The organism is Pseudomonas sp. S2_B10 (genome assembly GCF_054668425.1).
This window is the reverse complement of sequence record NZ_CP162768.1, coordinates 5,652,544-5,705,676: the sequence shown is the minus strand read 5'-3', so window position 1 is coordinate 5,705,676 and position 53,133 is coordinate 5,652,544. Positions and strand designations below refer to the sequence as shown.

69 protein-coding genes and 2 pseudogenes (2 of these 71 cut by a window edge) are annotated in these 53,133 nt (G+C 57.6%); 24 read left to right on the top strand and 47 right to left on the bottom strand.

From position 1 onward, the window contains the following. Positions 1-391: pseudogene (locus AB4O45_RS25620) on the bottom strand (acyl-CoA dehydrogenase family protein); it reaches 799 nt to the left of the window's first position. Positions 392-633: 242 nt separating this feature from the next. On the opposite strand from AB4O45_RS25620, the gene AB4O45_RS25615 reads away from it, so the two are divergent. Both AB4O45_RS25615 and AB4O45_RS25610 read left to right on the top strand, forming a co-directional pair. Next, positions 634-1,158, top strand: a complete 525-nt coding sequence (locus AB4O45_RS25615; protein ID WP_460160787.1) for a flavin reductase — start codon at positions 634-636, stop codon at positions 1,156-1,158. 14 nt (positions 1,159-1,172) lie between these two features. After that, positions 1,173-1,865 carry a hypothetical protein gene (locus AB4O45_RS25610; RefSeq protein ID WP_460160786.1) on the top strand — a complete coding sequence of 231 codons (693 nt, stop codon included), beginning with the start codon at positions 1,173-1,175 and terminating at the stop codon, positions 1,863-1,865. Between the two features lie 28 nt (positions 1,866-1,893). On the opposite strand, the gene AB4O45_RS25605 is transcribed toward AB4O45_RS25610, so the two are convergent. Further along, a complete protein-coding gene (locus tag AB4O45_RS25605; RefSeq protein WP_460160785.1) occupies positions 1,894-2,832 on the bottom strand; it encodes a LysR family transcriptional regulator in 939 nt (312 codons plus the stop codon). Positions 2,833-3,096: 264 nt separating this feature from the next. Between AB4O45_RS25605 and AB4O45_RS25600 the strand changes: the two genes are divergently transcribed. Beyond that, positions 3,097-4,512: an MFS transporter gene (locus AB4O45_RS25600; protein WP_460160784.1), complete on the top strand. Its 1,416-nt coding sequence runs from the start codon at positions 3,097-3,099 to the stop codon at positions 4,510-4,512. 37 nt (positions 4,513-4,549) lie between these two features. Here AB4O45_RS25600 and AB4O45_RS25595 read toward each other — a convergent pair whose 3' ends face one another. Continuing rightward, on the bottom strand, positions 4,550-5,422 hold the full coding sequence (locus AB4O45_RS25595; protein ID WP_460161523.1) for a LysR family transcriptional regulator: 873 nt from the start codon (positions 5,420-5,422) through the stop codon (positions 4,550-4,552). Between the two features lie 143 nt (positions 5,423-5,565). Here AB4O45_RS25595 and AB4O45_RS25590 point away from each other — a divergent pair, with 143 nt between their 5' ends. The 5 genes from AB4O45_RS25590 (at position 5,566) to AB4O45_RS25570 (ending at position 9,715) form a co-directional block, all read left to right on the top strand. Next, the gene (locus AB4O45_RS25590; protein ID WP_460160783.1) at positions 5,566-6,687 is read left to right on the top strand and encodes a muconate cycloisomerase family protein; all 1,122 of its coding nucleotides are present in this window, start codon (positions 5,566-5,568) and stop codon (positions 6,685-6,687) included. A gap of 16 nt (positions 6,688-6,703) precedes the next feature. After that, the gene (gene catC, locus AB4O45_RS25585; protein ID WP_460160782.1) at positions 6,704-6,994 is read left to right on the top strand and encodes a muconolactone Delta-isomerase; all 291 of its coding nucleotides are present in this window, start codon (positions 6,704-6,706) and stop codon (positions 6,992-6,994) included. Between the two features lie 46 nt (positions 6,995-7,040). Continuing rightward, on the top strand, positions 7,041-7,976 hold the full coding sequence (gene catA, locus AB4O45_RS25580) for a catechol 1,2-dioxygenase (protein WP_460160781.1): 936 nt from the start codon (positions 7,041-7,043) through the stop codon (positions 7,974-7,976). A gap of 99 nt (positions 7,977-8,075) precedes the next feature. After that, positions 8,076-9,155 (top strand): catalase family peroxidase, encoded by a 1,080-nt coding sequence (locus tag AB4O45_RS25575; protein WP_460160780.1) that lies wholly within the window; start codon positions 8,076-8,078, stop codon positions 9,153-9,155. Further along, positions 9,155-9,715 carry a cytochrome b gene (locus AB4O45_RS25570; protein ID WP_460160779.1) on the top strand — a complete coding sequence of 187 codons (561 nt, stop codon included), beginning with the start codon at positions 9,155-9,157 and terminating at the stop codon, positions 9,713-9,715. Before AB4O45_RS25575 ends, AB4O45_RS25570 begins: the two co-directional genes overlap by 1 nt. Before the next feature lie 724 nt (positions 9,716-10,439). Here AB4O45_RS25570 and AB4O45_RS25565 read toward each other — a convergent pair. From AB4O45_RS25565 to AB4O45_RS25545, 5 genes are all read right to left on the bottom strand, one after another. Further along, a complete protein-coding gene (locus tag AB4O45_RS25565; protein WP_186528358.1) occupies positions 10,440-10,772 on the bottom strand; it encodes a phage holin family protein in 333 nt (110 codons plus the stop codon). A gap of 538 nt (positions 10,773-11,310) precedes the next feature. Continuing rightward, positions 11,311-11,670, bottom strand: coding sequence for a PA0613 family protein (locus AB4O45_RS25560; RefSeq protein ID WP_047301475.1), 360 nt, complete (start codon positions 11,668-11,670; stop codon positions 11,311-11,313). Next, positions 11,663-13,882 carry a VapE domain-containing protein gene (locus AB4O45_RS25555; protein WP_460160778.1) on the bottom strand — a complete coding sequence of 740 codons (2,220 nt, stop codon included), beginning with the start codon at positions 13,880-13,882 and terminating at the stop codon, positions 11,663-11,665. The genes AB4O45_RS25560 and AB4O45_RS25555 overlap by 8 nt, the downstream gene beginning before the upstream one ends. Beyond that, positions 13,872-14,096 carry a TraR/DksA family transcriptional regulator gene (locus AB4O45_RS25550; protein ID WP_186528356.1) on the bottom strand — a complete coding sequence of 75 codons (225 nt, stop codon included), beginning with the start codon at positions 14,094-14,096 and terminating at the stop codon, positions 13,872-13,874. The genes AB4O45_RS25555 and AB4O45_RS25550 overlap by 11 nt, the downstream gene beginning before the upstream one ends. Beyond that, positions 14,089-14,607: a phage regulatory CII family protein gene (locus AB4O45_RS25545; protein WP_083368989.1), complete on the bottom strand. Its 519-nt coding sequence runs from the start codon at positions 14,605-14,607 to the stop codon at positions 14,089-14,091. The genes AB4O45_RS25550 and AB4O45_RS25545 overlap by 8 nt, the downstream gene beginning before the upstream one ends. Positions 14,608-15,268: 661 nt before the next feature. Here AB4O45_RS25545 and AB4O45_RS25540 point away from each other — a divergent pair. The 10 genes from AB4O45_RS25540 (at position 15,269) to AB4O45_RS25495 (ending at position 20,476) form a co-directional block, all read left to right on the top strand. Further along, the gene (locus AB4O45_RS25540; protein WP_108224734.1) at positions 15,269-16,051 is read left to right on the top strand and encodes a S24 family peptidase; all 783 of its coding nucleotides are present in this window, start codon (positions 15,269-15,271) and stop codon (positions 16,049-16,051) included. A 78-nt stretch (positions 16,052-16,129) separates the two neighbouring features. Continuing rightward, positions 16,130-16,309, top strand: coding sequence for a hypothetical protein (locus AB4O45_RS25535; protein WP_081794195.1), 180 nt, complete (start codon positions 16,130-16,132; stop codon positions 16,307-16,309). Beyond that, on the top strand, positions 16,306-16,896 hold the full coding sequence (locus tag AB4O45_RS25530) for a hypothetical protein (RefSeq protein WP_460160777.1): 591 nt from the start codon (positions 16,306-16,308) through the stop codon (positions 16,894-16,896). The genes AB4O45_RS25535 and AB4O45_RS25530 overlap by 4 nt, the downstream gene beginning before the upstream one ends. A gap of 10 nt (positions 16,897-16,906) precedes the next feature. Continuing rightward, a complete protein-coding gene (locus AB4O45_RS25525) occupies positions 16,907-17,188 on the top strand; it encodes a phage antirepressor KilAC domain-containing protein (RefSeq protein ID WP_083368984.1) in 282 nt (93 codons plus the stop codon). A 158-nt stretch (positions 17,189-17,346) separates the two neighbouring features. Beyond that, positions 17,347-17,706, top strand: coding sequence for a pyocin activator PrtN family protein (locus AB4O45_RS25520; protein ID WP_460160776.1), 360 nt, complete (start codon positions 17,347-17,349; stop codon positions 17,704-17,706). 17 nt (positions 17,707-17,723) lie between these two features. Next, entirely contained in the window at positions 17,724-18,197 is a 474-nt protein-coding gene (locus AB4O45_RS25515; RefSeq protein ID WP_217850453.1) for a hypothetical protein, read from the top strand. Beyond that, entirely contained in the window at positions 18,194-18,400 is a 207-nt protein-coding gene (locus tag AB4O45_RS25510; protein WP_460160775.1) for a DUF4224 domain-containing protein, read from the top strand. The genes AB4O45_RS25515 and AB4O45_RS25510 overlap by 4 nt, the downstream gene beginning before the upstream one ends. Next, the gene (locus AB4O45_RS25505) at positions 18,401-19,432 is read left to right on the top strand and encodes a site-specific integrase (RefSeq protein WP_460160774.1); all 1,032 of its coding nucleotides are present in this window, start codon (positions 18,401-18,403) and stop codon (positions 19,430-19,432) included. It abuts the gene before it with no gap. A 423-nt stretch (positions 19,433-19,855) separates the two neighbouring features. Beyond that, positions 19,856-20,065: a hypothetical protein gene (locus tag AB4O45_RS25500; protein ID WP_217850448.1), complete on the top strand. Its 210-nt coding sequence runs from the start codon at positions 19,856-19,858 to the stop codon at positions 20,063-20,065. Positions 20,066-20,143: 78 nt separating this feature from the next. Beyond that, positions 20,144-20,476 carry a hypothetical protein gene (locus AB4O45_RS25495; RefSeq protein ID WP_460160773.1) on the top strand — a complete coding sequence of 111 codons (333 nt, stop codon included), beginning with the start codon at positions 20,144-20,146 and terminating at the stop codon, positions 20,474-20,476. Between the two features lie 12 nt (positions 20,477-20,488). Here AB4O45_RS25495 and AB4O45_RS25490 read toward each other — a convergent pair. Further along, positions 20,489-20,918: pseudogene (locus tag AB4O45_RS25490) on the bottom strand (cell wall hydrolase). Between the two features lie 62 nt (positions 20,919-20,980). Further along, positions 20,981-22,009 carry an acyltransferase gene (locus AB4O45_RS25485; protein ID WP_460160772.1) on the bottom strand — a complete coding sequence of 343 codons (1,029 nt, stop codon included), beginning with the start codon at positions 22,007-22,009 and terminating at the stop codon, positions 20,981-20,983. A gap of 708 nt (positions 22,010-22,717) precedes the next feature. On the opposite strand from AB4O45_RS25485, the gene AB4O45_RS25480 reads away from it, so the two are divergent. Further along, complete coding sequence (locus AB4O45_RS25480; protein ID WP_460160771.1) at positions 22,718-23,410, top strand: SOS response-associated peptidase family protein; 693 nt, start codon at positions 22,718-22,720, stop codon at positions 23,408-23,410. 1 nt (position 23,411) lies between these two features. Here AB4O45_RS25480 and AB4O45_RS25475 read toward each other — a convergent pair whose 3' ends face one another. After that, complete coding sequence (locus AB4O45_RS25475; protein WP_221264806.1) at positions 23,412-23,627, bottom strand: hypothetical protein; 216 nt, start codon at positions 23,625-23,627, stop codon at positions 23,412-23,414. Between the two features lie 195 nt (positions 23,628-23,822). Continuing rightward, positions 23,823-24,314 carry a lysis system i-spanin subunit Rz gene (locus AB4O45_RS25470; RefSeq protein ID WP_095180296.1) on the bottom strand — a complete coding sequence of 164 codons (492 nt, stop codon included), beginning with the start codon at positions 24,312-24,314 and terminating at the stop codon, positions 23,823-23,825. Positions 24,315-24,381: 67 nt separating this feature from the next. On the opposite strand from AB4O45_RS25470, the gene AB4O45_RS25465 reads away from it, so the two are divergent. Next, the gene (locus AB4O45_RS25465; RefSeq protein ID WP_095179796.1) at positions 24,382-24,684 is read left to right on the top strand and encodes a hypothetical protein; all 303 of its coding nucleotides are present in this window, start codon (positions 24,382-24,384) and stop codon (positions 24,682-24,684) included. Here AB4O45_RS25465 and AB4O45_RS25460 read toward each other — a convergent pair whose 3' ends face one another. Genes AB4O45_RS25460 through AB4O45_RS25435 form a run of 6 tightly spaced genes read right to left on the bottom strand, consistent with a single transcriptional unit; the run spans position 24,685 to position 31,475 of the window. After that, a complete protein-coding gene (locus AB4O45_RS25460) occupies positions 24,685-25,233 on the bottom strand; it encodes a glycoside hydrolase family 19 protein (protein WP_460160770.1) in 549 nt (182 codons plus the stop codon). Between the two features lie 51 nt (positions 25,234-25,284). Next, complete coding sequence (locus AB4O45_RS25455) at positions 25,285-25,620, bottom strand: hypothetical protein (protein WP_460160769.1); 336 nt, start codon at positions 25,618-25,620, stop codon at positions 25,285-25,287. 5 nt (positions 25,621-25,625) lie between these two features. Next, a complete protein-coding gene (locus AB4O45_RS25450) occupies positions 25,626-26,888 on the bottom strand; it encodes a hypothetical protein (RefSeq protein WP_460160768.1) in 1,263 nt (420 codons plus the stop codon). A gap of 20 nt (positions 26,889-26,908) precedes the next feature. Then, positions 26,909-27,589 carry a hypothetical protein gene (locus AB4O45_RS25445; RefSeq protein WP_095179792.1) on the bottom strand — a complete coding sequence of 227 codons (681 nt, stop codon included), beginning with the start codon at positions 27,587-27,589 and terminating at the stop codon, positions 26,909-26,911. Continuing rightward, positions 27,589-27,900 carry a hypothetical protein gene (locus AB4O45_RS25440; protein ID WP_177434196.1) on the bottom strand — a complete coding sequence of 104 codons (312 nt, stop codon included), beginning with the start codon at positions 27,898-27,900 and terminating at the stop codon, positions 27,589-27,591. Before AB4O45_RS25440 ends, AB4O45_RS25445 begins: the two co-directional genes overlap by 1 nt. 8 nt (positions 27,901-27,908) lie before the next feature. Further along, a complete protein-coding gene (locus AB4O45_RS25435; protein WP_460160767.1) occupies positions 27,909-31,475 on the bottom strand; it encodes a TipJ family phage tail tip protein in 3,567 nt (1,188 codons plus the stop codon). Between the two features lie 136 nt (positions 31,476-31,611). On the opposite strand from AB4O45_RS25435, the gene AB4O45_RS25430 reads away from it, so the two are divergent. Beyond that, positions 31,612-31,890, top strand: a complete 279-nt coding sequence (locus AB4O45_RS25430) for a hypothetical protein (protein WP_460160766.1) — start codon at positions 31,612-31,614, stop codon at positions 31,888-31,890. 5 nt (positions 31,891-31,895) lie between these two features. On the opposite strand, the gene AB4O45_RS25425 is transcribed toward AB4O45_RS25430, so the two are convergent. Both AB4O45_RS25425 and AB4O45_RS25420 read right to left on the bottom strand, forming a co-directional pair. Continuing rightward, complete coding sequence (locus AB4O45_RS25425; RefSeq protein WP_125916443.1) at positions 31,896-32,459, bottom strand: tail assembly protein; 564 nt, start codon at positions 32,457-32,459, stop codon at positions 31,896-31,898. A gap of 78 nt (positions 32,460-32,537) precedes the next feature. After that, positions 32,538-32,882 (bottom strand): hypothetical protein, encoded by a 345-nt coding sequence (locus AB4O45_RS25420; protein ID WP_186565514.1) that lies wholly within the window; start codon positions 32,880-32,882, stop codon positions 32,538-32,540. A gap of 93 nt (positions 32,883-32,975) precedes the next feature. On the opposite strand from AB4O45_RS25420, the gene AB4O45_RS25415 reads away from it, so the two are divergent. Then, positions 32,976-33,527 carry a hypothetical protein gene (locus tag AB4O45_RS25415; protein ID WP_460160765.1) on the top strand — a complete coding sequence of 184 codons (552 nt, stop codon included), beginning with the start codon at positions 32,976-32,978 and terminating at the stop codon, positions 33,525-33,527. Here AB4O45_RS25415 and AB4O45_RS25410 read toward each other — a convergent pair. From AB4O45_RS25410 to AB4O45_RS25370, 9 genes are all read right to left on the bottom strand, one after another. Continuing rightward, positions 33,511-34,275, bottom strand: a complete 765-nt coding sequence (locus AB4O45_RS25410; RefSeq protein ID WP_460160764.1) for a C40 family peptidase — start codon at positions 34,273-34,275, stop codon at positions 33,511-33,513. The genes AB4O45_RS25415 and AB4O45_RS25410 overlap by 17 nt on opposite strands. 1 nt (position 34,276) lies before the next feature. After that, positions 34,277-35,026, bottom strand: coding sequence for a phage minor tail protein L (locus AB4O45_RS25405; RefSeq protein WP_442101767.1), 750 nt, complete (start codon positions 35,024-35,026; stop codon positions 34,277-34,279). A gap of 9 nt (positions 35,027-35,035) precedes the next feature. Continuing rightward, a complete protein-coding gene (locus tag AB4O45_RS25400; RefSeq protein ID WP_460160763.1) occupies positions 35,036-35,374 on the bottom strand; it encodes a phage tail protein in 339 nt (112 codons plus the stop codon). Next, on the bottom strand, positions 35,374-38,424 hold the full coding sequence (locus AB4O45_RS25395; RefSeq protein ID WP_460160762.1) for a phage tail tape measure protein: 3,051 nt from the start codon (positions 38,422-38,424) through the stop codon (positions 35,374-35,376). Before AB4O45_RS25395 ends, AB4O45_RS25400 begins: the two co-directional genes overlap by 1 nt. 27 nt (positions 38,425-38,451) lie before the next feature. Continuing rightward, positions 38,452-38,754 (bottom strand): DUF1799 domain-containing protein, encoded by a 303-nt coding sequence (locus tag AB4O45_RS25390; RefSeq protein WP_150741486.1) that lies wholly within the window; start codon positions 38,752-38,754, stop codon positions 38,452-38,454. Between the two features lie 17 nt (positions 38,755-38,771). Continuing rightward, positions 38,772-39,152 carry a phage tail assembly chaperone gene (locus tag AB4O45_RS25385; RefSeq protein WP_460160761.1) on the bottom strand — a complete coding sequence of 127 codons (381 nt, stop codon included), beginning with the start codon at positions 39,150-39,152 and terminating at the stop codon, positions 38,772-38,774. A 2-nt stretch (positions 39,153-39,154) separates the two neighbouring features. Next, entirely contained in the window at positions 39,155-39,826 is a 672-nt protein-coding gene (locus AB4O45_RS25380; RefSeq protein WP_150741583.1) for a phage tail tube protein, read from the bottom strand. A gap of 69 nt (positions 39,827-39,895) precedes the next feature. Then, a complete protein-coding gene (locus AB4O45_RS25375) occupies positions 39,896-40,315 on the bottom strand; it encodes a phage tail terminator-like protein (RefSeq protein WP_460160760.1) in 420 nt (139 codons plus the stop codon). Beyond that, complete coding sequence (locus AB4O45_RS25370; RefSeq protein WP_460160759.1) at positions 40,312-40,908, bottom strand: hypothetical protein; 597 nt, start codon at positions 40,906-40,908, stop codon at positions 40,312-40,314. Before AB4O45_RS25370 ends, AB4O45_RS25375 begins: the two co-directional genes overlap by 4 nt. Before the next feature lie 107 nt (positions 40,909-41,015). Between AB4O45_RS25370 and AB4O45_RS25365 the strand changes: the two genes are divergently transcribed. Beyond that, on the top strand, positions 41,016-41,471 hold the full coding sequence (locus AB4O45_RS25365) for a hypothetical protein (RefSeq protein ID WP_460160758.1): 456 nt from the start codon (positions 41,016-41,018) through the stop codon (positions 41,469-41,471). A gap of 16 nt (positions 41,472-41,487) precedes the next feature. On the opposite strand, the gene AB4O45_RS25360 is transcribed toward AB4O45_RS25365, so the two are convergent. The 11 genes from AB4O45_RS25360 to AB4O45_RS25310 form a co-directional block, all read right to left on the bottom strand. Then, positions 41,488-41,880, bottom strand: a complete 393-nt coding sequence (locus tag AB4O45_RS25360) for a hypothetical protein (protein ID WP_460160757.1) — start codon at positions 41,878-41,880, stop codon at positions 41,488-41,490. A gap of 2 nt (positions 41,881-41,882) precedes the next feature. Beyond that, a complete protein-coding gene (locus tag AB4O45_RS25355; RefSeq protein ID WP_056785409.1) occupies positions 41,883-42,260 on the bottom strand; it encodes a hypothetical protein in 378 nt (125 codons plus the stop codon). A 10-nt stretch (positions 42,261-42,270) separates the two neighbouring features. Then, entirely contained in the window at positions 42,271-42,576 is a 306-nt protein-coding gene (locus AB4O45_RS25350; RefSeq protein WP_460160756.1) for a HeH/LEM domain-containing protein, read from the bottom strand. 57 nt (positions 42,577-42,633) lie between these two features. Next, a complete protein-coding gene (locus AB4O45_RS25345) occupies positions 42,634-43,611 on the bottom strand; it encodes a phage coat protein (RefSeq protein ID WP_460160755.1) in 978 nt (325 codons plus the stop codon). Positions 43,612-43,614: 3 nt separating this feature from the next. Then, positions 43,615-44,352, bottom strand: a complete 738-nt coding sequence (locus AB4O45_RS25340; RefSeq protein WP_442101758.1) for a hypothetical protein — start codon at positions 44,350-44,352, stop codon at positions 43,615-43,617. 84 nt (positions 44,353-44,436) lie between these two features. Next, entirely contained in the window at positions 44,437-44,922 is a 486-nt protein-coding gene (locus AB4O45_RS25335; protein WP_442101757.1) for a DnaT-like ssDNA-binding protein, read from the bottom strand. Positions 44,923-44,930: 8 nt separating this feature from the next. Beyond that, positions 44,931-46,043, bottom strand: coding sequence for a minor capsid protein (locus tag AB4O45_RS25330; RefSeq protein ID WP_460160754.1), 1,113 nt, complete (start codon positions 46,041-46,043; stop codon positions 44,931-44,933). Then, positions 45,961-47,421 (bottom strand): DUF4055 domain-containing protein, encoded by a 1,461-nt coding sequence (locus tag AB4O45_RS25325; protein ID WP_460160753.1) that lies wholly within the window; start codon positions 47,419-47,421, stop codon positions 45,961-45,963. Before AB4O45_RS25325 ends, AB4O45_RS25330 begins: the two co-directional genes overlap by 83 nt. Then, a complete protein-coding gene (locus AB4O45_RS25320) occupies positions 47,421-48,746 on the bottom strand; it encodes a phage terminase large subunit family protein (RefSeq protein ID WP_258606331.1) in 1,326 nt (441 codons plus the stop codon). Before AB4O45_RS25320 ends, AB4O45_RS25325 begins: the two co-directional genes overlap by 1 nt. Further along, complete coding sequence (locus tag AB4O45_RS25315) at positions 48,715-49,191, bottom strand: DUF2280 domain-containing protein (RefSeq protein ID WP_056785392.1); 477 nt, start codon at positions 49,189-49,191, stop codon at positions 48,715-48,717. The genes AB4O45_RS25320 and AB4O45_RS25315 overlap by 32 nt, the downstream gene beginning before the upstream one ends. Before the next feature lie 30 nt (positions 49,192-49,221). Then, on the bottom strand, positions 49,222-49,842 hold the full coding sequence (locus AB4O45_RS25310; protein ID WP_460160752.1) for a putative metallopeptidase: 621 nt from the start codon (positions 49,840-49,842) through the stop codon (positions 49,222-49,224). A 143-nt stretch (positions 49,843-49,985) separates the two neighbouring features. On the opposite strand from AB4O45_RS25310, the gene AB4O45_RS25305 reads away from it, so the two are divergent. Continuing rightward, positions 49,986-50,240 carry a hypothetical protein gene (locus tag AB4O45_RS25305; protein WP_460160751.1) on the top strand — a complete coding sequence of 85 codons (255 nt, stop codon included), beginning with the start codon at positions 49,986-49,988 and terminating at the stop codon, positions 50,238-50,240. A gap of 34 nt (positions 50,241-50,274) precedes the next feature. Here AB4O45_RS25305 and AB4O45_RS25300 read toward each other — a convergent pair whose 3' ends face one another. The 7 genes from AB4O45_RS25300 to AB4O45_RS25270 all read right to left on the bottom strand — a co-directional run. After that, entirely contained in the window at positions 50,275-50,529 is a 255-nt protein-coding gene (locus AB4O45_RS25300; RefSeq protein ID WP_460160750.1) for a hypothetical protein, read from the bottom strand. Then, entirely contained in the window at positions 50,526-50,801 is a 276-nt protein-coding gene (locus AB4O45_RS25295; protein WP_460160749.1) for a hypothetical protein, read from the bottom strand. The genes AB4O45_RS25300 and AB4O45_RS25295 overlap by 4 nt, the downstream gene beginning before the upstream one ends. Positions 50,802-50,858: 57 nt before the next feature. Next, complete coding sequence (locus AB4O45_RS25290) at positions 50,859-51,041, bottom strand: hypothetical protein (RefSeq protein ID WP_047297581.1); 183 nt, start codon at positions 51,039-51,041, stop codon at positions 50,859-50,861. Beyond that, positions 51,001-51,387 carry a hypothetical protein gene (locus AB4O45_RS25285; RefSeq protein ID WP_460160748.1) on the bottom strand — a complete coding sequence of 129 codons (387 nt, stop codon included), beginning with the start codon at positions 51,385-51,387 and terminating at the stop codon, positions 51,001-51,003. Before AB4O45_RS25285 ends, AB4O45_RS25290 begins: the two co-directional genes overlap by 41 nt. Then, on the bottom strand, positions 51,384-51,707 hold the full coding sequence (locus AB4O45_RS25280; RefSeq protein WP_460160747.1) for a phage holin, lambda family: 324 nt from the start codon (positions 51,705-51,707) through the stop codon (positions 51,384-51,386). Before AB4O45_RS25280 ends, AB4O45_RS25285 begins: the two co-directional genes overlap by 4 nt. 367 nt (positions 51,708-52,074) lie before the next feature. Continuing rightward, positions 52,075-52,533, bottom strand: a complete 459-nt coding sequence (locus AB4O45_RS25275) for a hypothetical protein (protein WP_460160746.1) — start codon at positions 52,531-52,533, stop codon at positions 52,075-52,077. 461 nt (positions 52,534-52,994) lie between these two features. After that, positions 52,995-53,133: the final stretch of a hypothetical protein gene (locus AB4O45_RS25270; protein ID WP_460160745.1), read on the bottom strand. 311 nt of this gene lie beyond the right edge of the window; 139 of the gene's 450 nt are visible here — the last part of the coding sequence; the start codon falls outside the window, past its right edge; its stop codon occupies positions 52,995-52,997.

Below are 53,133 nucleotides of genomic sequence, written 5' to 3'. Positions count from 1 at the left end.
ATGGATAAAGACCACCGGCATAGACCTGATCCGGTCCGTTGGCGTAGATAACCGCTTGGGTTTGCGGCGGCAAGGACGCCAGATAAATATTCGCCGAACCAAACGCCGCTACCCAGCCGGTCGAACCGTCCGCCTGGGAAATTCGTTCGATGATGCGCAAGAATTCTCCGGGCGGTAACGCATCGCCACCGAAGCACTTTGGCGTGCTGGCCCGAAAGATACCGACTGCTTTCATTTTTTCGATCATGTCACGAGGTACGTGTTTGCGCTGATTGAACTCGCCACGACGTGAGGCGATCTCGGCGATAACCGCATCCAGGCCTAGCGTGTTAATCGTTTCTGATGCAACAGAGTTTTTAACGTTCGAAATGCAGCCAACTTTGCTGTTCATCCAATTCTCCGGAATGGCAAACTTAAACACCGGCAGAATGGAGGACAAACTTGACAACGATCAAATTCGAAACATGCATAATCTAGATAAAAGACATGAATAAGCCCAATCATTACCGCTTGCAAAGACCAAAATTGGAACATTCCTTTCATTAATATCCAGCATACGAAAGACGAATTTGACCGCATGACGCTCGAGCATGAATATGCCAGCGTCAACGTTAACAATGGGAACTTGTCATCATGAATACAACAATTAAAGCAGATTTCCGTCAGGCACTTTCGTTGTTGTCAGCTGCCGTCAATATAATCAGCACCGATGGCCCCCATGGCCGTCTCGGGCTGACCGCCAGTGCCGTCTGCTCGGTCACCGATTCGCCACCGACTGTTCTGGTATGCATCAACCGCAGCAGCTCCATACACCAGGCGCTGCTGGGAAACCGCGCACTGTGTGTGAACATTCTGCCCGGCCATCAGGAAGAAATAGCCCGGCGGTTCGCCGGAATGACCGACGTACCGCCTGAAGAGCGTTTCGCCGACGATGACTGGCGCGAAGGCCATACAGGATTACCGGTGTTGGGCGATGCCCTGGCAAGTCTTGAAGGCACTGTAGTGGACATCAAGGATGTGGGGTCGCACTCGGTGCTCTTCGTCGAAGTTGCGCATATTCATGTCGGCGAGCATGGCGAAGGGCTGACCTACTTCGGGCGTAATTTTCACCGGCTCGATCGATTTGGCAGCCATGACCCGCAGGCTTCTGCTTCCTGATGAGGACTGTGAATATGACGTTTTGCCTGTTTCTTACAGCCAATAAAAGTCGAACCGAGACATGTCTTATTAAGCAAGATCCGAACTCATTGTTATCGGCGATTCCCGGCGTGATCGAGTGTGCCTGGCATGTAACATTGGCATCGACTCACGCCGATCCTTTCATCGCGGCTGAGCGTTCCCCGGAGTGCGTCATTCAACTATACTTCGGCCGTATTGATCAACTTGAGGCTGCACTGCAAACAACCGGTCCGCTTGCCAGCCTTGTATCAACCGGCAGGCTAGCCGGGTACGAGTGGCAGCAACAAGCGATGCTGGTTAGAAGCTTCAGTGATACCCGATATCCCCCGACGGCGGCGGTTGACGATGAGCGGGTTACGTATCTTGTGGAATACGCCGGCCAGGTCGCCAATGAGGCGGCCTGGGTCGAGCAATACCTTCGTCAGCACCCGCCTTTGCTGGCGAAACTGCCCTGCGTTCGTGAGGTTGAGGTCTATACCCGTCTGGATTATTGCAGCCGGCTACCTGTCGAGCGCAGCACCACGCTGCAACGCAACAAAGTCGTATTCGACTCGGCGGACGCGCTCGATCAAGCCCTTGCCTCGCCGCAGCGCGAAGTCTTGCGCAAGGATTTTCTGAGTTTGCCGCCGTTCAGTGGCTCCAGCCCCCACTACCCCATGCGTACATACCAATACCGATCCGCCTAGACGGTAATCGTCCGCCCAGGCAACTCTATCAGTGTGCCTCGCCTGTCTGCGCTGCGGCGAACAGTTCAACCAGCAGCCCTCGCAACCAGGCGATGCCGGCGTCAGAAGAAAAACGGCTGTGGTAGTAGACGCCCACCGAAATCGCTGGCAACTCGATGGGCAAACTCAACAGCCGGTACGCCTGGGTATGGTTGATCTGGGTGGCTATCGCGCGCGGCAGAATCAACGCCAGTTCTGTGGTGGCGACTATCTTCGGAGCAATCGTGAAATTCGGCACCTTCAAGGCGATGTCTCGCTGCAAGCCCACCTTGCGAAACGCTGTATCGGCGGTCAAGCCGTGCCCGGTAATGTTACTGGATACATGCACGTAGCGTAGCGCCGCCATCTGATCGAAGCTCATGCTGTCGGACTGTAATGGATGGCCTCTGCGTAGCAGGCAGATGAATTCATCTTCCAGCAGACGCTCGTAAATGCAGTCATCTGTAGGCTCGACCAGATAGCCCACAGCAATATCGATATCGCCCTTGCGCAGCGCCATGGCCAACTGGTCGATGGGCAGAGGATGGATCTCCAGGTTGATGCTCGGGGCCAGGGTAACGAGGACCTCCATCAGCCTCGGCAGGACATACAACTGCGACATGTCGGACATCGAAATGCGGAAGGTACGCGTCGCCGTTTCCGGGTCAAAGCGTGATGACATCATTAGCGCTCCCTGGATGATGTCCAGGGCATGCTCGATCGGGCCGGACAATCGAATGGCGGCATCGGTAGGTTCCATCGACGTCGCCGTTCGGACGAACAACGGGTCATCGAAAACGTCGCGCAAACGGCGCAAGGCATGGCTCACAGCGGGTTGGCTGAGATGCAGTCTTTCCGCAGCGATAGTAAGACTCCGGTGCTCCCAGATAGCCATAAAGGTTTTCAAGAGATTCAAATCAATCGTGGCCATATTGATATGTTTCGTCATGGAAGTCTCGAAGTTGCTGATGTCTACGGTTCAGCCCTGATGGAATCATCGGAAGGCCCGGCGACTAGTATGCAATCAAAGCTCAGTAACGATAAGTTTTTTCTCAGCCTTGATTAATAAAACGAACACTTCGCCGCGCTGCGCGCAATTATTCATTTGGTGCATTGCGCAAATAATTCTAGATCATTTGACCCTCTCCAATAGCGGCTATTAACGTAACAACACGCCGTCGCGAACGATTCGACGCGTTCCAAGAGATTAATCATGAGAGTCGTTGATAATATGAAAAATAAAATGACTGTACCTGCAAATGATAAGTCCAGTGCGTGTGGACCCCACGGCGTAATACGTGCAGTTTATATATCTGTCATTGGCCAGATTCTCGAATGGTATGACTTCTTCTTATATGGAACAGCGGCGGCTCTGGTTTTCGGCGAATTGTATTTCCCCATTGACGAGGATCCGCTGACTGGCGTCATTGCGGCCTATGCCGGTCTCGCGCTCGGGTTCGTCGCTCGTCCTGTCGGCGGAATATTGTGTGGGCATTTGGGCGATCGCTACGGACGCAAGATGGTGCTGACGCTAACGCTCAGCGCAATGGGCGTCGCCACCTTTTTGATGGGGCTGTTGCCCACTTATCAGAGCATCGGTATCGCTGCGCCGGTGATGCTGGTGATGTTGCGACTGGTGCAGGGGCTCGCGGCCGGCGGCGAGTGGAGCGGAAGCATTCTGGTAATCAGCGAAAACACCCACCAGAGCCAGCGCGGCCGCTTTTCCGCCTGGGCTCCATGTGGCGCGGTCGTCGGCTTCGCCCTGTCAACGGGCGCCTTCATGCTCGCGGAAAAGATCTCTGGCGATGCCTTCATGACCTGGGGTTGGCGTGTGCCGTTTCTGTTCAGCATCGTGCTGATTGCCGTGGGTCTGTATTTGCGCAGCCATATGCATGAAAGCGAGGAATTTGCACAGGTCGCGAGCGAAGGAAAAGCCGCTCGCGCACCGATCATGGAAGTGTTGCGTTTTCATCCACGGCAAATATTGATGATCTTTGGCCTGCGTTTGGGTGAAGGCTGCGCGTCATGGATGTTCTTCACCTTTTCCATCGCCTATGGCAAGTTCCTTGGTCTTTCCAACGCATTCGTTCTGGGCGCGTTGACCTTTTCGATGGTGCTGATGATTCCGTGTGCGCTGCTGGCCGGGTATATCTGCGACAAGGTGGGACGCAAACCGGTTTACCTCACAGGTGCAGTGGCTATGCTGTTGTTCGCCTACCCGTTTTTCCTGATGTTCCAGTCGGGTGAGCCGTGGATCATTGTGACTGGACTGGTATTGGCGAACGGTGTAATTCTGGGCCTTCTCGAAGGCGCTCAGCCAGCCTTCATCAGTGAGTTGCTGCCAGCCCGTCTCAGGTTCTCCGGTCTGGGCATCGGACGCGAAGTCGCCTCGGTGTTGGGTGGCGGACTGGCACCGATCATCGCCACGGCGCTTCTGGCGCACTATCGCGCTCCGGAGCCCATCGCAATCTATCTGGCCAGCATGGCGCTGATTACCGTGATCGCCACCTTGCTCACGCCTGAAACCTATCCCCGCGAGCAACGACTGCGCGACCGTGCATTGGCCGCAGAGCAGAATCGAGCGCCCGTGGAACCCTACATCGAGCGCAGCTCGGCGTTGGGTGGATAATCCCGACCGCGGCGCTGGCCATTTGCAGCCATACCACTCAGTCCTTGAGCGTGGCGATAATCTCGTGACAGCGCTGCACCATCGCACTCGTATCGTTCATCCGAGCGCTGAGGATGATGGGTGATACGGCACCCGGTTCCTCGATTTTCACGTAAACAAGATCAGCGCGGTGCTGCTGTTGTACCGCCTCTGGTACCAAGGTGATGCCAAGCCCGGCAGCGACCAGTCCGAGAGCCGTCTGCAACTCGTTGGCCCACTGCGAGACCTTGATACCCAGACCGTGATTGGCAAAAAGCGCCAGCACATGATCGGCATAGCTGGGCCTTGGATTGCCTGGATAGAGTATGAAGCGCTCGCGGCAGAGTTGCTCAAGCGTCACCGAACCAACGGCAAGCGCATGCCCGAGCGGCAGAACGGCCACCAGTGGATCCTCACGCAGCACTGTCTGCCGGACCGCGCCATCGTCGAAACGGATACGCCCAAAGCCGATATCGATGCGGCCGCTTTTCAGCGCTTCGACTTGTTGCAATGTGGTCATTTCATGCAGACCAAGTTCCAGGTTCGGATCCAGCCGCAGTTCACGGATCAGTTGCGCAAGGATCCCGTAAAGCGTCGATGGCGCAAACCCGATCGCCAGCCACTGGCGCTGGCCCTGACCAATGCGTTGGGTGTCCAGGCACAGCTGTTGAAATTGCTCGAGCAGCAGCCCGCTTTGCTCATGGAAATAGCGTCCGGCCTCAGTCAGTTGCAACGGCCGGCTGCGCTCTAGCAGCGCGGTGCCGAGGAACTCCTCAAGTTGCTGAATCTGTCGGCTCAGCGGCGGCTGAGCCATGTTCAGCCGCTCAGCCGCCCGCGTGAAATTGAGTGTCTCGGCTACCGCTTTGAAATAACGCAGGTGTCGCAAGTCCACGATACCTCCTGAGTATGGATGTACATAAAATGGATATTGGACGCTTCGTTTAAGCTCGAAGATGCTACGCCAGAGGCACAAAAGATCCAATGAGTATGGATCACGAATTTGCGTCATCACCACAACCTGCCATGGAAATTCTAATGAGCGCAGCCCGAATCGAGCGTCTGGAAACGATCATCGTCGACTTGCCGACTATCCGCCCGCATAAACTGGCCATGCACACCATGCGAGGTCAGACACTGGTCATCCTGCGGCTCATTTGCAGTGACGGCATCGAAGGTGTTGGCGAAGCCACCACCATCGGCGGCTTGGCGTATGGCTATGAAAGCCCGGAAAGTATCAAAGCCAACCTCGACGCCTGGTTCGCGCCATTGCTGATCGGGCAGAACGCGACCAATCTAAATGCGCTGATGCGCATGCTGGACAAGGCCATCAAAGGCAACACATTTGCGCGATCAGCGGTTGAAACCGCCTTGCTTGATGCTCAGGGCAAGCGCTGCGGGCAACCAGTAAGTGAGTTGCTCGGCGGTAGGGTCCGCGATGCACTGGAAGTGGCCTGGACGCTTGCCAGCGGCGATACCGACAAGGACATCGAAGAAGCCGAGCGGATGCTCGACGAGCGCCGCCACCGCATCTTCAAGCTAAAAATCGGCGCCCGGTCGCTGGCGACCGACTTGCCCCACGTAATTGCCATCAAACGCGCGCTGGGCGACAGAGCGAGCGTGCGTGTAGATGTGAATCAGTCCTGGAGCGAATCCGAGGCGATTCGAGGCTGCCAAGTGTTGGCGGAAAATGGCATTGATCTGATTGAGCAACCCATCTCACGTCATAACCGCAAAGGCCAGGTACGCCTGAACCTGCGCAGCGCCGCGCCGATCATGGCTGATGAATCCATCGAATGCGTAGAAGACGCTTTCAACCTGGCACGCGACGGCGCTGCCAGCGTCTTCGCGCTGAAAATCGCCAAGAACGGCGGCCCACGTGCAGTTCTGCGTACCGCGTCCATCGCCCAAGCAGCGGGCATTGCCCTTTACGGCGGAACCATGCTCGAAGGCGCCATCGGTACCCTGGCATCGGCGCACGCTTTCATCACTCTGGAGCAACTGCAATGGGACACCGAATTGTTCGGCCCACTTTTGTTGACCGAAGAAATCGTTGCACAACAGTTGATCTACCGCGACTTCAAGTTGCACGTGCCCAGCACTCCCGGCCTGGGCCTCACACTGGACGAAGGCCGACTGGCTCAGTTCCGCCGCCATTGACCACAGGAGCAGGAATATGTTGTTTCACGTAAAAATGACCGTCAGGCTTCCCGCCGATATAGACGCCCAGCGCGCCGCCCGCCTCAAAGCTGACGAGAAAGATCTCGCCCAGCGGCTCCAGCAAGAAGGTAAATGGCGACACCTCTGGCGTATCGCCGGCCACTACGCCAACTACAGCGTCTTCGATGTAGACAGCGTTGAGGCACTGCACGAACTGCTGATGCAGTTGCCGCTGTTTCCGTACATGGACATCGAGATCGACGGCCTGTGTCGTCACCCCTCCTCAATCCATGCGGACGAGCGCTGAACAGCACGCCCTAGTACCCATTACAAAAATAAGACGAGGACCGATCATGACGGTAACCATTTCCCACACCGAGCAGATCCAGACATTTTTCAAACAGGCTGCTGGCCTGGAAAACGGTCGCGGCAGTCTGCGCATCAAACAGATTCTGTTTCGTCTGCTGCAAGACAGCGCACGTCTGATAGAAGAACTGCAAATCACCGATGACGAGTTCTGGACTGCCGTTGATTACATCAATCGTCTCGGCGGGCGCAATGAAGCCGGTTTGTTGGTGGCAGGTCTTGGGCTGGAGCACTTTCTCGATTTGCTTAATGATGCCCGTGACGAACAGGCCGGCAAGGTCGGCGGCACACCCCGCACTATCGAGGGGCCTCTTTATGTGGCAGGCGCGCCGCTGTGCCAAGCTGAGGCGCGTATGGATGATGGCAGCGAAGACGGCATCGCGACGCCAATGTTCATCCAAGGTCAGGTGGTCGATCTGGCGGGCAACCCGATCGCTGGCGCGATTGTGGACTTGTGGCAAGCCAACACCAAGGGCAGCTATTCCTGGTTCGACAAATCTCAGTCGGATTTCAACCTTCGTCGCCGTATCGTGACCGACGAACGCGGCCATTACCGGGCGCGCAGTATCGTACCGTCAGGGTATGGTTGCGATCCGCAGGGACCGACTCAGGAATGTCTCGACCTGCTTGGCCGCCATGGGCAGCGCCCGGCGCACATCCACTACTTCATCTCGGCCCCGGGCTTCCGCCATCTGACCACGCAGATCAACCTGTCGGGTGACAAATACCTGTGGGACGATTTCGCCTATGCCACTCGCGAAGGTCTGGTGGGAGAGGTACGGTTTGTCGATGATCAGCAGGCGGCCACCAACCGTGGCGTTCACGGACGGTTCGCCGAGCTGGACTTCGACTTTCAGTTGCAACCGGCTCATGACGAAGTGGAACAGCAGCGCAGTGCCCGCCCGCGGGCGCTTCAGGGCTGAACGTTTCCAATTGCCTCGCCCGCCCCTCGGAAAACCCACATACAAAGGGGCGGTTTTTTATACAACTAGGGAGGTTGCCCGTGAAACACATGATTGAAGATGTCTGACAGCAATCTGTTCCTATTTCTGAAACGAGCCGCGATGCCTGTGTGCGGCATCGCGGCAATCACGGGTTCCATCGCGCTGGGCTTTGCGTGGACCGCGGGGCTGATCGGCGGGCGAACGACCACACGCACCTTTCTTGGCGACTCGCTCGCCAACTTCGAACCTGGGTTTCGCCGCGCGCATGGCAAGGGCATGTGCTTCGCAGGCACTTTCCACAGCAATGGTGCAGCCGCTCACCTCTCATACGCACGAGTGTTCTCGCAGGGGCAGGCTCCGGCTATCGGCCGGTTTTCCGTGGGCGCGGTAGATCCGCACGCCGCCGACAACTCTTCGGCGACCGTCAGCATGGCTCTGCTGTTGACCGCTGAAGACCGGTCGCAATGGCGCATGAAGCTGAACAACGCACCTTATTTCGATACGCGTAGCCCCGAGGGTTTTCTCGCCCAGCAACAGGCACTCAAGCCCGATACCCGCACGGGCAAGCCTGATCCAGCACGCGTTGCGGCGTTTCTTGCCGACTATCCAGAGGCTCGAAAAGCATTGGCACGCAAAGCGAGTGCGCCTTGGCCGAGCAGCTTTTCTGGTGCGCAGTACAATGTGATCAATGCCTTCGTTTTGCTCTCCTCCGATGGCAAGCGTCAGCCGGTGCGCTGGTTCATGCGTCCGCATGCAACCTTCTCAGCATTCAGCACCGAACAGCGCGCCAAGGTGAGTCACGATTTCCTGTTTGATGATCTGCGACAGCGTCTGGCACAGGGCCCGCTGTCATGGGATCTAGTGCTGCAATTGGCGGATGCGAGTGATCTGATCGACGATCCATCACAGCCTTGGCCGGAGCAACGACCGCAAGTGACCGCCGGCACGCTTGAGGTGACCGGCGTTTTCGACCAGGTCAACGGCGCCTGTCGGGACGTTAATTTCGATCCGACACTGGTGCCTGCTGGCATCACACTGTCCGCCGATCCCGTACTGGCAGCGCGGGCAGGTATCTATTCGCACTCTTATAACGCTCGGCTGCGAGAGATTGCCCTTGGTAAAGCAACAGATGCCGTCGGTAAAAAGGAAGGCCACTGATGAAAACAAATTCGGTCACTCATTCGCCTCGTCGCTTCAATCTGCTGGCAAGAATTCTTCATTGGTCAATGGCGCTAGCGATTATTGCCATGCTGTTCATCGGTGTGGGGATGATGACATCGCTAACGTGGCGTCCATTTCTCATCAACTGGCATCAGTCATTGGGCGCAGCCATTCTTTGCCTCGCGAGCATACGTCTGTTCAACCGGTTATTACATCCCGGCCCGCTGTTACCCAAGAGCGTCCCTAAGTGGCAAGCCACAGCGGCAAGAGTTACGCATTGGTTACTTTATTTTTTCATGTTCAGCCTGCCACTATTTGGCTGGGCGATGCGCTCAGCTGGCAACTGGCCGATCACCATACTGCCCGGTTGGAACGTACCTGCAATCGTTGGTGAAAACCCAGTGGTCTATGCTTGGTGCCGGATGCTGCATGGAGCATTTGCGTGGCTGTTTTTCGTTGCAATTCTAGGCCACATCAGCGCTGCCTTGTTACATGCTTGGGTGTACAAGGATAAAGTGTTCGCCACTATGATGTTTGTGCTCAAACGCGAGTCATAAGAACACCCGCCGATGTTCCACGGGAACGTGTGTGATGTCAGAAAATGCTTAGACCCTGAAATCTAGTTGGAGCAGCAATCATCATCATCATCGCTCCCTTGTATTCATATTAACAGTTAGGCTCAACAGAACAGCGGATCCGAGGCGAGAAAGCGGCTGGGGCAAAAAAGAATCTAATCCCTCTGTCAATCAACAGTGTTTAGCTGATTTCTTTCCCAACCACTGGCGATCGGCGAAGGCACACCGAGCAGTGCCTCGGTGGGCAGCACATCGACTTGCTTGCCATAGACAGGACCAGTCGTCCGTTTCCCTTAAGCCATGCGATGTAACTTGGCTACGGGCCTATGTGCCAGCAAACGCCGTTGTCGAGACAGGCACGTGGCTGCGGTCATAAGCCTTCCTTTTCAGCGGCTTTTTTTCAATGAATCCTTTCAGGATTTCAATCATTGAAATTTCAGTAAGCTGGCGCGCCTCCCACTAACGCGATCCCGCGGGTTTCCGACCCCGTACCCTTTGAAAGTCCCCAGGGTCCCCGGCGGTATTCTGCCCGGCCCGGCTGATCGACTCGGGATTCGAGTGCCATGTCCTGCCTCGATCCATTTGGAAAGACGGACATCCCTGCGAAGGTTTCAGCTAGAGAGATTCCGCGAGTTCGATAACCCGTGTAGGGGGCGGCCCTCAGGGAGGACCCGTGAAAATCGGCGCCCTACCCGGCCTGCCCGGCTCATGCCTTCGGCTCGGCCTCGCTCAGGTCCAGCCGCTTGGCCACCCAGCGCTCGTACAAGCCGATGGCGACATCGGCGCCGGCCATCGCGGTCAGGCAACCCAGGGCGCCCGCCGTCCAGATCGACAGGCCCGCGCCGAACAACAACATCATCGCCGACACCCCGCAAACGATGCAGGCACCGGACCGAAGTGCGAGGCGGCGCAACAATGCCCAGCCTCTCGCCCCGTCCTTGTCGGCGCGCCACATCTCGCCGGACACACCGCCAACCAATGACAAGGCGATCACCAACCAGATCGGCATCTCTACCAGTGCCTGTTGCTCGTTCGTCATTGCCCTGCCCCTTAAACAAAAAGACCCGGCGCAATGGCCGGGTCGGTTGGTGGTTGCCTGCCGCACTCTGCGGTCGCACCCATCGAAGATGGCCCCTTTTTACAGGTCGATTCTGGTGGCAGCAAGACCGTTTTAATGCCATCCGGTGAATGTGTGGGTGACGCCCGGTGAACGGCTGACGAATGTCGGTGAATATCTCATTCCGGCTGGCTTTTGCTTCTGTTGTTTCAGTGGCGTCCCATGCGTCCCACCTTCTAAAAACAAGGTGGGACGTCTGAAAGCCCCGCAGATTGGGGCTTTGCCCCACCGTCCTACTTTTATCTCTCTTTTCTCGTGTATAGAGAGAATATTTAAAAGCACGCGTGCGCGTGAACACGCGCATTGATGCCCGCTACGCATACACGGGCGGGAGACATGAAAAAGGTGGGACGGTAGGACAGCCCAACAACGACGGGGCCTGCGCCCGTCCCACCACCGCAAAAAGCAGTGGGACGGAGGCAGGCCAGTGGGACGGCGTGAGCCAGAGTAATGCCCACGATCAAGCCGCTTCCCCCAGGAGGAAGTGCTCAACCACGATGTGAGCGTCATGCAGGCGCTGGTAGTAGAGGTTGCGTGTGCAGCCACTCTCAGCCAGACGTGCAGTCAGAGGCGCATCAGGCTGGAAGTAATGCACCTGGACCACCGTCATCAACTCGGGATCAAGGCGTTTCTTGACGATGCGCTCAATGTCCAAGGAGGCCTCCAGCGGCACCCTGCTCCCGCGCCTTCCGCGCACAAGCTGGCCACCGCTTTCCATCATCATCGCGACCATGTTGCCGCCCGAGTAGCCGGCGGCCACCTCGTCGCTGTGCAGCTCCTGCGCCCATTGTTTGAGAGCCATATCGATCGCTTTAATCATCGAAGCACGGCTCCTCGAACTCTGGTTGTTCCAGCGCAGGCGCCCTGCCCCAACCCTCAGGTTTCTTGTACGCCCATGGCCGCTGACCGCTTTTGCTCAAAGCGCCCAAACGGAACCGTCGCCAGCCCAGTCGATGCAGAATCGCACCAACGCGCATCTGCTCGGGTTTGCCCCAATGACCGGGATCGAGCTTGAGCGCCTGACTCATCACCTCGCTACCGGTGGTGGTCTCGCCGATCTGCGATTCTTCGAGCCAGGTCAGGATGGGCGTTTCCCATTCGTCCACCACAAAGCGTTCGTCCTGTTCCTCGCTGAACATTGGCGCTTCCTCTCGCGTGACCCACCAGAGGTCGCCGGCCTCAAAGCAGAACATCGCTTCGGCCCACAGCTGGTCGCGGATCTCGCGCAGCAACGCCACGTCGACCTTGGTACAGGCCACCGGCCAATAACGACGGTTGCCGGTGGCGTCCTTCAGGTACTCGTCCTGGTTGGTAGTGCCGACGAAAACACACTGGCGTGGCACGTCCAGGGTTCTGCGGCCATAGCTTTCGCGGTAGGTGTCGGTCGAGGCCGAGAAGAACTGCTTGGCCTTGGTGCTCTCGGCCTTGTTGAAGCTGTCCAGCTCGCCGAGCTCAACAATCCACTTACCGCGGATCGCCTGGAAGCCATCTTTGTCACCGAGGGCAAACGGCGTATCCATGAACCACTCGCCGCCGAGCACGCTCATCGCAGTCGACTTACCGGCGCCTTGTACACCTTCGAGAATCATCACCGAGTCGGCCTTGCAGCCGGGTTTCATCACCCGCGCCACGGCTGAGATCATCCAGCGCTTGCCGACCTTGGACGTGTAGTCGGTTGCCTTCACCCCCATGACATCCGTCAACCAACGCTCCAGGCGCGGCACACGATCCCATTCGAGTTTTTTCAGGTACTCGCGCACCGGGTGAAACGCGTGGTCGTGCGCCACAACGCTGACGGCTTCGATTACGTGCGACGACTTCACACGCAGGTTGTACTGCTGCGCGAGCCACTTCATCACGCGCACATCATCGATGTCGGCCCATTCGCCGGTACCGCCGCCATAAGGGGCGGCGCGTAACTTGACGATCTTCGAGCTGAAGGCGCAGTAGCTGATCACGCCAGCCCAGCGTTCGTCATGAGCCAAAATCAATTCGACGTTCTGCATGTGCGCGATCAAAGCACCGCTCTCGCTGCGGGCGAGTTGATCCTTCCAGCCACCGGCCGCCGGTGGACGGACTACTGCGAGCACTTGTCGGCGAACCGCGTCGAGGCCTTCGGCGACGTGCAGATCGTTGAAGTCGGTCCACTTCTCGTGACGCTCGACAGAGAAGATCGGCGCAACGACCTGGGCACCAACGATCAGCGCGGCGTTACTGGCCTTCTCTTCGCCGGGGTTCCACGCATCACCGTTGGGCTTCGTGGTTTTCCAGTCGTCATCGCGGCAGATGATCAGCGGGCAGCCGGCAAAGCGCTCGCGCATGACCTTGCACACGGCCAACAGGTTGCCCGCATCGAAGGCCACGGCCACAGCGAGCGACGTCGCCATGTGCAGGCTGGCGCCGGTGGCGTAACCCTCACAAACCAGCACCGGTTCGCCCGGTACCGGATGCGGACCGAGCAGGTGAAAGGTGCCCTCCTTCGCCATGCCGTAGGGCCAGTAGGATTTGTCGCGGCCGGTGTCTTCCTGCTTGTTCGGGAAGATCACCTGCAGGCCTATGATCTGATCACGGGCGTTCTTCATTGGGACCAACACGGCGCCGGTGCGTGGCGCGTATCGGACATTGATACCAACGATCTGCTTGCGGTCCAGGTATTCGCTGCGGCCGGTGGTCGGCATGCGCTCGAACAAACCCTGCGCCCTTTTCGCGGCCCGCCGCGCAGCGTTACTCGCGATTTCGGCGACGCGGCGCTTGGCTTCTTCCTGGCGGGCGCGCATCAGTTCGCGCTCTTCCGGCGACATGCGACCGGCCTTGACCTTGATCTTCTGCGTCTCGCCCGAACGCCAATCACCAAAGGCGCCGAAGATCAGGGTGTCGCCCTTCTCGGTGCGCTGCTCGTGGACCACGTACCAGCCGTTCTTTTCCTTGCCCTTGTCCTGCGATGTCTTGCAGCGGGTCAGCTTGCCGAACACCAGCGGTTGCGCTGGCTCCAGACCGTAATCGGCGAATTGGCCCAATACCTCATCGAGCATGCTGAATCCCCCGCTCAGACAGGGATTGGCAGCTGATGCACTGCGAGCAACCCGGTGAAGCCAGGCGACGGGCTTCCGGAATCGGATCGTCACACGCTTCACAGAACAGCAAGGAATGGGCAGCGCTTTCGGCTTTGGCAGCGTTGCGCGCAGCCATGGCCTGATCGATGCGTTCCTGCACCAGATCATTGGCGAAATCGGCGATGTCAGCCACGGTCAGCACCTCGCGTCGTCTGATTGACGTAGGTGGCGCGGTTGAACAACCCGAGCAGCCCTTGAATGCCCCGGAACACCTGCAGGCGAATCGCAGCCAGTTCCTGATCAGTGACCACACCGTCGCCGATGCTCTTGGCCCAGGTCTCGGCCAGATCGGCGACCTGGCGGAAGTATTCGGCGATACCCGTGGTGAGAGTCTCGGGCATGTCGTTGGTGTAGGTGTCGGCCAGCTCCTGCCAGACCGTGTCACCGACCAGCGCATGCACCGCATCAAGAATGCGGCGATCCTTGGTCAGTTCGAGGATCTCGCCGAATTCCTGAATGTTGATGGAGTGGCTCGGATGGGTCGGCGACAGTTTGTGCTGCAGCGTGGTCGGGTTACGACCGGTCGTGGCTGCGATGGCAGCAGCGCCGCCCGGGTAATCGCGAGCGGCGTGGTACAGCGCTAAATCGAGCGGCAGGATTTCCCGCTGCGCCCGTTCCAGAGAACTGAGAGCAATTCGGCTCATGGCATTAATCCTAAAAGTTGCCAGTGCCGCGCGACAGAAGTTGGTGATACATTTGCCGCGTGGTCTGGAGAGGCCCAAAGCCGGCTAGGTTCGTAAGACCAACACCGGCACCGTGCCGGGGCGAACAATCCGTTGTTCACCCCTGGCGCAACAGCTGCCAGCTCTGTGGTAAGAACGGCAGCAACACCAAGGCTTCCGAGCCTTGGAAACGCGATGAAAGTCGGCGGCATGTGGTGTGCTCGCCTTCTGACATCGCGACCCGATAGCATTGTGGTGATGCTGTCGGGAGAAACTGGGCGACCCTTGGGTCGCCTTTTTTCTATGCAGCTTGTATTTCAGCGTCGGATTCGGCTGGGAATATCTCGGGTAAATCCGGCCTAAGCTGATGAGGTAGCAGCGCTCCAGAAAGTGCTTTCGACAGATGTCGAACCTGTGCGACTGGGATACCTCGCCGACGCCAATTAAAGAATCTCTGAGGGCTGATTTTGCACTCTCGCGAAAGCTGGGAAGGGCTTTTGCCGGAGGCCTCAGCAACCTGCAGTACTAAATCGAATATCTGAGCAGGTGTACTCATGACGTTATCCATACCAAACAATTTGAACGGCAGTACCAAACAATACGTTTGTTATCATCTGAATGCAAGCGCTGTAACATTTCGTTTATGAGTAAACAAACGCAAAACCTCAAAGGCCAACGCTTTCGTGAAGCGCTCGAAGACTCCGGATTGACGGGGGCCCAGCTCGCTCGAATTCTCGATCTCGAGAACGACCAGAACATCACGAACTGGAAAGCTAGGGGCGTCCCCGCGTACATGGTCGGCGAAGTTGCGCTGACACTTGTCGTGGAGCGCGAGTGGCTAGAAGGGAAAGATGTACCAATGCGGACCAAGAGCACTGAGCGAAACCCATTACGCCCGGCTGCTAACGATTCGCCGCTTTACGTGCTGGAGCCAATGGCTCCTTGGGACTCAGAAACACCAATAGACAATGACGAGGTGGAGCTAAGGTTGTACAAGGAAGTGGAGTTATCCTCTGGCCCCGGGAAGGTTGCGCGTACAGAGGTTCAGGAGATCGCTGGGCCCAAGCTTCGTTTTTCACGAGCTACGATGAGGACTTGCGGAGTAGATCCCTCAAACGCTGTATTTGCCACCAACAGCGGGAACAGTAATCACCCACTGATTCTTTCGGGAGCGACAGTCGGCATTGATACGGGAATGACGCGAATCGTTGACGGCGAAATGTACGCAATCGACCACGACGGGCATTTTCGGATTAAGTTTCTTCAACGTACTGCCAACGGCATCAAGATGAGGAGCTTCAATTCACAGGAATACGCTGACGAAGACTATGACTTCGATCAGATCATGGCTCAACGGGTGGTAATTCTTGGCCGCATATTTTGGTGGTCATCAATACGTCCATTGAAAGGCCCCTCTTTGATCTGACACCAAACAAAATGTGTTGACCAAAAACCAAACAGATTGTTTACTTGCCTCACTCTCCAACCACAGTGAGGCATCACCATGCGCGCCACCGCATCCCTACATGTCCATCCTGCATGCGTCAGCAATCGCAAACTGATCGAACAGCTGCAGCTCGCCACGGGCTGTCTGGTCGTCATTCATAACAGCAAACCCAAGCTTGTCGCCAAGTCCTGCCAGCCCTCTCCTATCGATCCGAACGGTGGAGGGCACGCAGCATGATCAAGTACGAGATCGACAACCGCACCCTGCAGTTGCTCAACGCCCAGGTCAACCTGACCGAGACCTTCAACCATGTCCTGCGCACAGCACCGAAGCGTGAATGCCTGGCATTCCGTCTCAAGGCTGAGCGCGGCACAGTGGAAAGCACTTTTGTCGTCGAACTGGGCAGCGAACGCCACACGCTAACCCTGCCAAACGACAAGAAGATGCACCTCAAACTGGCCGATTTCATTGAAGAGATTGCCAACGGTCCGTTCGACGCGAGCAACTCCAGCGACCTGGTGCCTCTCCCGCATGCCGATCGTCAATACGGTCGCTTTGAAGTCCAGGACAAGCAGCGCGTGTTCGAACTGGTGCACACCGGCGGCGTGCTGAGCCTCGACATGGGTTTTGAACTTCCCCTGCATGTGGCGCTGCATCGCACTCATACACGCCGCGGCGTCACCGCGATCTTGAGCATCGGCAACAAGAGTCCGCATACGCGCTGCTTTACCTTGTACGACCCCGATGCCGAGATCTACGCAAGGCTCCTTGAGTCCATCAGCCACCTTGCTGCAGCGGCCACTCCTGCTGCGCACGCGGCATGAGGAGGACGATATGGAACGCACCCTCGCCCAAGCAGCCGCACAACTCGGCCTCACTCGCCCCAAATTGATCGCTCTCATGCGGGAAAAAGGTTTGCTCAAGGGAAACTTGCCGGCGGACCCGAAGCGCGACAAAGCGTACCTGCGGATCAAGGACAGCCCCTGGTATGACGAAAAATGCGGAATGCAGTACAGCCAGTCGACCCGCGTCATGCAAGCCGGCATCCGCTGGCTGGCCGAGCAGCTGGACATCGATCTTCCTGCCATCCCGGCAGATCGCCGTGACGTGGCCTAGGGAGTACGCCCGCCAGATCGTTGCCATGCGCACACGCGAGGAGCGCAACGCCGCGCTCCTCGAAGTGCCCGAACATCTGCGCGAGCTGACCAGACGCCACTGCCTGAACGCCTGGAACCACCCCGCACGACAACAACGCAAGGAGGCTCGACAAGTCCATGAGTAACGTTGCACAGAACCCGCTTCGCCTGCATCCGGCGCCTGAACCGGCCACCGTCGAACTGCTCTATCGAATCTTCGGTGATGTCCTGATCCCGCTAGAAAAAGTCCGCGAGCAGTACTTTCGCAATCTCAACGAGCAGTCGTTCGTGACGGAGATCAACAGCGGCCGCATCCAGCTTCCCATAACCACGCTGGACACCAGCCGCAAGGCGCTGAAGTACGCGCACATCCGCCATGTTGCCTCGCTGATCGACATCCGCGCCTACAAGGCTGATGAAGATATGCAGCGACAGCAGGACGGCCAACGCCAAACGGCCCCCACACCACTGACGGCTGTCACCACCAGTCAACGATAATCCTAGGAGCACACCACATGATGACCCCAATACAAATCAGTGCACTGATCATCCTGATAGCTCTGGCCGCCCTGCTGCTCTGGGGCGGTTACATCATAGGCCGCAGCGATGGCCTGGAGACCGGCCTTCGCGAGGGTGAAGACATGCAACGCGCCGCAAGCGCCAAAACCATCCGCGAGCTTCGGGCCTCCCTGCAGTTCATCCGGGCCGATCACACTCGCTTGGCACAAACCTGCAAACGACTTGAAGCAGCCCCCCTCTTCGGCCCGGCCGAGCACCAGACGCTGGTCGGCATCGGCGAGTTGCTGCGGATCGCCGCCGAAACCTTCAGCGCCTTTCGTACCGGCAAGAAGCTCGAGCGTGATGCCCGATCTATGCGTGAACAGGCACTTACGATGGCTGCGCAGCTGCAACCAGGAATCGAGGGCCGCAAAGTCGCACAGCAAGCGCATTCGAAGTGCGCTGTATTTCCTAGCAAGGAGGCAGCATGAACATTCAATTTCTTAGCCATGAGCAGGTCTGCGAGTTGACTGGAGCCAAAACTAAAGCCGGTCAGATTACTGTACTGAAGCGTAATGGCATTCGTCACACCATCAAGCGCAATGGCTGGCCCTGCGTGATTGCCTCGGCGCTAACAGGGGTAACTACAAACGCGCCAGAAATTCCGATGTGGCAGCCACGCTTGGTGGGATAAATGGGACGAAGACCAACAAAGCCGGGAAGCATTCCTCGCCTGCGCGAGAGAAAACGCGGCAACACCACCTACTACCTTTATGACACTGGCGGGAAACCACGCAAGGAAATCCCGCTGGGTACAGATTACGGCCTAGCCATCTTGGAGTACGCAAAGCTCGAAAAAAGCCGCGTTTCTCAAGCTCTGACACAAACCGTACTTACCTTTGCGTACGTGGCCGAGCTTTATATGAATGAGGTGGTTCCCACGAAAGCCCATGCCACCCAGAAGGACAACGCGCGCGAACTGAAAAATCTTCTCCTGTTCTTCAACGACCCACCGGCCCCTCTAGAAGCAATCGAACCGAAACATGTCAGCCAGTACCTTCGTCATCGCGGTAAGGCAGCTCCTATTCGTGCAAATCGGGAAAAAGCGTTACTTAGCTCCATTTGGAACTTCGCTCGCGAGAACGGCTACACATCCTTGGCAAATCCTTGCTCAGGCGTGAAGGGCAATAAAGAAACCGGTCGCGACATATATGTTGAAGACGACGTCCTAGCCCGAGCCTACCAGCATGCCGATCAGCCATTAAGAGATGCTTTGGACCTGTTCTATCTAACAGGTCAGAGGGTCGCTGACACATTGAAGATGGATGAGCGGGACATAAAGGACGGAAAGCTCTCCGTCCAGCAAGGCAAAACTGGGGCTAAACGAAGGATCGAAATCATTGGTGAGCTCAAAGTCGTAATCGATCGAATCATGGCGCGAAAGGCCGGACAGAAAATCAGATCAACACGCCTGGTAGTAATCGACTCTGGGCAGTCGATGACGACCAGCATGCTCAGAAAAAGGTTCGATGACGCCAGGGAAGCAGCCGGGATTCCAAAAGCAGAATTTCAGATGCGCGACCTACGAGCAAAAGCGGCCACGGATAAAGAGGAGTCAACAGGGAGCATCAGAGAAGCTCGGGACCAACTTGGGCACACCACCGTAGGGATGACAGAACAGTACATCCGTATGCGAAAGGGCATGAAGGTCACCCCTACGAGGTGACTAACGGTCACGAATTGCGGAAAAGATTTTTTGATTGCGGAAAAAAGAATTAAGGGCTTGCATGAGGTATGTCATGCAAGCCCTTGATATTCATGGTGCCCGAAGCCGGAATCGAACCGGCACGCCCTTACGAGCGGGGGATTTTAAGTCCCGCGCCACAATCAAGCGGGCTGCGGCTTTGATGCGATTTTTTGGGCCGCAATTAGAGTCGAAAGACTGAGATTCGCCCCAATGTTTTCGCATACCGAAAAATGATTGCGGCCCAAAAAAAGGGCCTTAATTTCACGTAAAAATTGAAACCCTATCGGGCACTAAGAAGCTGGCATTATGCCGACTTTGCATAATCCAGCGCTTTGTCCTTCTCCGGCGTTCTGCCGACATTGAATCCCCCTGCTACTCTGGTTGCGTCCAAGGAGGAAACCAATGCCAAACTCTGATCTGCTCCCTTCCCTGCTCGTCAAGATCAACGAAAATCAACTCGCGCTCGAAGCCGCCATCATGGAACTCACCCTTTGGGTCGAGCAGCGCGGATCCGCCGATGTCGCCGAAAATGTCCGAAGCTCTCTGGCCGCGCTCGATCGGAATGAAGAATTCATCAGAATGACCTTGGCTGTTTTGATGACGCCCGACTGACAGTTCGTCGCCTCAATCTCGCCCGCTGGCACAGCCTCGATTACTGTATATGCAAACAGTATTCAGTAAGGCGTGCCCGTGGACCCCCTCTATATAGAAGACACCGACGATTGGCTCGGCAACCCGACCCCGCTCGAAACGTGCCGACACCAGCTCAGGATGTACGAGAACGAGTTCGAAGCGCTGACCCTCAAGCTCGATCGAGCGTTGGCGAATATCGAAGGCCTGGTCAGAGACAATGACGCGCTCAGGCAGGATAGGGATTCTCTCAAGGCCAAGCTTCAGTACGCCGAGGGGGATTTGCTGAGCGAAAGGCGAAGATTCGCCGACGTCGAGCACAGCAGAAACCATCTGTTCAATGAAAACCAGCGCCTGCTCAGGAAGCTTCGCGAGAGCGAGGAGGATGAGTGAGCCAGATTCGGGCTACGGCACATCCTTAAAGAAGACGTGGTGCCCGAGCTTGAGTGTCTGCTTGGCCTTCGCCGCCCAGGCCGGAGCCTTGATGCTGGTGGCATAATAGTGCGTGGCGCCGCCGGTTGGGTCCGGCACCTTGCCGTCGATCACCTGGTCAGCAGCGATTCGACATTGCGCCAGCTCGCGGAACGGGATCTGCTTCACGCCGATCAGGAACTGATAGTTCGGGTCGGTCTTGTTCCAGCAGCTGAACTGCCACGGCTTTTGGCAAACGCCGGCGTAGCCCTCGCCCCACCACGACTTCTCCTTGCCGTCGAACACGCGGTTGCGGATCGTCCAGGCCATGGCGATCTGGCCGGCCGTGCCTTCGCCTCGCGCCTCGCGCCTCGCCCCAAATCGTGCGGGCGAGGATGTCGCGGTCTTTCTCGGTTACTGGCATAACTTTTCTCCGGGCAAAAAAATACCCGCTCGATGGCGGGTACTCAAACGTTAATTCAGTCGTTAAAAGACTCTTCTCAAAACTGATATTTTTCGGAACCCCCACACAATAACAAGCGAAATTGCCATTGTAAGGAAAACCAATCCCGGGATCGTTATCCACCCGGAAACATCAGGATTGTTGAGATCGAAATATCGTATTAGGACGTCCATCACTAGCGGGTGAAATGCATATATCCCAAGTGAACAAGCAGAGATCGCAGAAACGATCGGCCTAATGAAAGCAGGAACCGATCGAATCATCAAAGCAATATTAAAAACAGCGCAAGCCGCGAGGACTATGAGTGGTGACTGGTAAACATAGAAGGTTTGCAAAGGGTGACCGGCTCGTACGGAAACGAGATATGTCAGATAGCACGTGCCTGCGGACCCAACAAAAGCTAGGAAGAGGTTTAGTGCCAGCCATCCCATGCCGCCTTTGTTTTGGTTTCTGTCAAAGAGATAGGCTCCGAGGAAGACAAAACCGAAATACCCAGTAAAGCTGAACAGCGAATATAGCTCTATGGGATCGAATCCGGGGACTACAAACTGCCCTAACGTACCCCAAACACAGTTACACAGGACCCAAGCACCGAGAAACATCAACCGCTCATTATTAGTTGAATTTCTAAATATCTTCCCCAAGAAAGGCAGTAATACGTAAATGCCGAGAAGAGAGTAAAAATACCAAAGATGCCCATACGAAGGCGCAGTCAGTAGCAACTTAATGCTGCCGAAAATCCCTGGATATTCTTTCCAATATACCGCAGCATAAATGACTGACCAGAATATCAATGGTTGAAGAACCCTACCAACCCGACTCTTATAAAATGGAAATACCCCCTCATCTCTCGATACGAGCAATGCTCCTGTAATCATGAAGAATATGGGTACAGAAGCCCTAGCCAGAGAATCAAAGAAATTGGCCGAAAACCATTTTTCACTGAACACAAAAAAATCATTTGCGGATATATGTACAACTACAACCAATATGCAAGCTACCACTCGAGCTATATCTAAGCCTACGGAAAATTGTCTGCTTCTTGTGTCCATGCTCAATCCCTGATTTCAAATTCAGTGGATGGTACTCGCCCAATATTTTGTTGTCATTTCTATTTTCAGGTGAGGGGCGGCGGTACATATGGCCTAATAACCCACTCAAGCTGCCGCCCATCCCCGTATCACTTCGACCTGCTCGTTGATGGCGGGCGTATCAAAACGGTAATCTATTGGACTTGTTCAAGCGCCCTGATTCGGCTTTCGAGCTGATGGTTTTTCGATGAAAGCTCTTGAACCGCGCCAACCAAGTAAGAAACGAGACCGAGCGAATCAAGGGAGAGAATTGACGTAATGTTATCCTTCGTTTCGCCCTCGATGATCTCACCCGTTACCAATGAAGAATCCGAAAGCATCACGTCCTGAGCGATGAACCCTCGTTTTACGCTCGACTGAGAAACCGGCCCACGCTGTGAGAATCTGTAAGTAACAGGCCTCAAGGACTCGACTAGCGAAAGGTCGAGGTGTCTTGAACGTAATTGATTTCCTCCTTGATGCGCTCATCCGAGGCGGTGTATTGGATCGTGCCGGTGTTCGATCTATCCACCCAAACCTACATCCCGGACCCAGCCCAGAAAAGATCCCAGTGGTTCGATCCAGATTGCCCGGTACCGCTACTCGACCGATAACCTGGCGGAAAGAAAACAGAACTGGAAATTAAATAACCTGCAGAACTCGAAAGCGTCGTGGAATTGTTAAGGCGCAATGTGCGGACGACTTTCCCAGTACAGCGGAATCCACGACTTCGTGGCAGCGCTCAGCATGCCGAACGCGCTAATCAACTCGACCGGCGAGCAGCCCTTTGAGCGGTACAACGCCGCGCCGACCACTCAATTGGCCCTCTTCCACCGGGAAGGCGAGTTTCTGCACGCGGACATGGTTCGCTGGGGATGGCGCCCGCATTGGGCGAAAGACCGCGCCGCGCCAATTAACGCCCGCGTGGAGAAAGTCGCCCACGGACCGTTCTTCCGCGCGATTTGGCCGCATCGGGCAGTCATCGCGATCAACAACTGGTTCGAATGGGTAGACGAAGGCGGGCCGAAAAAGCAGCCCTACCTGATCCGGCACCGCGACCAATCCCCAATCCTTTGCGCCGCAATCGGCCAATACCCGAACGAGGAGCACGAACCTGGCGAGCACGACGGATTTGTGATCATCACTGCCGATAGCGCCGGCGGGATGGTCGACATTCACGACAGGCGGCCGGTGGTTCTCTCGCCAGAGCTCGCGCGGGAATGGTTGGACCCGGCCACGCCTAAAGAGCGCGCCGAACAGATGGTGCTGCATGAGGGCGAGCCATCAGAGGCTTTCGAATGGTTCAAGGTCGATCGCGCCGTGGGCAATGTACGCAATCAACAAAGCGGATTGATCAATCCGATTGATGAAAAAGCTGAATGATTTAATGCTGAGAAAGTGTCTTCAGGTGCTCCACCAGCGCAGATTCGAAAATGATATAGAGCCTTTCAGCATCGCCAGCGCGCAGGGCGCCGGCGGTTTCCAGCCCAAGCACGAAGCCTTCTGCCCGTGCTCCCGCCTTTACCGCCGTGATCATCGAATCCGTCCGGACGATCTGCGCCAGCAGGCGATCGGCCTCTCGCTGCATTTTGTCGCCCATCACTACGCCTTCCACAACGATTCACCCTTTGTATTCACTGCGACATCCAATACATCACCGCCAGGACGACCGTAACCCAAACGAGGGTCATCAAAAACGAAAGCCCTGCGAGTCGCTTGTCCACGTACATATCGCCATCATCAAAAAGGAATGATGGTTCAAGACCAAAGGCCCTGCAAGCGTGGCGGAGGGCCATCAATGTTGCAAGTTTCGCACATAGTCCTGGCACGCCTGCAGCGCGATCAGTCCGCGGTCACCGGTGTCGGTGATGGCGATAATTCGTTGAGCATGCGCTGGGTCAAGTCGGGCTCGTACGGCTGCATGATCCACGCCGCCGGCGCCGGTGGCTTTTGGCACGTCACAGCTACCGGCTGAATTTGCGTCGATGAGGACTGACAGCCGCAGATCAGCAGTGGCAAGGCGATCGCGCAGGCGAGCCTGATCGTTTTGTGCATTGGTCATTTTCTCGAAGTGGGTTTTCTCACTGGCCGCCAGCCGCTGCTCGAGCGCCATGCGCTTGTCCTGCTCGACCTGCTGCGCAGCTGCCGCGGCATTCGTCAACTGGTTCAGGGTCTCGGTATGCAGCTGGGACTGCTCGGCCAATTGCTTGCCGTAGCGCCAATCTTGAAACTGCCAGGCGCTCCCGAAGCCGATACCGATCATTGCGATGACGCCTAAAAGCTTCATGTAAATGAACACACGCTAATCCTCTGCTATATAAGAGTTCCGGAATCGATAACCTACGGAGTTGGAAATGCCTACCAAAAGGGAAATTACAATCGCAGGGATCGGCGCGGCGCTCGGTGCCGATGCCAAACATGCGCCTGCTGAATTCACCATCGGCAATACCAATATCAGGATCGATAATCGGGGGATCAGCATCATCCTGAACGAGGAAGGCCTCGACCAATTCGCACTGAGAATTTACCGGCCGCATATCGACGCTTCAGCCTGGGGGTATGTGCTTGTGGCTGAACCTGGTGTGAAACCCAGTGATAAAGGTGAGGCAGGTTGGAGCGACTACCATGTTGTTGGTTACATGCCAAAAACGGCATGATCAGCCGAGAACATTCAACGCTTTCTCGTACAAAGCTTGGCGCTCATCTGCGCCGTTTGGAGTGCGCCCGCGCCGACCGGTGTTGATGATGCTGCCGATGTTCGAGTTGTCGCCGGCATCGGCCAGAGTGTTCAGCCTATGCGTGGCCCACCACCATGCCGCCGACATCGCAGCATGCTGCGGTAGCTCCAGCAGTTCCGGCTGATTGATCAGGTCCAGGCCCAGCGCCTCGCCACATGCGGCATAGTTCGCCCGGCCGGTGATCTGGATCAGGCCACGGCCGCGGTATTTGAGGCCGTCGCCCTGCTTGGTGTTGCCGAGGTCTGCCCGCCCCTCGTACCGTGCCTGGGCCGGTGTCGGCCCCCAAATCTCCCGGACGTACCGCAACTGGCCGGACTCATGCCCGATCTGGGCAATGAACGCAGCCACCCGTTTGGCACCGACGACCTGGTAGCGCTGCATCGCCGTGTTGAGGACAGGAACAAAAACGCCGGCTCTTGCGCCGGCGTTCGGGAGGATCTGCAGCAGTTGCTGTTGGGTGATAGGCATCTGTTTTCTCCAGGCAAAAAAATACCCGCTCGATGGCGGGTTGCGGTTGGTTTATGCGGCTGGGCGCCACGGTCTATTGGCTGGTTCGGGGAATCCCTCTGCCCCTTCCTTCCAGTTCCTGACTCGGGTTCGATAGGCTAGCCACTGCTCACGCGTACCCGGGAGCGCTTCGGCCCCCTCCTCCAGCGCCATCAACTGGTCGTTGATCTCCAAAATCTCGGTAGCTCGCCATTCCTCCTCAATGCGCGATGCCTCGCGCAGCGCATCCGCAGCGGCACTCGCATTTATGAGCCACTGCGGAATCTCCTCAGCGAAAGTTTCCCCGTCCTGCAGCTCCATGTCGGGGTTAATCGCTCTCCAGCCGGTAGCTGTAATTGCATAAGGCATATTCGTCACCTGTCGAAGTAGTAGCCGAGCGTGTAGATGTAGGCGAGGTTCGAAGAAGACGTCCAATAGGTGATGGTCCTATCGTCAGCGATACGGCAGGTTCCGTTCTGCACCGTCCCCGCCGAAACGAACACCTGCCACCCTACCGATGCCGCCGTGCCAGCGTCGGATGGCGTGAACTGCGCGATACCGCCCGAGTTTGTCTGAAAAGAACCGGCCAACGTGTGCGCTGTCGCCGGGCAGCTTGCCGCTGTGCTGACGCTGCCGATCCCTGTCAATCCATTGAGGATTCGGAATGGAGCGCTCTGCGGGGCGCCGAACGTGTAACTCATCGACGAATCGAGCGGATGGTGGTGAAACTTGTAGATGTTGTTCGCCGCTCCTACCAGCAGCGAGCCGATGTAACGGCGTGAGTTGTCCCCTGTTTTCTGGTGTGCCTGGTTGTAATAACGTAAAGGCACCGTGGCGGCCTGCTCGATATCGCCGGCAGCGGTCAGGTAAACATGGATAAAGCTGTTGGCCGCCCCCGATGGCGTGAAAGTGCCGCCTGCGTAACTAACAACCTTGTTGACCGACGGGATGTACGCACTGCCCGCTCCAACGCTGATCGACGTAGCTGACACCCAACCGAGCGTTAGCCCGTCGATGTAGCCCCGGCCAACGCCCAGCGCACCCGCCGCCGCAGCAGACGCGGCGGCATTGTTTGCGGAATTTGCCGCAGCGTCCTTGTAACCAAGCGCAGCCTGTTCCGATTGTCCGGCGTTGGTTGCGGACGTACCGGCAGCATTCTTGTAGTCAAGCGAAGCGGCTTCGGACTGCGCCGCCGCGTTTGCTGAAAGACCCGCCGAGTTTTTGTATTCCAGCGTCGCAGTTTCGGACTGGCCCGCAGCTGCCGCCGATTCCCCGGCAGCGTTTTTGGAGGCAAGAGCAGCAGTAGCCGACTGACTCGCCGACTGCACGCTTTCCTCCAGCCCATCGAGTGCACCGCCAACCTCTAACGAGGCCTGCCTGAGGGCATCGGCCGTGTCCTTCAAATAACCCTGCATAGGCGCGAGGGCATAGGTTCCGCCCGTATTGGTCTGGCCTTTATACGGCGGCGAAATTGAAAGTGCGGTATCGCTCGCGATGTTGGTGACTTCATACAATCCACTGTCTGGACCGATCCAAGCATCACCAACACGGGAATTCGCAATGAAAGCCGTACCGACGCCGATCACCGCGTTGGAATTTTGGGTGACAGAGACCGCTCCCGTTTTGTACCAGGGCATGGGTGCATCCTATAAAAGAGTTATGCGGCTTGTTTGGCGAACACGGCCGGCAGGAAGAAAGCGAAAGGGTTCGAGGCGGCAACGGTGATGGCATAGAGCGTGCTGTTGGGGAAATCCCACCAGCAGTAAAGCTCGCGCGGGATGCCACTTCCCGAAGTCATGGGCATGCCGAAAGTGTTCAACAGCATGAATTCATTCTCTGGAAAGTTGAACGGGACGCTATAGAAAATGCGTGTCAGCCCCTGCTGGCTGGTGTCGTAGCGGACGTAGTTCCAGTTCTGAAATGCTCGGGTGAATGTTGCGTTAGGCGTACCAGAGTCAAACAGCAGATTTCCGCCGCCATCCCACAACCTCATTCCGTACTGCGCCACTGGCTGAGCACCGAACGCAGCTACAAAATATCTCCCATTCAGACCGGCAGCATTGACGTCGTATGCCCTGACATAAAAGCCAGTCCAGTTTCCCGCCGAGCCGAGCAGCCTCATCCGGCAAAGCCCAGCTACGCCGTTGAAAGTATCGGGGCGAACGAATACCAGAGGGGGTTCTTGGGAAGTGACTGGTCGCGCAAACGTGGTAACCGAGCCAAGCCCGGACTCTTGGTTTGGTGCGTATCGCCCTGAAGCAATGACCATCAGCCGTGCAAACTCTGAATCCAAAGTGACGACGTTATTGTTGTTTGTGAACTGAACGCCGTAGCTCATCAGCTCCACCTCATTACTATCAAGCGCATGGTTCCTGAGGACGTGGTGCTCGCCGCGTACGTCCGGGTGTAGTTGTAGACGCGGACGACTCCGTCGAGCATCTCTGTCTCGAACTGCATTTGCGAATCAGGGTAGGCCCCAATCGGAACTACGATCGCCGTTCCGTTACCCGGGCCTACGCCGGGGACAGCGAAATCCTGAGTTCCTTTGCTCGCGCCAAGTGCAAACGTCACTTGCACTGAGAGCACGACTCGAATGGTGAACGAGTTCTCGTCCAGCTGGAGCGCCCCATCGGCGCCCCATATTCTTATGCCGTAACTCATGCGTTCAAATTCCCCCATTGATAGCGCTTCACGCCGTTCTCGTCGAACACCTTGCCACCGTTGTTGTTGATGACCTGGCGAGCGCCGCCGCCCAGCGGGCTGTTCAATTCGAAGTTGCCAGCCTTGTCGATGCGCCAACCCTGCACTCCGGCGATGTAGTTATCGGACTGAATGAAAAAACCGATCTTGGCGTTCCCGATTGAGGCGTCCTGAATGAACGCCGAGTTCATGAACACCTGCCCTCCCTGCACTGCGAACGGCACAGAGATCGCACCGCCGGCGATGGTATTGACGATGGCGAAGCGATTAGCGGCTACCAGGAACTGGCTTTGGAAAACTCCATCCACGTTCTCAATTCCCAAGCCGATACCGGCCGTCACGTACTGGCCATTCGCGGTGACCGACATCTTCACCGACCACATGGTCTTGAGGTTGCCGTCGAGATCCGCGAATGCTTCCGCCGTCTCTTGGATGGCTGAAGTGTTGTCGCCGACAGTTGCTGTCAACTGAGTGATTTTGGTGGCAGTCGCCTCTTCGTTCGTGGCGACAGTCTGTTCCAGTTCGGTCAGGTTCGCAGCGTTTTCACCCACCTCAGCGGCGAGCGTTGTTACCCGCTGGGTGAGTGCGCTGTTTTGTGTTGCTCGAACCTTGACCTCTTCGGCAAAGCTGGTCGTAGCATTCCAGCCACGCAGAGCGTCTTGAGCTTCACCCTCTCCATCGTCGTCTCGGTAGGATGCCCGTAGCGCCTGAAATGCTGTCGCTTGCGCGGTCACCACGCCATCGAGTTCGGTTATTTCGGCAGTGTTGGTGGCGACCTGCTGAGCGAGACCGTTCGCAGTCTCAACAGTCTGCCCAACATCGAGCCAGTAGAGCGGGTTCGGCGGCGGAGTGTCGATAGGCACCTGGCCGGTGGCCTGATAGATCCGCTTGCCGACCACTACAAGGTCGTATTCCTCATAGATCGCTTCCGGGTCGTAGCCCTTCAGCCCGTCTAGGGCATCGATCTGCGCTTGCAGGCCTGGGATCTTGTCGATCTCGTCGATGATGTCCTGCCCCAACTCCGTGCGACCGATCTCTCCGGCGATCATTTCAAGAATCGCAGCAGCGTCAGAACTGGATTGCCCCTGCACGCCGATGCCGATCGGATACCACGGACCGATGTTGCCGATCTTGTCGACGATGCGACCCCAGAAATAGAAGGTCACACCCGCGCGGAGGCCGAGCATGGAGAAATCACTCTGCGGATAGGCCAGGTCTGTCAGCTTGGTCGCCGCCTCAAGATCGGTTGTTTGGCTATGCCATATCTCAGTTCGCTGGCTGTCTTCGGCACCAGCAGGGAAACCCCACTTCAGATAGATGCCGAACAGCAGTGGCGTGGCGGTCAGGTAGCTGAGCGCAGGCGGCATTCCTTGCTTCCCGCTGAGGTTGGTCAGGATCGAGTTACGCCAGATCGATGTGATGTCGAAAGCGCTCACGGCGCGAACACGGGCCACGTACGCACCGGCATAGATGCCGACCACGTCCACGCTGGTCACGCCGGTGCGCTGCAGCTTGATCCAGTTGCCGCTGTCCTTGCGCCATTCAACGTCATAGCCAACGGCGCCAGGCACGGCTGGCCAAGTGATCGTCATGGTAGCCACGGCCAGCCCCTGCACCACCGATGAAGTCGACGACAGCGAAACGCTGGACGGCGCCGGGACGACGGTGATCGGGATCACGCTGATCGGGCGTTCTTCCAGGCGTGCACCGGTATCGATGAATGCGAACTTGCTCGGCTCGAACTGGAGCGCGCTGATTTCGTAATCGCCTTCGGTGGTGCGCTTGGTGCGCAGCACGCGATACAGCGGGATCGCCAGATCATCAGCATCGAGCGCCCATTGCAACTGCGCCACCGGCGGTTCGCTATAGGTTACCGTGACGGTCACGGCGCGGCCGTTGACGCTCTGCACGGTGCGACCTTCAGCGCGGCCGCCCGGCAGGTTGATGATCAGTCGATCACCGGCCTTGGCCAGGGTGTCGCGATCGAGCGTAATCACGCGCCCCGCCACCGCCGATATCCGGCCGCCGACTTCGCGGCCAGCGAGCAAAGAATCCGCCACCGGGATGATGTGCCCCGGCAGCGGAATCACGCCCTCCATGCCGGTCTTGAACGACACGGTGCGGTCTTGGTTATTGCTGAGGATTGCCCACTTGCCCCGGCGCTGTGCCTCGGAGGCGCGCGTGCAGCCAATGGCACTCAGCTCGGTCGGCCGGTCGCCGTAACGGCGTTGCAGATCCAGGTCAGCGAAAGGAATGACGTCGGTGTCGTAGTTGTTCGCCGGGTTGTCGTAGCTCACCAGCGCCCGGGTGTAACGGGTCTTCGCCGAGGCGCTGCCATAGGAAAACTTGCCGTCGATAACGTTCGACCGGGTGAAGACGTAGTCGAAGTCCTGCGCGCGCGGCATGTCAGCCTGCATCACTAGCTGGCCCTGTGCCCAGTACGTCATGCCCCGGTAAATCGCCGAGATGTCGCGCAGCAGCGACCAGGCATCAGCCTTGCCTTGCAAGTTCATGTCGCAAAGGAAGCGCGGTTCCTGGCCGCCCAGTCCGTTCGGCACCAGCTGATCGCAATACTGGGCGATGCGGTACAGTTCCCACTTGTCGACCATGAAGGGCTTGATACGCTTGCCCAGGCCGAACCGGTCTTCGGTGCAGATGCCGTAGGTGATCCACGCCGGGTTATTGGTCCAGGCCGATTTCATCGAGCCGTCCCACGTCCCGGTGTAGGTGCGGGCGATCGGGTCGTAGTTGCTCGGGACCATCCAGCGGCGCGCCTTGCACTTCACAGTGACGGCCGGGATGTTGGTGAACTGCTCGGCGTCGAATTCGATGTAGAGCAGAGCGGTATTCGGGTAGCGCAGCTTGGCGTCGATAACTTCGGTGTAACCGGCCACCAGCATGGTGTCGGCGATCTTGTTGGTGTTCTGGTTCGGCGTCAGGCGCCGCACGCGGATCTGCCAGCCAGTGGTGGCGTCCGGCAAATCGATTCGGCGCGAGCGCTCGTAGCGCGTGGTGGTCTTGCCGTCGACTGCGTCCACCAGCACCTGCTGATAGGCGCCGCCATCGGTGGCCACGTCGATTGCGTACTCGATGCGGTAACCGCCGACGTTACCCTGGTCATCCGAGCGTTGCAGCGCCGGCCAGGCCAGCCGCATGCGAACGGCGGAAAGCTGGGTATCCGTGATCGAGCGTACCCACGGCGAATCGCTGCGCAGCTCGATGTTCAGCGACGTCTCGTTCTCAACAGACGGAATGCCAGGGATGTACGTCTGATCCACCGAGCCCGGGCGCCAGTCCCACTTCACGTTCGGGAAGTTGTAGTTGCCGCTGGCATCGCGGATCGGTGTGTTGTCCAGGTAGATGTCGTAATCGGTCGGGACGCTGTCGAACTCTCCCTCGCCCACGGCGATCAGCAGCTTGGCCAGGTTGGTCGAGCGCAGGCTGTCGCTGGCTTCAGTCGGCGACTTCGGCTTGCTGCTGCCGCCCTTCTCGCCGTGGATGTCGATCTTTGCTGGTGCGCCCATGCTTTCCTCCAGGCATTAAAAAACCGCCTCTTGGGCGGCTTAATGGCATTTCTCTAAAAATCGTGATGATAGAATTCGCATGCTGAGCCCTCCTACGATGAGGCGCTCGACTCAGTCATCAAGGAAATAAGTGCTGATGAAAAAAGCTCCAGCTTGGCTACGAACAACCCTTTCGCTTCCGGTATACGCAATTTCAGCCGTGCTGTGGATTTTCACTGCATACACAATCATCACCTCTTCGGTGAAAATGCTCTCCAGATATGTAACGCCCCAACAGATTGGTCAGGGATTTGCCGAATTGATTTTCGCTCTAGTGTTTGCCGCAGTTGGTAGCGGATTATGGATGCTTGCCAGGTACATTCGGACCTCAAACTTTAAGAAGCAACCGCGCCCTTCCGCCTCCCCTCAGTCATAAACTTTTTACACTTTGTCCTCAGCCAGGATGGAGGCTGAGATGATCATGCCGCCCCACCGGCGTTCGCCGATGCAGATCGGTACCGGGTTGCCGCTGGCGGTGGTGTTCTTGGCGCTGCCGAAGGCGTAGGACGGGGAGTTTTCAGGGGAGGCGCTCTGCTTTAGGCCCGAGGCCTGCGGACTGAGCATTTGGATGACACCGCCGGCAACGAGTGCAATGCCCACCGGGGCCAAAGCCTGAAACCCCGGAATGAACGATGCAGCAATCAGGACTGCGCCGATGATCGTTTGAAGTAGGCCAGCACGCTTGCTGCCGCCAACCACCGGCACGATGCGGATCTCCTGAGCGCCGCCCAGCGCGAAATCCTTCTCAGGTACGTTCTTTCTGTTCCGGAAAATGGCGAAGCGCAGACCGCGCAGCTCCAAGTCTTTGATCGCTGCGTCGAATCCCTCTAGCGTGCACTTTAGCGCCTTGAACGCCTCCCCTACGGAACGGCTGCCCAGTTCGCGGTAGTGCACTCGCCCGAACCGTTTAATCAGCGGACCGGATAAAAGAATGGTTGTCATCATCGGGCGGCAATGTGCAGTTGCTGTCACGGCTTTCTCCAGACATAAAAAAACCGCCTTTCGGCGGCTGTTTATTGATATTCAGAGGCAATCTTTTATCGCCTGCTTCATGTCTCCTCGACCATAGCCCGGCGACCATGCCATGCGCTGATACAGCGTTACGGTACTGCCCTTCGGTGCTTTTCGTATATCCAGCAGCTCGTCGGTCATATTGTTGCTCGCGACCAGCAATCTGTATCCGTTTTCTGTCTCGGACATCGAGGCATCGCTTCTGGCGTCCTGCCATTTCGGAAACACGCATAGCGCGTAGCGCTTCGGGTCTTTCGCTGTGGCTGCCTTGAAGCTTGGATCATTTTTTTGGAGGTCGCCGGGCGACACGCACCCCGCCAACAGTGTTACCGCCAACGCCACTATCAAAATCCGCATTTCCTTCCCTCTCTGTTTTAGCAGAACTCTACCACCTGAAACCGTAGAGAGAAATTGCTCTATTCAGCGATCCAAAACCTGAAGGTGCACAGAATGTGGCTGTTCGCTATGATCTCGACCTTTGACAATAGGGAGCGTTCAATGAGCGGGGCGAACTGGGTCGCAGTGGTATCGGTTATTTTCACATCGCTTACGGCGGGATACGCAACTTACGAAAACAACCAAACGAATAAAGTACTTGAAAAACTAAAGCAAGAAAGCACGCTATCGATTGAGCGAATTAGGCAGGAACAATTAGTAGCATTAGAGAATTTGAAATCAGCCAAAGAAAGAGAATCTCTTTTACAAGATAGAGACTTCCAAGCCAGGTCAAAATATTGCAATGATGCCTTAGCTATATACAAACAACTTGGCGACGCCACTATAGCCGCTCAAGACATTGATCGAGAAGTCAGATCCCCAGCATTAAAATTAAAGTCAAAATTACAGATACAGGCACTAGCCTATCTTGATGATAGCGTCTACCAAAAATACCTGAAGACATCGGCCAATATAACTGACCCTGCCGATAACACTATGATTGCATCTCTTGCAATTCAGGTAAGACGGTGTGCTGCGATGAAGCCAGTTAACGCTCAGCATTAGTTTTTCTGTGCCTAAGGATCAGGCGGGTACGATCAAACCATGGGCCACCGAAAACGATAACCTCCGACGGCCTGCCATACAGGTGGTGCAAAAGAAAAGGACCAGGGCCGAAAGTCGCGGCATCTTCACCCGGCAGCGCCGGATCGGAGCCGAGAAATATCCCGGCGTGGTTCGGGTAAACGGTGCGCCCCACTTCCATCACGATCATGTCGCCGCGCTGCGGCTGGTCGACTCGGTAGAAGCCGGCGGCCTCGTAGTTTGCTTCGTACAGGCTGATGTTTTCCTTGCTCTCCCACCAGCCATCCGCGCGCTTGAACGCTTCGAATTCCAGCCCCCACTCGCGCTTGTACCAATCGGCGCAAACCTGCCAGCAGTCCCACGCCTCGTGCACAAATGGCCGTTTCAGCAGCGGCACCTCGCCGGTCGGCACGATGGTACGCAGGTCACCTTCCGGCCAGCTCAGGATATGCCAAGGCATCGCGGTCGCTTCGCACATGGCGAGGTCACGCGGGGACGGCCTGCTGGTAGCGTCCGGATGCGAATGCACCACGCCGATCACTTCGCCGATGTCCTCGGCCGCCGCGTACTCCTCGGGGTCGATTCGGAACTCTTCGTTCGGCTCGATCGAGACGTTGATGCAGGGGAAGTATTGTTGCTTGCGCCCGATCGCCAGCAGCAGCCCGCAGCACTCTTTCGGGTACTCGGCCGCCGCGTGCGCCTGGATCGCGTTCAAGATGTGCTTTCGCATGTCAGCTCCGTGCGATCAGGGAAACGGCCGGGAAGCCACCGAATGGCAGCGGGTTTCCTTCGCCGAAGCGCGGGATGCAACCCTTGCCCAGCGTGGCGTCGCATTGATCGAGTTCAGGATTGTCGGTAATGACGCCGTCCTTCGTGACGTACGGCCCGGTGTAGCCGCAGTTCGGCCCGCGATAACCACCGGTGAGACACCAGTGGCAAAGGGTTGTGGCTTGGCGGCCGATCGACTCATTGCCGACGTCGCCCGGACTCGCCAACTCCCAACTGACCGTCTCCCCGTCCTCGTTCGTCTTCTGGTCGATGTACCAAACCTCGATCGTCTCTTGGGTAGGGTCTGCCGTTGGGTTGCCGGCCGGGAAGTTCGCAGCGTCGAGGTAGGAGCCGAGCGTGTGCCGCATCGTCAGCTTGAACTCGAGCAGATCCTCGAATGCCAGACAGAGCGCAGTGATGCGCCCATTAACGTTGCCCACAGACAGGGTCGGTCGTACCGCCGTGCCGTCGCCGTTCGCCTCGATGCCGTCGATCTGCATCGGCCAGGCGCTGTACTCGTTGCCCTGCCAGTAAATCGCCTTGGCCGGCAGCTGGTCGGCATCGGCGCCGGCGGCGATCAGCTCGGCCGGCGTGTGCGGTATCGCGTGCCCGTGGAAGCGCAGCACATCGGCGCCGTAGTCCGTGCCGTCCAATTCAAAGAGCAGCACTTCGCTGCCAGGTTCAAGCACCTGGATGTCACTGATCAGCGGCATGGTTACCCCTTATGGATGGAATGCCCGCTCGAACGTGGCAGTGAGTTTGAACACCCCACCGCCCATTGGCATGGGAGCGGGATTTTTGCAAGTGAACAGCCCGAGCTCGCCGAGCGGCGTTGTCCAGAGAAACGCCTTTGCGCCGGCGTGCCGGTCAAGGAACCCCATGATCTCCTGCACCTTGGCCTTTCGACCGGAGCAGGTGATCGGATAGGAGTCCTCTTTGTTGTTCGGGCCGTCACCGACGTTTTGCGCGTAGCCGCCGCCAAACTTCGAGGAGCGAACCCGATAGATAATTTCGGGTGTTTCTCCGCGCTCGGTTGGCCAGGTGAATTTCTCGATTGCCATCAGGCCCTCCCATTGGCGTTTCGAAAGCTGGTACCGCCCGCTCGCCAAGAGTCAGCGACGGCTTTCTCGGCCACGGCCTGCATTTGCGATTGAAGGTTTTTCGATAGCGCTTGCTGGTCAATCTGCATGCCTTCAGACCCACGGTCCTCAGTTACCACAGTGACCGGCGCGTTGATGCTGATCGTTGTCCCGGAACTGCCACCCGCAGCGAGAACGCCGAGCTTGCCGCTGGAGGTCCGGGTCAGTGGCATGATCGCCTCCGGCCCTGCCTCCCCCATTACGCCCGCCCTACCGCCGGCCATCCCGAAAGCTGTCGGCGTGCTGACGATGTTGTTGGTGAAAGCGCCGCCGTTGGCAAACATCTGCACACCCGACGACCAAGCACCGCCGAGCGCCTGAGGAAAGTAGCTGCCGGAGTACCCCGCCGAGGACGCGCCGAGGTTCGACGACGTCGCACCTGCAGACCCAGCAGCCAGTCCATTGCCGCCCCCACCGCCAGTGAAGTAGCTGGTAGCCGCACCAACGAGACTGCTCAGCAGCGCTGAACTGGCCTGACGCGTCGCGATCCTCGCCATGTCCGCCAAAATTGACTTCGTGAAGTCAGCAAACGAAAGCTTCCCGGTCATGGCGAAGTTGACGACTGCGTCTTCCATCGAGCTGAAGGCGTTACCGAACAGAGTTTTCGTCTGGCCGGCAATGTTGCTCGCCGAATCCAGGTAATTGGCCCAAGCCGACGTTGCGCCCTTGGTCCAGTCCCCTTGAGCTTTCTCGACATCGGCGTAGTTTTGCCGGATCTGATCGGTTGCGGCTTTATTCGCATCGGCGAGCGCTTGCGACTTCCGAGCGAATTCCTCTTCCGACATGTTGCGGGACGGGTCAGACCGTTGGTTTTCCAGTTCCAGCGATTGCTGAGCAAAACGGTCTTGCTGGCTATTCAGTTCGCCGTTTAGGGCGTTCTGCCGATCACCCTGGCCAACGCCAACTACCGCCCGCTGCCCTGCCAGTTCCAGTGCTCTCTGCTGCTGGCTCAAGGCCTGAACGTAGGAGGAAATCGCTCGTTCCTGCTTCGCCAACCTTCCGGTTTCGGTGGTGGCGAGCACTTCGAGCTGGCTGTCAGCTTCCTTTTGGGCCTTGACCATGGCGGCGCGAGCATCGGCGATCTTCTGGTCAAGCTGGATGCTTTGCGCGGCAGAGGTGGTCTTTTTGGCTTTCGCGGCTTCCAGCGCGGAGATCTCCGCCTCGTAGGCTGCGGTCACTTCGTCGCGCTCGTTGCCGATCAGCGCTTCACGCTTCAGGGCGTAGTCGGCCTGAGAAACAAGTCCAGCCTTCTGCGCTGCGTCCAGTTCCTTCTGAGCGTTTTTGTATTCAGCGTTGATGGCTACCAAATTGTTCTTGGCATCGTTGAAGCTGGTCAGATCAACCTGGGCACCTGCCGTTTTCGCATCTTTGAACTGGTCGTTGATGTTCGCCAGGTTCTTGTCGATCGCCGCCTGATTCAGGCGAGGATCGTTCGGGGCGACCTTGCGGATGTCTTCGAGCTGACGCTTGTACTCCTTGATCGCCTCGGTGCGCTTCTGCTCGTTCGTCCACGCCGACTTGGTGAGAGCGTCGACCTTCGCCATCGACGAGACGGCATCGCCTTGGGCCTTTGCCTGCTCACCCCGCCACTTGGCGATATCGGCTTCTGCGGCCTGCTGGTCCTCCAGCATGTTGAGCCGATTTTGATAGAGGTCGATCATCTCCTGCTTGTTCTGGAACAGGCCTACGTCACCCGCCTGAGCGCCCGCCAAGTCACGGCGGGCTTGCTCGATATCAGCGCCGATATCGCTGCGCCCGATATTCTTCAATCCATCAGCCGCCCGAGCAACTGCGTTGTATCCCTTTTCCCAAAAACTCAGGTTCTCAAGGATCCGCGGCGTGCGCTCGTTGATTGCATCGGCAAATGATTCAGTAGCAAGTTTCACGGCACCGGCATGATCGCCCTGCTTCTCCAGTGCGGTGATCTGCGAGTAAACCGACGCTGTGAGATAGTGGTACTGCTCATTCAGCGCGGCAGATGCCTTGACCGGGTCGTCGGCGAGCTTGGCAAACTCCGCGACAGTTTCACTCACGGCTTTGCCGGTCGCATCCTGCATCGACACCGCGGCCTGAGTGATGCCCATAAAGCTCTCGCCAGCAATCTTTCCATTGCCGGCCAGCAGGGCGAGAACCTCAGCGGCTTGCCCGGTTGTGCCGACAGTAGCGCTCACCTGGCGCGCCATATCGCCGAGCTGTCCCGCACTCACACCGGCGTAATTGCCGGTGAGGATCAGCGATTTGTTGTAGCTGTCCTGCTCCTCGCTGCCCTTGTAAAAAGCGTATGCAAGTCCGCCCACCGCGGCAGTGGCCAGCGCCAGCGGGCCGAGAATCGCCAGCAACCCCGCCGCGCCCTCACCCGCCCCGGCGCCCAACTGAGCAACAGCACGAACGCCGCTTCCCCAGTCGCCCGACGACAGCGCATTCCCCAGCTGCACCACGTTTTCCTGCGCCTGGCGCGAGCCGAGCCGCAACTTTTCGAAGCCGGTCGCAGTTTTGTTGAGCTTGTCGTAGTCCTTGTCGATCTTGCCCAGGGCGGTGTTGTACTCGTCCTGGCTGATCCGGCCGGCATCCAAGTGTTTGCCCAGTTGCTCGACCTGAGTATCCAGCTTCGCCAGTGCAGCGCGGGCAGGGTCAATGGCGCCCAGCAGGCTATTCAGTGCTTTCTGCTCATCCATCGTCGACTTGGCCAGCGCCACCTGCTGCTTGTCGAGCTGCGCAGAAATCTTGGCGGCCTCAGCCTCGCCATAGGCGCCGGTCTTGGACAGCTTCGCCAGAGCATCGCGCTGTTTGGCAAGGTCCTGCGTAGTCTTGGCGCTGGTAGAAAGCGATTTCTCCAGCGCCTGCATTTCGTTCATCAACGAAACGGCGGACTGCTCGGCGCGGCCGCCGGCCTTCGCCATTTCATCCAAGCTGGTTTTGGCCTGAATAGCGTCGGCCGAGTCGATCTTGACGCCGAGTTCTGCAATGTTCATCGACTCACCTTGAATAGATGCCCGCGTTTACGGGCTGTTTTCCCTTTCCTCTGCCATGACGCGCAGGGCTTCGCCTTCCAGCACCTGAAGGTCAGGGAAGATTTCAGCGAGTTTCTTTTTCTTGATACCAAGGAAGCCGGCCACGTCGCGGATGCTGCTGTAGTCGAGACCGATAGCGCCACCGGTGCCTGCACGCCACTGAGTGGACATCCTGTTGAACAGAAGGAAGGCTGGCCAAAGGCACGGCCAAACTTCGAATTCCTCTTCGATGTCCTCTGCGTCCAACCCGAATGCGGCAAGTTGCTCCGCATTCGGAGGGGGCTCATACATGGCTCGGGCGGCGCGAATCAGTTTCCCGTGCGGGCCTTGGCGTAGGCCGCTTGGTAAGCATTTACCACGGCCTCGGTTGCACCGTGGCAAGACGTCACCAGCGCCTTAATGCCCTCGTCGTCGAACTTGTCATCGAACTCCCAGCCAACAACCAGATCCTTGATCTGCTGCACTTGGTTTTCGGTGTCGACCGCAACGATCTGCGACATCGTAGGCTTGTCGCCGAACTGTTCGAGACTTTGCTTTTGTCGCTGATTCCATCCATCGAACAGCGCGGCAAGTTCGATGCGGTCTCGATATTTGAAAGTGAATTCCACCTTCACCGGGTCTTGGCCAACTACCGGGACCATCACCGCACCGGCGAAAGTTGGCGCTTGCGCAATCTTGAACTTCGCCATGATCAGGCCCCGCCGCCAGCGGCAACCGGCGCGCGATACGCGGTGATTTCAGCGTTGATGGTGAAGCCAAAGGAAACGGCCGCACCTTCGTTGCGCACCAGCGTTGGGGTCTTGTTGAAGGATGCATAGCCTGCGTAGTAGATCGTTTTGCCGTTGGGCAGCGACATACGCAAGATGCGCACTTCCTTCTCCCGATCGGCCTTATCCAGCTCTTCGTACCAGGCCAGGCTGTCATCGTCAGCCAGTTGGAAAGCGAACGCCTGCGCATTTTTGGTGGTCGGGATCTGCTTGTCACGGCGCGCTTCGAGCGGCGCGTAAGTCCAGTATTGCTGCTCGCCGCCGGACATGGAGTTGCCGATCACCTGGTTGACGGCTACCCAGCCGGTCACTTTCTTGGCGGTACCGCCGCTGATTCCATCAGGAAAGAAAGCCACGTTGGACGTGTCGATGCCTTCCAGTGTGAATGCGCCCGCCGCCGCGTTGGATACACGCACGGCGCGCTCGTTGATGTCCTCCCAGCCGGAGGTGACCAGAACGATGTCGCCATTGGCAAAGCCATTTGCGGCGCTGGTGGCAACACCCGGGTTGGCATTGCTGATTGCCGAAATCAGCTTTGCGGCGGCGAATCCGCTGGAGATTGAAAGCGTCGCCCCGTTGGGGAAGTAAACAGACATGGGTTTTCCTCTTTGCAGAAATGACAAAACCCGCGCAGAGGCGGGTTCAGGATTTGCCCAACGGGCGGGTTATGGCGTTGTGTCGGACCGATATGAGAACGACAGCGGGACGGTGTAGGTTGAATCGCCTGTGATGCCTGGGCCGACGTCTACAGGTGTCATGGGCGTAACTACGAAAGCATTTTTTTCGTCACGCACATAAAGTGGAAATAACGCGATGATCTCGGCGGCAATGGGGTTGGCTTTTGCTTTACCTGTGCCTGCCGGGCAAATAATGCTGACCTGGAACACGCCGGTATACAGCCGGTGGTCTCCGCCAAGCGTGTTGCTGGCCGTGTCGCCCGGGATGGTGAACGCCCGCAGATAGGTCTCGCCTGCCGCCGGCGTGTAAGCCATGTTCTCAAAAACGATTTTTAGCTTTTCCAGCCTGGCATTGTTCCAGGCGATCAGCTTTGCCTCGTAGATCGAGGCGATGATGGTGTGACTCATACCTGGTTGTTCCTGATGGCTTCCAACACGATTTGCTGGAAGCGAGCCACGGTTACCCGAACCATCCCGCCGGGGGCCTGGGTCGAATGGCCGAACTCCAACGGGATCGCATAGGGCAAGTTGTTGATGATGTAAGCCATCTGGCCGGCGGTGAAGTCGCTCATTGCCGCGACCAACGCAGCAGTGGTTTCGGCTCCGCTCGGGTCTACCTCGTCGAAGGTGACGCTCTCGACCACACCGAGGGAAATATGCCAGTTCGCACGGAACCGGCCGCCGACGTAGCCTTCTGGCGCCTTGATGTCCATGCCGTCGTTGAGCTTGCGGCCTTTCTTTAGTCTGCCGCCCCTGGTCAGGTTGGCCGGATCGCCGCGCAGCGCGGCGTTGTGTTCGTCGACAGCCTTGTTGTACTCGGTCGCCACTGCGTTCTGCGCCCAGATCTCCGGGTTGCCCACGGGAGACATGCGGATCACGCTGCTGCCGACCTCGATGATGATCTCGCGCACACTGGCATCGATCGCTTCCTTGGTCTGGGCCGCGAACTCAGCTAGGCTCAGGGTGAAGCTACCAGTTTGGCTAGAAAGCCTGGATGGCATAGGATCTACTCGATTAATAAAACTGTCATTCCGTTCACGAACTGAACAACTGGGTCGCTGTAACTCTCAAGCCTGCGAAGCTAGGATTTTCTAACAAGGAATTCATTATGAAAAAAATTGGAATTGCAATTGCTAGCTTGATGCTCATCCCCGCATTCGCGTACAGCGCTCCTCCCGAAGCGATTAGCGCGATGCGAGAGCAGATCGAAGCCAGATACCCTGATAATTTCTCTATGCAAAAAGTGCTTCTCAGCGACCAAATTAGCTCCTATGACTTCCTTGAGAAATACAACCCAAGCACGTTACCTGCTGGACTATTGGAGAAGATAAAGGGTCCAATCGAAGCGAGATACCCCAGCAATTATTCGATGCAGAAAACGCTCATCGTTGATCAGGTTGAGAGCTATGAATTTCTCAAAACCTACGAACCCGAGGGAATGCCCGCAGAGACTTTAAGCAGAACATCAACAAAAATCGCTGCCCGATACCCTTATAACTTTTCCATGCAAAAAACTTTAATCGTGGACCAAGTCCAATCCTATATTGAGCTACATGGGCAGTAACAAAGCACTAAGTCGCTCACGCTCTTAACTGAGCGGTCCACGTCGCGCCGGCAGGATCGGCGGACACGTTCATCACGCGCATTCCGTTGACGATATCGCCGATGGCAGGTTCGGCCGGTGCAGCTGTTGGCATGCCGTCCTCCGAAACGAACAGCTCGTTTTGCAGCACCAGTAGCTTCTTGTCGGTGGTTTGGATCAGTGAGCCGTCGATTTCCTTGGACAGGTAGCTGCCCAAGACGCCGCGCCCCATGTAAGTGATGGTGGTCTCCGGCGTCTCGCCGCCCAGGTCGGGGTCATACTCGCCCGCGACCTTACGCACACCGGTCACCGGCTGGACCGCGTCAGCGAGGCCGTCAGGATCGTCGAACGCCTCAGCCATTTCGGCCTGAATCTCTTCGCGCATACTCATGATCAGATCCTTTTCAGCATCATCACGCCGGAGCGCTTGATCCAAGGCTCCAGTAGCGCCAAGGCGAAGTTCACACCCGCCGACTGATCAGTAGATCCGGCCACGTAGGTCTTGCTCACAGACGTGCCGGACTGAGCCGAAACCGTCTTGCTCTGCACTTCCTTCTGAGTTGCCGCGTACAACTTGCCCGCCGCCGCCTCTTTGGCGACCTGGGCGCCGGCTGTTTTGATCTCGATCGGAACCGGATCTGGAACAACCCGCTTGATCTTGGCCGTGAGCCAGGCGTTGGCCATGGTCACAGCAAGGACCGGATCACCGGCGCCGGCCCAGCCAGGACCCAGCGAAGCGTCAACATCGGCAACGGTGATGAAGTCGGTCATGTGCTTGTCCTTATTCCGCTGGCACCAGGGCCTGCAGGTCTTCTTTCTTGGCGGCTGGGTCGAAGGCGATGCCCTTTGCCGTCAGCCAATCTTTCAGCTCGGGGACCTTCATTTTCAGAGGGTCGGTTTCGACATTTTCTGTCTCCTTGCCGTCCGAAACTTTGATGCCCGCCGCTTCGTATGCATCGTAAATTTCAGGCGCATCGCCCTCGATGACCACCTCAGTAGCAGTGCCAATGACGCCGAAGAATTCGCTCAGCAGGCGGTAGCAAACGCCGCGCTCTTTGCCCGGTTTGTCCGTGTAGATAACTTTCATGAGTCACCTCAATGCAGCCCGGCGCCCTTGCAGACGCCAGGGTAAGTGAAGGCCGGATTACGGCGTGGTGGTACCGCTGATGACGGCGGCGAATGGGACCTGCTTGCGGCTGAACACGCGCTCCCAGTTCGCAGCAGCGGCATACTGGGTCGCGGTTGGGCTGAGGTTCTGAGCCTCGGAGCCTTTCCAGCTGAAACCAGCAGGCTGGAGGATGTACGTCTTCCGCTCCCACAGCACCTCAGCACCGCCGCCATTACCGCCGCCCGGCTTGCGTTCGATCTCCACCGGCACCTTCGGCGTGCCTTCGCCGTAGCCGAACGCGCCTTTCCCAAAGAACACAGACAGGTACTTGCCAGGTCCGTACACCAGGCCATCGTCCATGAACACCGGCTTACCCAGGTAAGTGGCCAGGATGATCTTGCCGTCGGAATCGCGCAGATACTCGATGAGGTCCTGCTTGACCATCTGGTTCATCACCACCGAGTGCACGCCGATCGCGCCGAACTGGTCGGCCGCATCGCCGGCAGTGAAGGCGGCATCCTGAAACGCGTTCGCGCTGATGGCCGCGCCGGCGTCGATCACCATGTCACCGCCGTTGTTGGCGATGTTCGACGCGATGATGCCGCGCGCTGCGCCGAGAGCGTAACGCTGCCACTGGCGAGTCCAGTAGGTGCCGAAGCGGTTGCGAATCTGCTGCTGAGGCTCGCTGTTCGCGAGTTCGGCGGTCAGGTCGGCAACGCCATAACCTTTGTTGAGGTACAGGACGCGAGCACGCATGCTGTCCTGAGTGACTTTGCCGACTTCGCCCTGGTCGTTCGGGTCATCGTTGCTGATGTTCGGTGCTTCATCAGCGTTGAGATCCTGCCAGTAGCTGATCTCGGCGGTGCCTTGGCTGCCAGAAGCGATTGCATCGAGTACAGGCGAGCGAGTCACGATGCCCGACTCGTAGACAGCGGTTTTTTCCGGGCTATTTACCGGCTCCAGCGAGGCGTAGTAGTCACCGACGAAAATGTCGGTCAGTTGGGTAGTTGCCATGAATTAGGTTCCTTTGGTGGCCTGGATTTTCTTGAACAGCTCGGGGTTGTCACGGGCGATCGCAGCGCGCTCGGTTTCCGTGTACTCGCCCCATTTTTTCGTGGCCTTGCCACCTTGATCACCGGTCGGACCGGCACCCTGAGCCCTTGGCCACAGGTGTGTTGCTGTTTCACGCAGCGACTCCGCCCATTCGAGCGGCGACAGCGGGGTTTTCCCGTCCTTCCCGTAAACGACCTCGCCGTCACGGTCAGTGGCAATCGCTTCGCCGTCTTCACTGAGTTTGAAAGTGCCCCGGGCGCGCAGGATGATGTCCTCGGCGGCCTCGGGGAGTGCGCCGGCCTTGATGGCAGCAGCGCGGATGGAGTCAGCCAAGACCTTATCGCTGTACTTGGCGGCGAATGCTTCGGCCTTGTCGGCGCGTGCCTTCTCGGCCGCGAGCTTGGTGTCGTAGTCGGTGCGCAGGCGCTCGGTACGGCGAGTGATGACCTCGTCCAGCTTGCCTTCGGCAATCAGTTTGGTCTCTTCGTCCTGGCCAACTTTGGTCAGCAGCCCTTTCACGGCGGCGATATCCAAACCTTCGAACTGGGACTTGAATCCGTCCAGTTCAGTTTTGGTAGTCCGGAGCGAGCCAAGCAGCTCGGTGTTTTTGTTCTTGAGGCCCAGGGTTGCAGCCTCAACAGCTGCAGCAATGGCGGTCTGAACAGCCGGGTCTTCAAGATCAATCTGGTTTTCGTCTGCCACTTGGTGCACCCCTTGGGTTTGGTCGGCCCGCTTTGCAGGCAATAAAAAACCGCCCATTGGGCGGTTTGGTTTGAATTCTGTGTTTTATCGGACTATCGAGAGTCCGCGCAGGACCAGGTAATCGGCGAACTGAGTTCTGCTCGGCGCATACGGTGGAGGCCGAAGCATCGCTCCGGGATTGCTCCGGAGCAACGTCACGCGCTCTCCGTCTTTCTCCGTGCCGAAGGCAGGCTCAGGGATGCCGAACCCGTTATCCGCAGCGTAAAGTTCTACTGCCAGCCTGAGCTGACCCCATTCAATTTCGAACGGGACAAACGTTTCCGAAAGAATTTCCATTCCGACCTTGCACTGGCGCCTCGGCCAAGCCATCGCCTGCGTATCTCGCGTCTTGCGGCCCTTCCATTCCATGGAGTTCATGGTGGCCGCAGCGCGCAACAGTAGAGCCCTTTGCTCGTTCTCGGTAGCAGGGAGCGGGAAGCCGTAGTAATTTCGGTAGAAGACCAGTTTTTCCAACGGCACAAAGCTGTTGGCGTCCGGTCTCCCTGTTCCATCCTCGACGATGACAAGCATAGGTGTGCTCAGCCTGATTGAGCGCCGAGTGTAACGCCTGCCCGGCTGAACATGTCAGGCTCAAGATCCTTGAGTTGAGCAAGGGTCAGCGGCTTGAACGACCTGTCGAGCTGAAGCTTGGCGAACTTCTCCGGCGTCAGCCCGCCATCGCGGAACAGCTTGGCTCGCACTGGCCCGAGCGCATGATCCTGAAAGCTCGCCGGCTGCGTTGCCAGCCACTCGTAATAGTTCAGGCTGGCATCGACCTGTGCTCCGCCGCTTTCGCCTACCGCAGCGCGCGTGGCGTCCTTGGCGAACACCTCCGAAAGCCGGGTTGTCGGCACGGTGGTTGACCGGCAGTTGATGTGCGCCGGCGGCAGCGGTCCTTTGCCCAGGTCGAACCGCATGCCATCCAAGCCCTTGCACTGCTGCGAGGTCTTGCGGTCGAGTGTCGACACCCAGCGATAGCCCAGCACCACGTCACTGTTGGCTTTCAGCGTCTCCATTCGCGCCGTCGTGGCCACGTGCTGGATTGCCGTCTGCACTACGGATGCGGCGTTGCGATTGCTCACCGCCAAGACGCCGTCCGTGAAGTTCTGAGCTGCGGTGCCGCGAATCGCCTGAATGATCTGGGCGTTCGTCTGACCCTGGCCGAACCCGAGCCTAATGGTGTTCGTCACGCGCATCGTCTCGGCGCGCGTCCAGCCGCTGACGAAACTCTTCAGCAGCTTGCCGCCGTCGATGCCTTTCACCTGCAGCGGATAGGAAAATACTGCCGCGCGGATCACTGTATTGCTCGGCACAACCGCGTCGATGGACAGCGCATTGCTCAGGCTGTTGGCCTCAAAGGTCGACTCGTACAGAGCGATATCGACCAGATCGGCCTGCACCAGGTCGCCGTAGGCCTTGTAGATCTCCAGCAGCTTACCGTCCACACGCGCCAGAAACTGCTCAAGGCGGTCCCGGCTGTAGGTGGTCAGCTCCCTGCGTGTCAACTGCACCCGCACAAGCGTGTCGATCTGGCGCAGGTACTTCTCGAACTTCTTGACCTCGCCGGCTTTAAGCCGCTCCAGCATTACCGAGTGGCGCGTTGTCTGCTCCAGCAGTTGGCTGTCCGCCTGCGCCAGGTTTGTCGATGGCATCGTCTTTATCCAGGTTGATGCCGGCCGACTCGCGCTCATCGCTGATCAGGTCGGCTTCGTCTTCGTATGGGCGATCCGGCAGCTTGCCGGTGGTGAGGTACTGCCAGTAGGTGTCGGCGCTGATCGTGCCGGCCATCACTCCCTTGAGCAGCTCCGCAAGCACCTGGGCATCGACCACTGGCGTCACAAATTCAGGGCTCACCTTGAACTTGACCTGCTTGGGGTCGTAGCCCTTCCACTCAGCGGCGTAGCGCAGCGCCTGCTCCACTGCCTCTGCCACCGTCACGACAATGCTGTGCAACGTGGCGTGCTGGTCGTTCTGACGTGTTTTACGCGCCTCGCCCGACTCGGTACCGTCGACATCCATGACCTTGGCACCCGCTTCAAGCGCGGCGTTCTTCTGGTCGTCCATTGCCTTGCGGACGGCCTCAATCCCAGCGCCTTGAAACTCCAGATAGCCACATTTTCCGTCTCGACCGAGGTCCCATGCAGCAGATGGCCCGGTCACACTTAGCTCTACGGAGTCGTCTAGGCCAGACACCCATGGTTGCGGGTGACTGGTCTGGTGTAGCGCAGTGAAATAGTCAGCGCTCAACTGGTAGGACTTGAGCGCGGCGCGCGCCATTGTGAGCAGCGGCACCTCGTCCACTTCCGGCGAGTTGTCGGTCGAGCCGCAGTAGATCACCGGCAGGTATGACAGGCCTTTGACCAGTCGGTTGTCGGTGCCAGTAGTGCCCAGGGGTTTCTCCTCCTCGACGATCTGGCCACCTTCGTTCCGCACAGCGGTGTAACAGGTCTCGCCTTGCATGAAGAACTCACGGAATACCGTGTCGCAGTCATGGCTGTAGCGATCACCGCCCTTCTTGCGGAATTCCCGGAACACCGAAAGAACCAGGTCTTGGCGACCGCCTTGATCAGCCGTGTCCCAGTTGATCGCGTTGCGCGTGGCGTACGTTGAGAAGTACGGCTCGCCGCGATCATCGATGTTTACCACCAGCGGAACACGACCATGGGAGATAGCCTGCCGCACCATGCGGAAAAACAGTTGCTTCAGGCCGAAGCCGTCAGAAGTGGCATTGTCCTCGATCCCCTTCAGGCCGGCGGGCAGCTCAATCTCCGGAATAAGCCGGGAAACCAGCCCCATCATCGATCGCAGCGAGTCGCGCACCCAATGCTCGTACTGAGCGCGGTTTGTGTAGTTCTCGTAGAGGTACTTGTTGCCCGCACTGTCGAGCTTCTCAGCTTCGACCATGCCACTCGGCTTGGGCAGGTTGCGCTCGTTACGCTTGACGGCGCACTCACCCTCGAGGGCATCGTCCATCATTTCCCACTCGGCGATGTGCGCGTCGTAGTCGGGGTTTGTCGATTGCACTGGCATCAGGCCAAGCCTCCAATTCGGCGTGTTCCGCCTGTGCGTGTTTTGATCGGGTACCGCTTGGCAATGAAGTAGCCAGGGGCATCCACCAGGTGGTCGTAGCCGGCCTTCTTATCGGGCTCGCCCTTGTCGGTGTAAATCTGGCGCTCCAGGCACTGCGTGTATTTCGGACACTGGTCGACGTTGACCAGATATCGATGCTCACCATACGTATTGGCGAACATCGCGCACATGGCGTTGACCCGATCCTTCACAGCGGGGTTGGTCGAATCCACCACTACGGTAAATCCCGCTTTTTTGAGCAGTGACAGGTCAGATTCGCTCGCGCTCTTACTGCTGGTGTTCTGGCCGCTGGCGTCCGGGTAGATCGCAATGCTGTGGTCTGGAAAGCGGAGCTTGATCTTCTCGATCATCTCAGGCGTGTCCCGCACATCTGAAAACTCGCTGAGGGCCAGTGGCAGGTCATCGCGAATGACGTGCACGACTGCCGCCATCTTCATGACGTTGAAGTCCATGCCGATGTGCAAGGCCTCACCGCGCTTGATGGTTTCGCTGGTGCGGTTCGCCTCACGATTGAACGTGTAGTAGACAACACCTGCGTAATTCTCAAAGCTGGCCTCGTATTCCTGTCGGAAGGTGCGAGGATCCATCTTGCGACGGGCCGCATCCAGCTCTTCAGCCGGCACGTTGCCGCCATCGAGCGAGGTGTAAAGCCAGCTTTTGTGGTCAGGCTCATGCCCCGGCCGGCCGTCTTGGAACGTGTCGTAGCAGTGGTTGAATCCCTTGGGTGTGCCGATGCGTAGCGCGTGACCGCCCTTTCGCATGCCGATGCCCGGTATCGAGTACTGGCAGGTCGAAAGCATTGGCCGCAAAACCTCTTCCCATGCTTCCCATGGACAGTCCGCCCATTCATCCACCAGGACGAAGAACAGACCTGAGCCGCGCAGATTGTCGTAGTTGTCGAGCCCTACCACGCGCATCACATGCCCAGATTTGAGCGTGATCGAGCATTCCGTTTCGTTTGGCCGGTGTGCGCGCCACGCTTCAGGGATTGCCTGCTTCAGCCGTCGCCAGAACACGCGCTTGGCCTGCTTGAACGTCGGCGCGCCGTACCAGATCTCGTCCTCGACGCTCACGCCCCACTCAGCTGCCAGCCGAGCAGCTCGGCGCATCTCAGCTTTGCCCAAGAACGTCTTGCCGAACCGGCGACCACACACCGCATCGCGGAAGCGCGCCTGAGGCTGGAAGCCCCAGCAGTAAATGTTCGCCTGCTTCGGCGTCAGCTTTACCGGCGGGTCATAGGTACGGGGTAGCGGGGACATTTTCATCAGGCTCCAGGGTGTACTCAGCAACGGCGTGCTGCTGGTCCGCTTGGGAGCCCAGAGGTTTTTCAGGTTCGAGCCGACGATTCACGTAAACGTCGCCCACTTCTTTGGCTGCCTGCTCCAACAACTGGGCAGTCAGCGCCATGTTCTTCATGTTCTCGGCCTTCTCGGCCATGCGCCCCAAGGTGCGAAGTCGATACGCTCTGTTGGCGATCGGGATCTCTGCCGTCTCCTCACGAAAGCGCTTGCGGGTGTCGTTGAAAAGCGTCTGCCACTTCACGTGCAGGTTGCGTCCCACGTACTTGGTTGGGTCGTATGCCTCGCATTGCTGGCGGGTCACTTCGAGCCCGAATCTTTCTTTGACGGACGCCACCACTTGAGATGGCGTGTCAAAGCAGGCGAGAGCCTGTACGACAAAGGCTTTCACCTCGTCTCTGAGTGCGGCCATAAGTGGGCATCCGTCAAAGTACTGTCAAAGTCAGGCCGACTTGAGCAGACAGGTTCCGCAGGCCCTCGATATGTTCAATTTCCCCACCTCAGCAGGATTGTTTGCAGCGTCCACCAGCTCTTGCACTTGAGGGCTCGCCCCATACCGACGTACTACACCGACGAACTCTTCAACGTCGTGTCCGCGCATCTCAAGCTTGGGAAATCCTTCCTGGGTGAACTTGGGTGCGCCGTACTGATCGGTCGCCTGGGCGATGTGGTACAGCTCATGCTCGACCAGTGCGCAGAACTCAGCGTCAGAGCATTGGGCGCAGTAGTCAGCAGCCAGCGTGATGATGTAGGCCGGCACGTCGCCGAACCAATCCAGCATCTGCTGTTCCATCCGGGCCTTCTGCCAACCACCCGCGCGGAACGCTACCTGTTCGGCCTGGCCCACCACCGTACGCCCTTTCTTCGTGAAGGCAGCAGACGCCCACATCACTCGCACGTCCGCATCGATCAGGTGGGCATGGTCTTCGTTGTGGATGCTGCCTGTGTCGGCAAGGATCTCGGCTTGGAGCCATCCCCAAACCTCAGGTGCTGGCGTCAGGCGGATGCCGGCCCCGGATAGGTTGTAAAGTTCCATGGTCGAGTTGGGCGGCATAGGTCGCATGACTAATATCCCTCAGACAGCCAAGCTCAGTTGCTTCAGCTTGCCTCATCTGGAATGATGGCCAGTGGCCTCGCTAAAATTCTGTTCTATCTATTCAGATGGTCAGGATCTGAAGGAACATCCGACGCAATCAAGGAAAACTTATGGGCTTATCAATTTTTGGCATAGTTCTTTTCGCATTGACGCTGCAGATTTTTGGCACAGCAATTCTAGGTTTGTTTTCGTTCTACGGAATTCAAATTGATAAAAGCAAAAACTCGTTTGCCAATGGCAAGCCAGTTACGCACGTCACTATCAACAAGGCTTGGCTAAATTTAGCTCGGGCTGGACTTATTCTTCTCCTTGTAGGCATCGGTATGGGAGGCTGGGCCACGATTGCGACACTCCCCGCTGCTTGATTAAAGAGGTGTGCCGCACTCACCTGCGGCACATCTACCCTTCGTCGCCGTCCAGCAGCACATCAATCAGCTTCTGCTCACCCAGGCGCATCGCACCCAGGCATTGCAGGTCGTCGCACTTAGGCCCGAGCCCGAACACAGTCACCTGCCCTTTCGGGCCGATCAGGGTCAAGGCGCCTACAGTGCATTCCGGATGAGCGCCCGCATCAAGATCATCTGCGATCTTGCGCAGCGTCTTGGCGGCGTCACGCCATCCCTCGCGCTTGAAGTCGATCAGCTTAGCGGTCACGGGCTCACCTTCTGCAGCCACTCTTCAATGATGCGCTGCACTACCGGCTCGGTGAGGATGGCGGATGGTTGCTTGCCGTCGACCACTGACTGGATCAGCGCGCGTGGAATGACGTGAGGTCCGTCACTGGCTGCCACCATCAAGTGAGGACGGTGGTCCGCTAGATGGTGAATCTCGGCCGGCTTGAACGCCTCGCATCGCACACAGCTACCACATCCCGTGCCGAGCCGCATGTCGCCTCGGCAGGTTGGATTCGTACGCCCGTGAACCATGAGTTTCTCCTTGTGGTGTCGCGACACAATTTGCACTCTCGCGAAACGTGTCGCGACCTACTTGCTCTGACTGCGCTTGATCTGCGCGTCGACCTGATCTGCGCAGGTATCGAGCAAATTGATGGCTTGATTCTTCAGCTCCCACAGCTGGCCGTTGTCGGCGAGGTCTTCATCAGCTACCCGCTCGCAAGGCACCAGCTCAGGGGGTTCGACTCTTACCGCCGCTGTCTTTGTTACCACTGCCGGCTTTCCCGCGCAGGCCGTCAGGCAGAGGCTGAGCAGCCCAATCACGAACAGGCTTGCTGTTGCGCTTGAGGTCTTCAAAGTTCTTCTCCGCCTTTTTGGCTTTGGCCTGACTTGCCTGTAACCGCTTGCTCAGGTCTTTCTGGTAATCGGCGTTGCGCTGGGCTTCGGCGCGTAGCGTGGTGATCGTGGCCTCGCTTTCGAGGTTGGCGTCGACCGCCTTCTTCTTCTCGCTGGCTTCGAATGCCACCTCCCCGCGAAGGGCGATGACGCGCGACTGCTGAATCCCAACGAGCAGCAGCCCGACCAGGGCAATGATGATTGCAGCAGCGAAGGCCTTCATGCGGCATCCGCCTTGCGACCGAGGAATCGGGTCACTAGCTCGCGGATGGCTGTCACGCCGAGGAACCCAATAGTCCCTCCGGCAGCAACCGACAGACTGGGCGGCCAGGTCATCCACTCGATCACGCTGGACGCAACGAGGCTCAGCGATCCACAGATCAGCGATTCGAAAACGATCCGACGCTTACTGGTTTCCTTCGCGTCGTACATCACGCGAAGCAACGATACGGTGATGGCCATGATTGCGCCCTGCCAGAGCGGATTGCTCAACGCCAGCCAGATCTTGGCCCAGGTGTCTGGCTTATCAGGCATGGTAGGCATCCGAGTTGCCTCCCCCATGGGGAGATTGATAAATCCGGCGACCGCTGCACTCCCAGCTCGGAGCAATGGGTGTGGGGAGCCGAAAACAAAAAAGCCCCTGCGAATGCAGAGGCCCTGAATAGGTGCGCTCGTCTTTCCGAGCTGTCGGCCAAAGGCCTTCTCAACGTCGACACCCCTTTACATCGATCTCGCTGATCCAGTCTCGCGCCACCCTGCGAGCAGATGGTGAGCTCAGAGTGCGCGGGCTGCCGGTGTAGATTCCGTACGTCGCACTATCCGGCTATCGACGTCCAGGCCTCCCGAGGGCTGTCCTGGCTACAGGTAAGTTCGAAGCATAAAAAACCCCGCTCGTGCGGGGTTCGGAAAGTTAGGGTTTTTGACTCAATTCACTTTGCATAGACCTAAACAGCAAGTCATAGGAGGCATCGAAGTCTGGCTCAGGCGAAGCGCTGACCTTAAAATCAAATACTGGAGTGTCGGATTTCACGCGATAGCCAAAGCTATCGCTCCTGATCTGTACGCGGCGATAAATCGCATCGCCAGTCTCATGGTCCAAGCAGATGCCAATGTGAAAATCCAACCAACCGTCTACGGCTTCAATGACGCTGAAAGGTATAGGGACATACGATTCATTTTCGAAGCGAGCGAAGTGAACATAGGGCTTCAGGTCACCAGTTTCGGAACTATGCCAAACCTCGGGAACCTCTAAAAAACGTTCGAACCCTTTTCGAAAGTCTTGAGCAGCCAAGCGGAGCTCTAGCCAGTATTTTTCATCAAAAGACTTCTGACTTTTTAGGAGTTCTTGCAATTGGGTATAGCGCGACATTCTCACTTCCATTTGGTTTGTGTGGAGGCAGATTGCCATACGAAGAAGATGGAACCAATAAAAAACGGCTTTGGGCCGGGTTTCTGTAGGTCATACGCGCTAGATGGGTCTACTTCGCACTGCCATTATCGCGCCCCGTATGGGCGTTTTGATCAGAGCCAGGATTCCCGGGCGGCGGGTTCCAGTCTGCTGGTCGCTGCTCAGTGCACTGCTTTGGCTCCGACTCAGCCTTCTCGAGGCCGGAATCATGACCTTCGCCAGAGTCAGGCGCTTGCTCGCTTGGTCCTGGATATTACTCTTCACGGCCGTTGTTATCGTCGATCATGATTCTCGCCCGTCAGACGCGCAGGGGTTGCGCTTACTCATGAGAGCAGATTCGAAAACATGGAGTGCGATCTCCTCGACTAGCGGCCATTAAAAAGCCCCGCACGATGGCGAGGCTGGAGAACTTTCAAGAATCTTTAGCTGACCCCTAAACGCTTCTGGATCAATCCATACAGGTGCTCGAAAACTGATACGAAGCCTCTTTCGAGAGGAATACTCTCCCCGGAATCGGTGTCAGTGATCGCAACACCTTTCTCTTGAGGTTGAACTTGAAGG

Bases quoted from the DNA above. Each gene is read 5' to 3' on its own strand.
- AB4O45_RS25615 (WP_460160787.1), top strand. From the start codon at position 634: ATGAATACAACAATTAAAGCAGATTTCCGTCAGGCACTTTCGTTGTTG.
- AB4O45_RS25610 (WP_460160786.1), top strand. From the start codon at position 1,173: ATGACGTTTTGCCTGTTTCTTACAGCCAATAAAAGTCGAACCGAGACA.
- AB4O45_RS25605 (WP_460160785.1), bottom strand. From the start codon at position 2,832: ATGACGAAACATATCAATATGGCCACGATTGATTTGAATCTCTTGAAA.
- AB4O45_RS25600 (WP_460160784.1), top strand. From the start codon at position 3,097: ATGAGAGTCGTTGATAATATGAAAAATAAAATGACTGTACCTGCAAAT.
- AB4O45_RS25590 (WP_460160783.1), top strand. From the start codon at position 5,566: ATGAGCGCAGCCCGAATCGAGCGTCTGGAAACGATCATCGTCGACTTG.
- catC (WP_460160782.1), top strand. From the start codon at position 6,704: ATGTTGTTTCACGTAAAAATGACCGTCAGGCTTCCCGCCGATATAGAC.
- catA (WP_460160781.1), top strand. From the start codon at position 7,041: ATGACGGTAACCATTTCCCACACCGAGCAGATCCAGACATTTTTCAAA.
- AB4O45_RS25575 (WP_460160780.1), top strand. From the start codon at position 8,076: ATGTCTGACAGCAATCTGTTCCTATTTCTGAAACGAGCCGCGATGCCT.
- AB4O45_RS25570 (WP_460160779.1), top strand. From the start codon at position 9,155: ATGAAAACAAATTCGGTCACTCATTCGCCTCGTCGCTTCAATCTGCTG.
- AB4O45_RS25565 (WP_186528358.1), bottom strand. From the start codon at position 10,772: ATGACGAACGAGCAACAGGCACTGGTAGAGATGCCGATCTGGTTGGTG.
- AB4O45_RS25560 (WP_047301475.1), bottom strand. From the start codon at position 11,670: ATGATTAAAGCGATCGATATGGCTCTCAAACAATGGGCGCAGGAGCTG.
- AB4O45_RS25555 (WP_460160778.1), bottom strand. From the start codon at position 13,882: ATGCTCGATGAGGTATTGGGCCAATTCGCCGATTACGGTCTGGAGCCA.
- AB4O45_RS25545 (WP_083368989.1), bottom strand. From the start codon at position 14,607: ATGAGCCGAATTGCTCTCAGTTCTCTGGAACGGGCGCAGCGGGAAATC.
- AB4O45_RS25540 (WP_108224734.1), top strand. From the start codon at position 15,269: ATGAGTAAACAAACGCAAAACCTCAAAGGCCAACGCTTTCGTGAAGCG.
- AB4O45_RS25535 (WP_081794195.1), top strand. From the start codon at position 16,130: ATGCGCGCCACCGCATCCCTACATGTCCATCCTGCATGCGTCAGCAAT.
- AB4O45_RS25530 (WP_460160777.1), top strand. From the start codon at position 16,306: ATGATCAAGTACGAGATCGACAACCGCACCCTGCAGTTGCTCAACGCC.
- AB4O45_RS25525 (WP_083368984.1), top strand. From the start codon at position 16,907: ATGGAACGCACCCTCGCCCAAGCAGCCGCACAACTCGGCCTCACTCGC.
- AB4O45_RS25520 (WP_460160776.1), top strand. From the start codon at position 17,347: ATGAGTAACGTTGCACAGAACCCGCTTCGCCTGCATCCGGCGCCTGAA.
- AB4O45_RS25515 (WP_217850453.1), top strand. From the start codon at position 17,724: ATGATGACCCCAATACAAATCAGTGCACTGATCATCCTGATAGCTCTG.
- AB4O45_RS25510 (WP_460160775.1), top strand. From the start codon at position 18,194: ATGAACATTCAATTTCTTAGCCATGAGCAGGTCTGCGAGTTGACTGGA.
- AB4O45_RS25505 (WP_460160774.1), top strand. From the start codon at position 18,401: ATGGGACGAAGACCAACAAAGCCGGGAAGCATTCCTCGCCTGCGCGAG.
- AB4O45_RS25500 (WP_217850448.1), top strand. From the start codon at position 19,856: ATGCCAAACTCTGATCTGCTCCCTTCCCTGCTCGTCAAGATCAACGAA.
- AB4O45_RS25485 (WP_460160772.1), bottom strand. From the start codon at position 22,009: ATGGACACAAGAAGCAGACAATTTTCCGTAGGCTTAGATATAGCTCGA.
- AB4O45_RS25480 (WP_460160771.1), top strand. From the start codon at position 22,718: ATGTGCGGACGACTTTCCCAGTACAGCGGAATCCACGACTTCGTGGCA.
- AB4O45_RS25475 (WP_221264806.1), bottom strand. From the start codon at position 23,627: ATGGGCGACAAAATGCAGCGAGAGGCCGATCGCCTGCTGGCGCAGATC.
- AB4O45_RS25470 (WP_095180296.1), bottom strand. From the start codon at position 24,314: ATGAAGCTTTTAGGCGTCATCGCAATGATCGGTATCGGCTTCGGGAGC.
- AB4O45_RS25465 (WP_095179796.1), top strand. From the start codon at position 24,382: ATGCCTACCAAAAGGGAAATTACAATCGCAGGGATCGGCGCGGCGCTC.
- AB4O45_RS25460 (WP_460160770.1), bottom strand. From the start codon at position 25,233: ATGCCTATCACCCAACAGCAACTGCTGCAGATCCTCCCGAACGCCGGC.
- AB4O45_RS25455 (WP_460160769.1), bottom strand. From the start codon at position 25,620: ATGCCTTATGCAATTACAGCTACCGGCTGGAGAGCGATTAACCCCGAC.
- AB4O45_RS25450 (WP_460160768.1), bottom strand. From the start codon at position 26,888: ATGCCCTGGTACAAAACGGGAGCGGTCTCTGTCACCCAAAATTCCAAC.
- AB4O45_RS25445 (WP_095179792.1), bottom strand. From the start codon at position 27,589: ATGAGCTACGGCGTTCAGTTCACAAACAACAATAACGTCGTCACTTTG.
- AB4O45_RS25435 (WP_460160767.1), bottom strand. From the start codon at position 31,475: ATGGGCGCACCAGCAAAGATCGACATCCACGGCGAGAAGGGCGGCAGC.
- AB4O45_RS25430 (WP_460160766.1), top strand. From the start codon at position 31,612: ATGAAAAAAGCTCCAGCTTGGCTACGAACAACCCTTTCGCTTCCGGTA.
- AB4O45_RS25425 (WP_125916443.1), bottom strand. From the start codon at position 32,459: ATGATGACAACCATTCTTTTATCCGGTCCGCTGATTAAACGGTTCGGG.
- AB4O45_RS25420 (WP_186565514.1), bottom strand. From the start codon at position 32,882: ATGCGGATTTTGATAGTGGCGTTGGCGGTAACACTGTTGGCGGGGTGC.
- AB4O45_RS25415 (WP_460160765.1), top strand. From the start codon at position 32,976: ATGTGGCTGTTCGCTATGATCTCGACCTTTGACAATAGGGAGCGTTCA.
- AB4O45_RS25410 (WP_460160764.1), bottom strand. From the start codon at position 34,275: ATGCGAAAGCACATCTTGAACGCGATCCAGGCGCACGCGGCGGCCGAG.
- AB4O45_RS25405 (WP_442101767.1), bottom strand. From the start codon at position 35,026: ATGCCGCTGATCAGTGACATCCAGGTGCTTGAACCTGGCAGCGAAGTG.
- AB4O45_RS25400 (WP_460160763.1), bottom strand. From the start codon at position 35,374: ATGGCAATCGAGAAATTCACCTGGCCAACCGAGCGCGGAGAAACACCC.
- AB4O45_RS25395 (WP_460160762.1), bottom strand. From the start codon at position 38,424: ATGAACATTGCAGAACTCGGCGTCAAGATCGACTCGGCCGACGCTATT.
- AB4O45_RS25390 (WP_150741486.1), bottom strand. From the start codon at position 38,754: ATGTATGAGCCCCCTCCGAATGCGGAGCAACTTGCCGCATTCGGGTTG.
- AB4O45_RS25385 (WP_460160761.1), bottom strand. From the start codon at position 39,152: ATGGCGAAGTTCAAGATTGCGCAAGCGCCAACTTTCGCCGGTGCGGTG.
- AB4O45_RS25380 (WP_150741583.1), bottom strand. From the start codon at position 39,826: ATGTCTGTTTACTTCCCCAACGGGGCGACGCTTTCAATCTCCAGCGGA.
- AB4O45_RS25375 (WP_460160760.1), bottom strand. From the start codon at position 40,315: ATGAGTCACACCATCATCGCCTCGATCTACGAGGCAAAGCTGATCGCC.
- AB4O45_RS25370 (WP_460160759.1), bottom strand. From the start codon at position 40,908: ATGCCATCCAGGCTTTCTAGCCAAACTGGTAGCTTCACCCTGAGCCTA.
- AB4O45_RS25365 (WP_460160758.1), top strand. From the start codon at position 41,016: ATGAAAAAAATTGGAATTGCAATTGCTAGCTTGATGCTCATCCCCGCA.
- AB4O45_RS25360 (WP_460160757.1), bottom strand. From the start codon at position 41,880: ATGAGTATGCGCGAAGAGATTCAGGCCGAAATGGCTGAGGCGTTCGAC.
- AB4O45_RS25355 (WP_056785409.1), bottom strand. From the start codon at position 42,260: ATGACCGACTTCATCACCGTTGCCGATGTTGACGCTTCGCTGGGTCCT.
- AB4O45_RS25350 (WP_460160756.1), bottom strand. From the start codon at position 42,576: ATGAAAGTTATCTACACGGACAAACCGGGCAAAGAGCGCGGCGTTTGC.
- AB4O45_RS25345 (WP_460160755.1), bottom strand. From the start codon at position 43,611: ATGGCAACTACCCAACTGACCGACATTTTCGTCGGTGACTACTACGCC.
- AB4O45_RS25335 (WP_442101757.1), bottom strand. From the start codon at position 44,922: ATGCTTGTCATCGTCGAGGATGGAACAGGGAGACCGGACGCCAACAGC.
- AB4O45_RS25330 (WP_460160754.1), bottom strand. From the start codon at position 46,043: ATGCCATCGACAAACCTGGCGCAGGCGGACAGCCAACTGCTGGAGCAG.
- AB4O45_RS25325 (WP_460160753.1), bottom strand. From the start codon at position 47,421: ATGCCAGTGCAATCGACAAACCCCGACTACGACGCGCACATCGCCGAG.
- AB4O45_RS25320 (WP_258606331.1), bottom strand. From the start codon at position 48,746: ATGAAAATGTCCCCGCTACCCCGTACCTATGACCCGCCGGTAAAGCTG.
- AB4O45_RS25315 (WP_056785392.1), bottom strand. From the start codon at position 49,191: ATGGCCGCACTCAGAGACGAGGTGAAAGCCTTTGTCGTACAGGCTCTC.
- AB4O45_RS25310 (WP_460160752.1), bottom strand. From the start codon at position 49,842: ATGCGACCTATGCCGCCCAACTCGACCATGGAACTTTACAACCTATCC.
- AB4O45_RS25305 (WP_460160751.1), top strand. From the start codon at position 49,986: ATGGGCTTATCAATTTTTGGCATAGTTCTTTTCGCATTGACGCTGCAG.
- AB4O45_RS25295 (WP_460160749.1), bottom strand. From the start codon at position 50,801: ATGGTTCACGGGCGTACGAATCCAACCTGCCGAGGCGACATGCGGCTC.
- AB4O45_RS25285 (WP_460160748.1), bottom strand. From the start codon at position 51,387: ATGAAGGCCTTCGCTGCTGCAATCATCATTGCCCTGGTCGGGCTGCTG.
- AB4O45_RS25280 (WP_460160747.1), bottom strand. From the start codon at position 51,707: ATGCCTACCATGCCTGATAAGCCAGACACCTGGGCCAAGATCTGGCTG.
- AB4O45_RS25275 (WP_460160746.1), bottom strand. From the start codon at position 52,533: ATGTCGCGCTATACCCAATTGCAAGAACTCCTAAAAAGTCAGAAGTCT.